We start from the raw sequence: 57,671 nt of genomic DNA, 5'->3' as shown, positions 1-57,671 counted from the left end.
CGCCGCGCACGCCGCCGCGGCCGGGCTGGTCCGCAGCGCCCAGTCGGAGCACCCCGACCGGTTCGTGCTGGTCGACGTCGAGGAGCACGACGGGCTCGCGGACGTGCTCGCGGAACTGCCCGACGGCGAACCGCAGCTGGCTGTCCGCGACGGCCGCTTCCACGCCGCCCGCCTCGCCCGCACCGCCGGGGGTGGCGGCGACGTCCGGCTGGACGGCGGCACCGTGCTGCTCACCGGCGGCACCGGCGGACTCGCCGCGGAGATCGCCGCGCACCTGGTGGCGGCCTGCGGGGCGACGCACCTGGTGCTGGCCAGCCGCCGCGGTCCGCGCGCCGCCGGGGCCGAGGAGCTGCGGGCCCGGCTGCTGGAGCTCGGCGCCCAGCGGGTCGACCTCGCGTCCTGCGACGTGACCCGGCGCGAGCAGGTCGCGGACCTGCTCGGCTCGATCGACCCGGCGCAGCCGCTGATCGGCGTCGTGCACCTCGCCGGGGTGCTGGCCGACGCCACCGTCGGAGGGATGACCGCCGAGCAGATCGACCGGGTCGTCGCGCCCAAGGTGGACGCGCTGGTGCACCTGCACGAGCTGACCGCGGGTGCCGACCTGCGGATGTTCGCGACCTTCTCCTCCGCGGCCGCCGCCGTCGGCTCCGCCGGGCAGGGCAACTACGCCGCCGCCAACGCCTTCCTGGAGGCGGTGACCGCGCAGCGCCGCGCGGGCGGGCTCGCGGGCACCGCGCTCGCGTGGGGCATGTGGGCCACCGAGGACGGGATGCGGGGGCAGGTCGGCGACGCCGACATCGCCCGGTTGCACCGCTCCGGGTTCCGGCCGATCACCACCGCCGAGGCGGTGACCGCGTTCAGCGCCGGGATCTCCGCGGACCTGCCGGTGCTGCTGCCGGTGCCGGTGGAGCGGGCGCAGTTGCGCAGGCTCGCGGGCAGCGGTGGGCTCCCCGCGCTGATGCGCGGCATCGCCCCCGCCGGTGCCGCGGACGGATCGGCCGCGTCGTTCGCGGAGCGGGTGCGCGGGCTGCCCGGGCAGGCCCGGCTGGCCGCGGTCGTGGACGTGGTCCGCACGCACGTCGCGCGCATCCTCGGGCACGATTCGGGCTCCCAGGTGGACGTGGGCACCGCGTTCTTCGACATGGGCTTCGACTCGCTGTCCGCGGTGGAGCTGCGCAACGAGCTGGCCACCGCCACCGGCACGTCGCTGCCGCCGACGCTGCTGTTCGACCACCCCGACATCACCTCCGTGGCCGAGCACGTGCTCGACCGGCTCGCCCCGGAACCGGCCCCCGCGCCCGCACCGGCGGAACCGGAACCGGTGTCGGCCATCGCGGAGATGACCGCCGACCAACTCGTCGCCATGGCGCTGAAACAAGGTGATCGCTGATGACCGAGCAGCTCGTCGAAGCCCTCCGGGCCGCGTTGCTGGAGAACGAACGGCTGCGCGCCGAACGGGCGCGACCCGCCGAGGAGCCGATCGCCGTGATCGGCGTCGCCTGCCGCTACCCCGGTGACGTGGGCACCCCGGAGCAGCTGTGGGACCTGGTGGCCGGGGAGCGGTGCGCCGTGGGCGACTTCCCCACCGACCGCGGCTGGCCGGCGGACCTGTACGACCCGGTGCCCGGGCGCCCCGGCAAGTCGAACACCGAACGCGGCGGGTTCATCGACATCAAGGGCTTCGACCCGGAGTTCTTCGGCATCGAGCCCGACGAGGCCCGCATGATGGACCCGCAGCAGCGGCTCGTGCTGGAGGCGTCCTGGCACGCGTTCGAGCACGCCGGAGTCGACCCGACCTCGCTGCGGCGCAGCTCGACCGGCGCCTACGTCGGGGTGATGTACAACGACTACACCGCGCGCATCGACGCGGCGGGCCTGAACCACGACGAGAACTACCTGACCAGCGTGACCAGGAGCGTCACCTCCGGGCGGGTGGCCTACGCGTTCGGCCTGGAAGGGCCCGCGGTCACCGTGGACACGGCGTGCTCCTCGTCGCTGGTGGCGGTGCACCTGGCGAGCAACGCGCTGCGCGGCGGGGAGTGCTCGCTGGCGCTGGCCGCCGGGGTGACGTCGATGGCCTCGCCGTCGATGTTCCTGGAGTTCAGCAAGCACGGCGTCGCCGCCGACGGGACCTGCAAGGCGTTCTCCGCCGACGCCGACGGCATCGGCTGGGGCGAGGGCGTCGGGGTGCTGGTCCTGGAGCGGCTGTCCGACGCGCGCCGCAACGGCCGCCGGGTGCTCGCGGTGCTGCGGGGCAGCGCGGTCAGCCAGGACGGGGCGTCGAACGGGCTCACCGCGCCGAACGGGCGCGCCCAGCAGCGCGTCATCGAGGAGGCGCTGGGCCGCGGCGGGCTCACCCCCGCCGACGTGGACGCGATCGACGCGCACGGCACCGGGACTCCGCTGGGCGACACGATCGAAGCGCACGCCCTGCAGGCCGTCTACGGCCGGGGCCGCGCGGCGGAGCACCCGCTGTGGCTCGGTTCGGTGAAGTCCAACCTCGGCCACACCCAGGCCGCCGCCGGGGCGGCGAGCCTGATCAAGATGATCTGGGCGATCCGGGAGGGCGTGCTGCCGAAGACGCTGCACGTGGAGCGGGCCTCCACCGACGTGGCGTGGGACGGCGGGGGAGTGGCGCTGCTGCGCGAATCGCGGCCGTGGCCGGAGGTCGGCAGGCCGCGCCGCGCCGCGGTCTCCGCGTTCGGCATCAGCGGCACCCTCGCCCACGTCATCGTCGAGCAGGCCGAGGAGCAGGACGTGCCCGCGTCGACGGCACCCGCGGGCACCACGCCGTGGCTGCTGCACGCGCGCACCGAGCGGGGCCTGCGCGCGCAGGCGGGCGCGCTGGCCGGGGCGATCGAGGACGCGGGCGATCCGCTGACCGCCGACGTCGCCGTCTCGATCACGCCGCGACGCGGATTCCCGTGGCGGGCGGCGATCCTGCCCCGCAGCACCCCGGACGGGGTGCGCGCGTTGCGGGCGCTCGCCGCGGGCGCGGACTCCGCCGACGTGCCGGTGGGCGACCGCACCGCGCGGGACGTCGTGCTGGTGCTGCCGGTCGCTCTGCCCGGCAAGGCCCAGGTGGAGCTGGCCGCGGAACTCGCCGACTGGGGCGTCCGTCCGAACCACGTGGTCGCCGCCGTCGAGGCGGGGTCGGTGGCGGCGGACGTCGCCGCGGCCGCCGGGCTCGGACCGGACGCGGTCACCACGACCGGTGACTGCGCCGGGGCCGTCCGGGAGCGGACCCGGTCCGGCACCTGCTCGGCGGTCGTGCTCGGCACCGGCGGAGAGCTCGCCGGGAACGCCGACGTCATCGCACTGCCGGAGCACGGCGGGCCCGAAGCGCTGGAACGGGTGCTGGCCTGGCTGCACGTCCGCGGAATCCCCGTCGACTGGCGGCGGACGGGAACCGGAACCCCGATCCCGGTGCCCGGACACCACTTCGCACACCAGGAGTTCTGGGTCTGAAAACGGGTTCCGCCACCCGGTGCCGGGCCTTCAACTCGGTTTGCGTAGCACTCGGGTGGCGGAACCACACTGCTCGTCTTCAACTTGCGCCGCGGGTCGTGTCCGTTGCTCGTCAGCGGCGAAGCCGCTGAGCCGCCGACCACGCACGCAGCAGGACCACCCGCGGGTTCTCAGCGGGCCCCTCGCGAGGACAGCGTTTTCTCATGTGGCGGAGCCACCTGTGAAAACGATCCCGCAGCGAGGGGGCCGCTGAGGTTCCGCCACCCCAGCGCTGCACAAGAGGAGTGGAACAGCATGGATCAGCCGCGGCCGAGCAACGACCGGGCGAAGAACGCCAGGTTCGCCGGACGCTCCGCCAGCCGTCGCATGAAGTAGCCGTACCACTGGTCGCCGTAGGCCACGTACACCCGCAGCCGGTGGCCTTCGGCGGCCAGCCGCTCCTGCTCGTCGGGCCGGATCCCGTAGAGCATCTGGAACTCGAAGCCCTCCGCGGACCGCCCGGCGCGCGCCGCCAGGTCGAGCGCGATCTCGATCATCCGCGGGTCGTGCGTGGCCACCATCGGGTAGCCCGCGCCTTCCAGCAGCACCCGCAGGCACCGCACGTACGACCTGTCCACTTCGGACCGTTCGGCGAACGCGACCGAGGCGGGTTCGGCGTAGGCGCCCTTGCACAGCCGCACCCGGGAACCGGCGGTGGCCAGGTCCCGGCAGTCCTGCTCGGTGCGCCGCAGGTACGCCTGCAGCACCGCGCCCACCCACGGGAAGTCCACCCGCAGGTCCCGCAGGATGCCCAGCGTGGAGTCCGTGGTGGTGTGGTCCTCCATGTCGAGGGTGACCGTGGTGCCCGCCGCCGCGGCGGCCTCGCAGATCAGCCGCGCGTTGTCCAGCGCGATCTTCTCCCCGTCCACCGGCAGCGACTGCCCGACGGCGGAGAGCTTCACCGACACCTCGGCCCGGTCGGCCAGGCCCGCGTCGCCGAGCGAACCGAGCACCGCCCGGTAGGCGTTCACGGTGTCCGCGGCCCGCCCGGCGTCGAGGGTGTCCTCGCCGAGGTGGTCCAGCGTGGTGCGCATGCCGCGCGCCGCGAGCGCGCGGGTGGCCGCGACCGCGTCCAGCGCGGTCGTCCCGGCCACGTACCGGTCCACCACCGGGCCGGTCAGCGGGTTGGATTCCACGATCCGCCGCACGTTCGTGGAACGCGCCGCAGCCAGCAGAGCAGAGCGCAGCATCGGGTCTCCTCAGGTGCGAAGCGGATCGGATCAGTCCATGTGCGGGTAGCCGAGCCCGGTGGGCGCGACGAACGTCTCCTTGATGGCGCGCGGGCTGGTCCAGCGCTGGATGTTGAACATCGACCCGGCCTTGTCGTTGGTGCCGGAGGCACGGCCCCCGCCGAACGGCTGGCGGGACACGATGGACCCGGTGGGCTTGTCGTTGACGTAGAAGTTCCCCGCCGCCTGCCGCAGCTTCCGGTGCGCCAGCTCGATCGCGGACCGGTCGGTGGCGAACACAGCGCCGGTCAGCGCGTACGGGCTGGACGCGTCGACCACGTCGAGGATCTCCGCGTAGCGGGCGTCGTCGTAGACGTGCACCGCGATGATCGGCCCGAAGTACTCGGTGGTGAACACCTCGTCGGCCGGGTCGTCGCAGACCAGCACCGTCGGCTCGACGAAGTAGCCGACCGAGTCGTCGCAGCCGCCACCGGCCAGCACCTCGATCGAGGAGGTGGTGCGGGCCCGCTCCAGCGCGGTCTTGTGCTTCGCGAACGCCCGCGCGTCGATGACCGCGCCGCCGAAGTGGCCGAAGTCGGTGACGTCGCCGAAGCTGATCGTCCGGGTCAGCTCCGCCAGCTCGTCGCGCAGCCCGCCCTCCCAGATCGAGCGCGGCACGTAGGCGCGGGACGCCGCCGAGCACTTCTGCCCCTGGTACTCGAAGGCGCCGCGGGCGAACGCGGTGGCCAGCGGGGCCGGGTCCGCCGACGGGTGCACCACGATGAAGTCCTTGCCGCCGGTCTCGCCGACGATCCGCGGGTAGCTGCGGTAGGAGTCGAGGTTCTCGGCGACGGTGCGCCACAGCTTCTTGAACGTGCCGGTCGAGCCGGTGAAGTGCAGGCCCGCGAAGTCCGGGTCGGCCAGCGCGACCTCGCTGACGGCCTGCCCGTCCCCGGTGACCAGGTTGATCACGCCCGGGGGCAGCCCGGCGGCCTCGAACATCCGCATGGTGAAGTGCGCGGCGAACTGCTGCGACGGCGTCGGCTTCCACACCACGGTGTTGCCCATCAGCGCGGGCGCGGTGGGCAGGTTCCCGGCGATGGCGGTGAAGTTGAACGGGGTGATGGCGGTGACGAAACCGTCCAGCGGCCGGTACTCCATCCGGTTCCACTCGTTCGGCACCGAGGTGGGCTGCTCGGCGAGGATGCGGCGCGCGTAGTGCACGTTGAACCGCAGGAAGTCGATGAACTCGCAGGCCGCGTCGATCTCGGCCTGCTGCACCGACTTGGACTGCCCGAGCACGGTGGCGCCGTTGATGGTGTCCCGCCACGGCCCGGCGAGCAGGTCGGCGGCGCGCAGCAGCACCGCGGCGCGCTCGTCGAACGGGGTGGCGGCCCAGCCGGGGGCGGCGTTCTTGGCGGCGCGCACCGCGTCGGCGACGTCCTCGCGGGTGGCCTGCGCGGAGGTGCCGAGCACGTGCGCGTGGTCGTGCGGCTGCACCACGTCGAAGCGGTCGCCGCCCGCCATCCGCTGCACGCCGTCGATGGTGGACGTGAGGTCGAGGCGCTCGGATTCGAGCTCGGCGATGCGCTTGTGCAGCGATTCCCGCTCGGCGGAGCCGGGGGCGTAGGACTTGACCGGTTCGTTGCTCGGGGCTGGGACGGTGGTGATGGCGTCCATGCCTGTCGCCTCCTCGCGGGTCGGCTGGGGTTCTGGAATACCCAGAACAGTAGGAGCGGGACGGGCCGCTGCGGCTGTACGATCGGCCATCGTTGAGGGGAGCGTGTTGTTCGGTTGGACGAGGACCCGCGTGGCCCGGCCGCGCCCGGAGCGCCGCTGCGGCAGCTGCTCGTCGCCGTCGGCGAACCGCTGATCGACCTGCTCGCCGCCCCGGCCGGCCTGGACGTGGACGTGCGGGACGTGGTGATCGCCGAACCCGACGAGGACGCGGCGGCCAACCCCGGCGACCTGGTGCTGGTGATCGGCGCCCGCGGCCGCTCCGCGCTGCGCCAGGTCCGGTCCGCCGCGCGGGACGGGGCCGCCGCGGTGGCGGTGAAGACCCAGGCCGAGCAGGACGCGGCGGTGCTCCGGGACGCCGCGCTGGACGCCGGCATCGCCCTGTTCGGGGTGTGGCCGGAGGTGCGCTGGGAGCAGCTGGAGTCGCTGGTGCGCACCGTCGTGGACAACGCGCGGCTCACCGTCGAAGCGGACGCGGGGGAGGCGCCGGGAGACCTGTTCGCGCTCGCCCAGACCGTCGCGGCCATGACCGGCGGCAGCGTCAGCATCGAGGACACCGCCAGCCGGGTCCTCGCCTACTCCCGCTCCGACGACGAGGTGGACGAGCTGCGCAGGCTGTCCATCCTGGGCCGCCGCGGCCCGGAGCCGTACCTGGCGATGCTGCGTGAGTGGGGCGTGTACGAGCGGCTGCGTTCCGGCGAGGAGGTCGTGGGCGTCGACGAACGCCCCGATCTGGGCATCCGGCGCCGGATGGCGGTCGGCATCCACGCGGGCGCGCAGCCGCTGGGCACCATCTGGGTGCAGGAGGGGTCCCGTCCGCTGGAGGAGCGGTCGCAGCGCGCGCTGCTCGGCGCAGCTCGGGTCGCTGCCGTGCAGCTGATCCGGCAGCGCGCCGAGGCCAGCGCCGCCCCCCGGCTGCGGGAGAACCTGCTGATCGGGCTGCTCGACGGCAAGGTCGACGCGGCCAGCGTCGCGGGCAACATCGGCGCCGACGCGTCCCGGCCCGCGGTGGTCGTGGTGTTCGCGCTGCGCGGCCGGGCCGGGGTGTCGAACCGGCCGGAGCTGGAGCTGGAGCGCGCCGAGATGACCGGGTTGATCTCGGTGCACGCCGCCGCCTACCGGCGCAGCGCGCTGGTGACGACGCTCGGCTCGCGGGTGTACGTGCTGCTGCCGGACCTGCCGGTGCACGCGCTGCCCGGGGTGCTCGGCATGACCAGGGAGATCGCGGCCGCCGCCGGGCAGCAGCTGCGGGCCGCGGTGCAGGCCGGGGTGGGTTCGGTGGTGGCCGGGCTGGACGAGGTGCCGCACTCGCGCGCCGAGGCGGACCGGGTGCTGGACGCGATGGGCCACGACCTGGACGCGCCGATCGCCACCATCGCCGACGTGCGCTCCCGCGTGGTGCTCAGCGAGCTGCTGACGGTGCTCGGCGGCAACGAGCGGTTCCGCGACCCGCGGCTGGACGCGCTGTTCGCCCACGACGCCGAGCACTCGGGGGCGCTGGCGCGGTCGGTGCTGGCGTACCTGGAGCACTTCGGCGACGTGCGGTCCGCGAGCGCCGCGCTGCACGTGCACCCGAACACGCTGCGGCACCGCATCCGCCGCGCGGGCGAGATCACCGGCATCGACCTCGCGGACCCCGCCGAACGCCTGACGACGCAGCTGCACCTGCTCCTGCACCGCAGGCAGGGCCGTTGATCAGAGCTTGCGCAGCCGCACCCGGTTGATGGCGTGGTCGCCGTCCTTGCGCAGCACCAGGGTGGCGCGCGGCCGGGTCGGCAGGATGTTGTCCACCAGGTTGGGCCGGTTGATGGTGTGCCACAGGTGGTGCGCCTCGGCCCGCGCGTCCTCGTCGGAGAGGCCGGCGAAGTGGTGGAAGTGCGACTCGGGGTCGGCGAACGCGGTGCCGCGCAGCGCCAGGAACCGGTCGGTGTACCAGCGCTCGATGTGGTCGGTGTGCGCGTCCACGTAGATGGAGAAGTCGAACAGGTCGGACACGGCGAGGCTCGGCCCGGGCTGCAGGACGTTGAGCCCTTCCACGATGAGGATGTCCGGCTGCCGCACCACCTGCTCGTGCCCGGGCAGGATGTCGTAGGCGAGGTGCGAGTACACCGGCGCGGTCACCGACTCGGCCCCGGACTTGACCTCGGTGACGAAGCGCAGCAGCGCCCGCCGGTCGTAGCTCTCCGGGAAGCCCTTGCGGTGCATGATGCCGCGCCGGACCAGTTCGGCCTTGGAGTGCAGGAACCCGTCGGTGGTGACCAGGTCGACCTGCGGGTGGTCGGGCCAGCGCGCCAGCAGCGCCCGCAGGATGCGCGCGGTGGTGGACTTGCCGACGGCGACGCTGCCGGCGAGGCCGATCACGAACGGCACCTTCGGCGCGGTCTCGCCGAGGAACGTGGTGGTGCTGTCGTGCAGCCGCTGCCGCGCGGCGACCTGCAGGTTGATCAGGCGGGACAGCGGCAGGTAGACGTCGGCGACCTCGTCGAGGTCGACGGGTTCGCCGAGGCCGCGCAGCGCCTCCAGCTCGGAGTGGGTGAGGGGCAGCGGCAGCGAGTCGCTGAGCTCCCGCCACTGCTTGCGGTGCAGTTCGACGTACGGGCTCAGTTCGCGGACTCGCGTCACGGCGCACACCCCTCGACGTTGAGGACCGGCCGGCTCTCGGCTGCTTCGGCCGGTCCGCACCGGTGCCGCCGAGCTCGACGGCACCGGCAACCCTAGATCTCGGGCCCCCGGGCGCGCTGTGACGCACTGCACCGCACCCGGGGCCGATCAGGTGATCGTCGACTCACCACCCACCGGAGGTCGGGATGACGGCCGACCGTCGAACCTCCCCGGCGGTTCGTGGCTTTGTCCTGTCAGCGGCGAAGCCGCTGAGCGGCGACCCAGCACGCAACCGGACCACCCGCGGGTTCTCAGCCGCTTCCTCGAGAGGACAGCTTTTTCCCTCGTGGCGGAGCCACTTGGGAAAAAGATCCCGCAGCGAGGAAGCGGCTGAGGTTCCGCCACCCCACCACGACGCAGCAGAAGCGGGGAGACCGTCCGTCAGTCGTCGGAAGGCTGGTTCATCTTCGAGTGGCGGTAGCCGTACGCCGCATATACCACCAGCCCGATCGCGAACCAGACGCCGAACCGCAGCCACGTCTCCGGCGCCAGGAACGTCACCAGCCACAGCGAGAACACGATGCCGATCAGCGGCACCACCGGCATGCCGGGCGTGCGGAACCCGCGCGGCAGCTCGGGCCGCTTGTAGCGCAGCACGATCACCGCGGCGCAGACCACGACGAACGCCAGCAGGATGCCGATGTTGGTCAGCTCCGCGGCCTCCTCGATGGGCAGCAGCCCGGCGAACACGGCGGAGACGATGCTGATGAGCCAGGTGAACCGGGACGGCACCTTCCGCACCGGGTGGGTGCGGGAGAACCACTTCGGCAGCAGCCCGTCGCGGGACATGGCGAACCCGACGCGGGTGGCGCCGAGCATGAAGGTGAACAGCACGGTGAGGATGCCGAGGATGGCGCCGACGGCGATGATCGCACCGACCACGGGCAGGCCCACGTCGGCGAACGCGGTGGCGAACGCGCTTTCCTCGCTGATCTCCTGGTACGGGATCATGCCGGTCAGCACCAGGCAGGCCAGCACGTACAGCACCATCGAGATGATCAGCGAGTACAGGATCGCCTTCGGCATGTGCTTCTGCGAGTCCTTGGACTCCTCCGCCGCGGTGGACATCGCGTCGTAGCCGAACACCGCGAAGAACACGGTCGCCGCGCCGGTGATGGCACCGCCGATGCCGAACGGGAAGAACGGCGTGTAGTTGCCCGCGTTGATGTGGAACGCGCCGACGATGACGACGAGCAGCACGACGCCGACCTTGAGGTAGACCAGCGCGGTCTCGAACCGGGCGGCGTTCTTCATGCCCTGGTTGAGCACGAACGCGATGAGCAGGCACAGCAGCACCGCGAACAGGTTGATCTTGTAGCTGCCGGGTGGCGCGTCCCCGCCCTCGGTGCCCGGGGCGCCGACCATCCACAGCGGCAGCTCGACGTGCAGGAACCCGAGCAGCTCGGTGAAGTACCCGGAGATGCCGATGGCCACCACGGACACGATCGCGGTGTACTCCAGCAGCAGGTCCCAGCCGATGAGCCAGCCGACGATCTCGCCGAGCACCGCGTAGCCGTAGGTGTAGGCCGAACCGGCTTTCGGGATCATCCCCGCGAACTCGGCGTAGGAGAACGCCGCCGCGGCGCTGGCGATCCCCGCGATGAGGAACGAGACCAGCACCGCGGGACCGGCCTTGCCGTGGGCGACGGCCCCGGCGAGCGAGAAGATGCCCGCGCCGATGATGCCGCCGACGCCGATCGCGGTCAGCTGCCACAACCCGAGGGTGCGCTGGAGCCCGCCGGACTCGCCATCGTCCTCGCTGATCGCGTCGATGGGTTTGCGCCGCAGGATCCCCTTGCCGGGGCTGAGCCCAGGTTCCGCCATCGCGTCCTCCTGATCATCTTCGAAGTTGGCGGGAAACGTACGCGCCCCGCACCACCCGGGTGGTTGTGGGGCGCGACGACGTTCCGGGCCGCCCGTTGTCGATCCACACGATGATCGATCGAGATCACGATTCGACGCGTTCGCGCGAGCGCGCGCGTGCTCCTGGGGAAGTCTTGCCCGAACGGCGTGACGCGCGTGCCGCCCGGTCGTTAGTGTTCACGTCCGCGCGCCGCGCGCGTCACGCGATGGAGGGTGATCGGCTGATGTCCAGCTACCGGAGTGTCGTCGTCGGAACGGATGGGTCGACGCCCTCGTTGCGAGCGGTGACGAAGGCGGCGGCGGTGGCCGCCGACACGTCGGCCACACTGGTCATCGTGTGCGCCTACTACCCGAGCAGCGAGCGCGAGGTCGAGCAGGCCCAGGACGAGCTGGGCGGCGAGGCGTTCCAGGTGATCGGCTCGGCCCCGGCGGAGCAGACGCTGCTGGAGGCCGCCGACCTGGCCGCGCAGACCGGCGCCACCGAGGTGGAGACGGTCGCGGTCGTGGGCGCGCCGGTGACGTCGCTGGTGGAGGTCGCGGGCAAGGTGTCGGCGGATCTGCTCGTGGTGGGCAGCAGGGGTTTGAACACGCTCAAAGGCCGATTGCTCGGCTCGGTGCCTTCCGAGGTCTCCCGCCGGGCGGATTGTGATGTGCTCGTTGTCCGGACCTCGCGATGAGGACGGGCCTCGCGGCCGAGCGGAATCCCCGCTGGGCCACGAGGTCGAGAAGGCGCTGCTGGGCGGCGAACCGAAGTACACCAAGGCGGCCGTCGCCGAGGCGGCAGGCGTGGAGCTCGCCCGCGCGGAGCGGTTGTGGCAGGCGATGGGCTTCGCCCACGTCGAGGACCACGAGGTGGTGTTCACCGACGCGGACGTGCGGGCGGTGCGCATGCTCGTGCAGCTCGTCTCCGCCGACGTGATCACCGCGGAGTTGGAGACGGCGGTCGCCCGCACCCTGGCGCAGACCATGTCGCGGCTCGCCGAGTGGCAGGTGGCGATCTTCCGCTCGGTGCTCGGCGACCGCTTCGCCGAGGACCTGGACGTGACCGCGCAGTTCGCCGAGGCGATCACCCCGGTGATGGAGGACCTGCAGGGCTACGTGTGGCGCAGGCACCTCGCGGCGACCGCGGCGCGCGAGCTGACCGAGCAGGTCGGGGACGGCGACGAGCGGCTCCAGGTGATCGGCTTCGCCGACCTGGTCGGCTACACCCGCCTGATCCGCGACTTCAGCGAGGTCGAGCTGGGCAGGCTCATCGACGAGTTCGAGGAGACCGCGACGGCGGTGGTCGCGGAGAACCGCGGCCGCATCGTGAAGACCGTCGGCGACGAGGTCCTGTTCGTCACCGACACCGCGGCCGACGCCGCCGAGATCGCGTTGACGCTGAACGAGCGGATTCCCGGTTCCGGCAAGCTGCCGCCGCTGCGGATCGGCTTGGCGCAGGGCCCGGTGCTGGCGCGGTTCGGCGACGTCTACGGGTCCACGGTGAACATCGCCAGCAGGCTCACCTCGGTGGCGCGGCCGGCGTCGGCGCTGGTGGACCGGGAGCTGGCGACCTCGCTGCGGGCGCACCCGGCGTACTCGCTGACGTCGATCGGCCCGACGAAGGTGCAGAGCTTCCGCGGCCTGCGCGCCTACGCCTTGCGCCGCGCCCGCTGACCCCGCCGCGGGCGGCCCGTCCGCGCGGGTCCGCCGCCCGGCGCACGCTCGGTGGCCGGGTGGGCACGGGCTGGGCCGTTCGGGCGGCCGCGGCGACCGGTGTGATCGAGATCGCTCGATCGGCGCAACGGGCCTGGTCGGGCGACTACCGCGGGCCGGGGGTGCCGGGTCTCGCCTGGTCGGGTGACCTGCGAAATCGGTTGCGTGACGCAACTGAATCGGGTTCCGCCCGCCGCAGGCCGGCCGATCGGGAAATGGGCGATTTGTCCGGACGTGCCGGTGCTCGCAGGCCGACGAGCTGGCAGAAGTGGGATGCCGGGTCCCCGCCGGAGCAATAGGGTCGAAGCCATGGGAGTCGATCCGGGTACCTCGGGAGCCGTGTCAGCGAACCACTCCGACGAGGTCGCCGCCTTGGTCGACCAGTACGCGAAGATCCCGCCCGGGCAGCAGGTGCGGCTCGCGAAACCCACCAGCAACCTGTTCCGGTTCCGCGCTCCCGGCACCACCACCGGCCTCGACGTCGGCAAGCTGAACCGCGTCCTGTCCGTCGACCCCGACGCGGGCACCGCGCAGGTGCAGGGCATGGCCACCTACGAGTCCGTCGTGGCCGCGCACCTGCCCACCGGCCGGATGCCGCTGGTCATCCCGCAGCTCAAGACGATCACCCTCGGCGGCGCGGTCGCCGGGCTCGGCATCGAGGCCAGCTCGTTCCGCAGCGGGCTGCCGCACGAATCGGTGCGCGAGATGGAGATCCTCACCGGCTCCGGCGAGGTCGTGGTGGCTCGGCCGGACAACGAGCACGCCGCCCTCTACCGCGGCTTCCCGAACTCCTACGGCACCCTCGGCTACGCGCTGCGCCTCGAAGTGGAGGTCGAACGCACCCGGCCCTACGTGCGGCTGCGGCACATCCGGTTCTCCACCGCCGAGGAGTGCACCGCCGCCATCGAGGAGATCTGCCGCGACGGCGAGTTCGAAGGCCACCGCGTCGACTTCGTCGACGGCACCGTGTTCGCCGCCGACGAGCAGTACCTCACCGTCGGCACCTACGTGGACGAAGCGCCCGGCACCAGCGACTACACCGGCCGGCGCATCTACTACCGGTCGCTGCGCGAGCAGCAGACCGACCACCTGACGACCCACGACTACCTGTGGCGCTGGGACACCGACTGGTTCTGGTGCTCCCGCGCGTTCGGCGTGCAGCGACCCGCGGTCCGCGCGCTGTGGCCGCGCAAGTACCGCCGCTCCGACGTGTACCGGCGCATCGTGGCCTGGGACCGCCGCGCCGGGTTCTCCGACCGGCTCGCCCGCGCCCGCGGCGCCGCGGGCAGCGAACCGGTGATCCAGGACGTGGAGATCCCGGTGCGCCGGCTGCCCGAGTTCCTGGAGTTCTTCCACCGCGAGATCGGCATCGAACCGGTCTGGCTGTGCCCGGTCCGGCTGCGCGACCCGCAGGGCTGGTCGCTGTACCCGATGGATCCGGCGGAGCTCTACGTCAACGTGGGCTTCTGGTCCGCAGTGGACACCAAACCGGGCGACGCCCCGGGCTACTACAACCGCGCCATCGAAGACGTGGTCGGCGAACTGGACGGGCACAAGTCGCTGTACTCCGACTCGTTCTACGAGCCGGAGGAGTTCTGGCGGCTCTACAACCGTCCCGCCTACGAGAAGTTGAAGCGGCGCTACGACCCGGACGACCGCCTTCCCGGCCTGTACGAGAAGTGCGTCGGCAAGCGGTAGGGCCAGCAGGGAGGAGAACCGAACATGGGTTGGGCAGAGGTGTTCCCGCGCATCCTGGGCGACGGGCTCGACGTCGAGTTCCGCGCCTACGACGGGAGCCGCGCGGGACGGGCCGGAGCCGACGTCGCGGTGGAGATCCGCTCTCCGCTGGCGTTGTCGCACCTGGCGGCCTCCCCGGACGAGCTGGGGCTCGCGAGGGCCTACGTCACCGGGGCGCTGGAGGTGCACGGCGACATGCACGAGGCGCTGTCCCGGTTCCCGTCGATCGCCATCGCGGAAGTTCCCGCCCGCACCAAGCTCGACCTGGCGGTCCGGCTCGGCGCGCAGCGGTTCTGGTGGCCGGTCGGCCCGCCGCCGGAGGAGTACCGGCCGCGCGGCGGCCTGCGGCACTCGAAGCTGCGGGACAGCAAGTCCGTGTCCTACCACTACGACGTGTCGAACCGGTTCTACGAGTGGGTGCTGGGCCCGTCGATGGCCTACACCTGCGCGGTGTACCCGGACGCCGACGCCACCCTGGAGCAGGCGCAGTTCGGCAAGCACGACCTGGTGGCGCGCAAGCTCGGGCTGCAGGAGGGCATGCGGCTGCTCGACGTCGGCTGCGGCTGGGGCGGCATGGTGATGCACGCGGCCGAGCACTACGGGGTGCGGGCCATCGGCGTCACCCTCTCCCGGCAGCAGGCGCAGTGGGCGCAGAAGGCCATCGTGGACCGCGGCCTCGCCGACCTCGCCGAGGTGCGGCACCTGGACTACCGCGACGTGCCGGAGACCGACTTCGACGCGATCAGCTCCATCGGCATGACCGAGCACATCGGACTCGCGCAGTTGCCCGCCTACTTCTCCGCGATGCGCGCGAAGCTGCGGCCCGGCGGCCGGTTCCTCAACCACTCCATCACCCGGCCCGACGGCACCCGGGCCTCCAAGCCCGGCAAGTTCATCGGCCGCTACGTGTTCCCCGACGGCGAGCTGGAAGGCCCCGGGACGCTCATGTCGGCGATGCACGACAACGGGTTCGAGGTCCGGCACACCGAGAACCTGCGCGAGCACTACGCGCTCACGCTGCGGGACTGGTGCGCGAACCTGGAGGCGCACTGGGACGAGGCGGTGCGGGAGGTCGGTCCGGCGCGGGCGCGGATCTGGCGGCTGTACATGGCGGGTTCGCGGCTGGGCTTCGAGCTGAACAACATCCAGCTGCACCAGATGCTCGCCGTCCGCCTCGACGACGGAGCCGCCGGCATGCCGCTGCGCCCCACCTGGTGACCGGTCAGCCGGGCAGGTCCGCGGCCGACATCGGCGGGAGCAGGTCGCCCGCCGGTTCGCGGGACCACCAGCGGCCCGCCCGGCGCTCGGCGCGGTCCGCGAAGCGGTAGCGGTACAGCCGCGCGCGGACCAGCACCGGCGGCTCGTCCGGGAACGGGTCGTGCCGCAGCAGGCGGCGGATCCCGCGGTCGCCGCGCAGCAATCCGCGCAGCAGGGCGGGCATCCAGCCGCGGCCGTAGCCCGGCGAGATCGCCACGAACCAGAGCAGCCAGCCCAGCCGCAGGTGGTACGGCGCCACCTGCGGCGGGCGGCGGCGCGGATCTCCCGGTTTGCCGGGGAACTCGTACTCGCGCCAGCCGGATCCCCCGCTGCGGTCGGGAGTTCCCTCGACGACGACCTCGTAGCGGGTGCGAGTCACCGAACCGAACGCGCCGTACGTGCCGCCCAGGTGCAGCCGGTTGAAGCTGCGGTTCATCACCTGGTGGCGGCCGAGCATGTTGCGCACCGGGTGGCGGGCGATCACCAGCATCCCCGCCGCCAGCGCGAGCACGAGGACTTGGTGCCACAGCGGGGAATCCCGCATCTCCGGGGCGGGGAACCGCAGCAGCCGGTCGTCCATCGCCGAGCACGCCAGCGCGATCGTGACCAGGTTCAGCCAGGCGAAGTTGCCGCTCAGCAGCAGCCAGCACTGGGTGAGCACGACGAGCACCGCCGCCACGTCCGCGATCGGCTGCGGCGCGAACAGCGCGAACGGCACCACCAGCTGCGTCCCGTGGTTCGCCAGCACTTCGGCCTCGTGCAGCGGCCCGGGGAGCCGGTGGAAGAACCGGCTGAGCGGACCCGGCATCGGCTGCGTCTCGTGGTGGTGGTGCAGCGCCGTCAGGTCGCGCCAACAGGAGTCGCCGCGCAGCTTGATCAGCCCGGCGCCGAACTCCACGCGGAACAGCAGCCAGCACAGCAGCCACAGCACCGGCGCCGGGGGAGCGGTGTGCGCCGGGCCCAGGAAGATCACCAGGAAGCCCGCTTCGAGCAGCAGCGACTCCCAGCCGAAGCCGTACCAGACCTGACCGATGTTCACGATCGACAGGTACAGCGCCCACAGCACCAGCCACCCCAGCATCCACGCCCACAGCGGCAGCGCCGCCACCACGCCGAGCACCGCCGCCAGGCCCAGCAGCACCCCGGTCCAGGCGACCGCGCCGAACGCGCGGTCCGAGTAGTGCAGGTGGAACAGGCTCGGGCTGCGCCGGAACCCCACCGCGCGCAGGAACCGCGGTGCCGGGGTGAGCCCGTGCTCCCCGGCCAGCGGGCGGAACTGGTGCACCGCAGCCGCGAAGCCCAGCAGGTACGCCAGGCCGACCAGTCGGGTGCACACCTCCCGCGCCTGCGCGTACTCCGGCGCCCAGAACCAGGAACCCATCGCGCTCCCTCCTCCCACTTGGGGTGCCCACGTGGCCGCGGCCGAATGCGGGCCCCGCCGGTCAGCGAGCGTGGGCGACGAGGTCCGCGGCGAGCGCGTCGAGGTCCGGGGCCGCGCGCAGCGACCGGGACATCCGCTCCACCCGGTCCCGCACCGCGCGGTCGCCCAGCACCTCGGCGCACACCCGCGCCAGCGCCGCCGGGCTCGTCGTCCCGAGGTCCACTTCGGCGCCGAGCCCCAGTTCGGCGGTGCGGCGCGCGTTGTCCGGCTGGTCGGAGAACAGCGGCAGCGCCACCACCGGGGTCCCCGTCAGCAGCGACTCGAACACGCCGCCGAACCCGCCGTGCGAGACGAACAGGTCCGCGCGGTGCAGCAGCGCCCGCTGCGGGGTGCGCTCGACGAGCCGCACGTTGCCCGGCCGCGGCCCGCGCCACTCCCGCGGGTCGCTGCCGAGCGCCACGACCGCCGTGCAGCGCACCCGGCCCAGCGCCTCGACCAGCAGCCCTTGCACGGCCGCGAGTTCCGGGATCAGCACCGGCGCCAGCGTGCCGAACCCGGCCAGCACCAGCGGCCGGTCCCCGGGCAGGTCGGCGAACTCGGCGGGCAGCCGGTCGGCGCCCGCCACGGGCACCGGCCGGTAGGTGCGAGCGGTGCGCAGTTCCGGGGGGTACCACTCCTGCGGGACGACCCCGGCGACCAGCGTCCGGTACGAGTGCCGCACGTCGTCCACCGGGTCCAGGCCGAGCCGCACCCGCTGCTCGTCGACGGCACCGCGCACGAACGGCAGGTTCAGCGCGCTGTGCGGGGCGATGTCGAGCACGGCGTGCGGCAGCCCGAGCCGTTCCGCCGCGAGGTAGCCGCCGAACTCGTTGCACTCCCGCACGACCAGGTCCGGTTGCCAGCGGGCCGCGGCCCCGATCAGGTCGTCGGCGAGCACCCCGGCGAGCGGACCGGCGAACGCCCTGGTCAGCGGGCCGGGAGCCCGGCGGGCTTCGACGGTGGTCCGGTCGGAACCGGTGGCCTCGGCGTGCTCGGGCATGCCGGGGCTGCCGGACACCGCCGGATCGCGCAGCAGCGCGTCGAGGGTCCGCACCCGCGGCAGCGGCAGGTGCTCCAGCCCGCACTCGGCGACGACGTCCGCCATCCCGGCGGCGCAGGCCACCGCCACCCGGTGCCCGGCGCGGCGCAGCGCGTGCGCGCACGGCGCCAGCAGCGGCACCAGGTGCGAGCGGAACGGCAGGCAGGTCAGGACTACGCGCACGGCGGTCGCCGGGCGGTGATCAGGCGGGTGCCGAGGTCGTCGAGCTCGTCCTCGGTGGCGCCCGCGTCCGCGCTGAAACCCTTGCCCCGCAGCAGTTCCAGCACGGCTTCGGCCTCGCCGCGATGCCCCTGCACCTCGGCGACGACCTGCCGCACCCGCGGCCAGTCCCGGTCGTCGATCCCCGCGAGCACGTCGGCCTCGGCACCCTCCACGTCGATCTTGAGCAGGTCGATGCGCTCCGGCAGGCCGGCTTCGGCGAGCACCTCGGACAGCCGCCGGACCGGCAGCACCACCTCGCGGGCGTCCGCCAGCAGGGCACCCGCGGTGGGGTGCTGCCGGGCGAGTTCCTTGGTACCCGGGTAGCGGGTCGAATTGCCCGGCAGGTCCGGGAAGTAGGTGAACGCGACCGCGTCCTCGGCACCGGCGCCCACGGCCTGCCGCACCGCCCGCACCCCGTCGACGCCCGCGAGGTTCGCCCGCAGCGCGCGGAACGTCTCCGGCATCGGCTCCAGCGCGAGGATCCGGGCGGCGGGGCACCGCCGCTTCACGAACAGGCTGAACAGCCCGACGTTGGCACCGACGTCGACGACCACCGCGTCGGTGGGCAGCGCCACGCCTCCGCGCAGGTAGCACTCGTCGCGGAAGATCTCGGCGTGGATGAAGCCGATCTCGTCGGTGCTGCCGGACGAGTTCTCCGGCACGTAGCAGCTGAACCCGTCGTCGAGCCGGACGCAACGCAGGCCGTCGCCCATCCCACCCACCTCCCCGGTCCCGAGGAACCTACTCCGCCCCCGGACCGCGGCGGCCCGGCACCCGAGCGCCGGCCGGCGGGGGAGCGGCCCGGTCATCGCGCCCCGGCGCGCCGCCTAGAATTCCGCGTCGGGGAGGCGGGAAACGAGTGCTGGACGAAGTCGCGCGCCTGTTGGCGTGCCCGCACTGCGGGGCGGGCCTGGAACCGGATGGTGCTGCGCTGCGCTGCGCCGCGAACCACTCCTTCGACCTGGCCAAGCAGGGCTACGTGAGCCTGCTGGGCGGCCGGGGCGCCCCCGCGCCGGGCGACACCGCCCCGATGATCGCGGCCCGCGCCGACTTCCTCGCCGCGGGCCACTACGACCCGATCTCCACGGCCCTGGCCGACGCGGCGGCCGAAGTCCACACCGGTGGACCGCTGCTGGACCTGGGCGCGGGCACCGGGCACTACCTGGCGCGGGTGCTGGACCGGGTCCCCGGCGAGGTCGGCGTGGCGCTGGACGTCTCCAAGTTCGCCTCCCGCCGCGCCGCGAAGGCGCACCCGCGCGCGTCCGCGGTACTCGCCGACGCCTGGCAGGGACTGCCGCTGCGCGACGCCGCCCTCGGCTCGGTGCTCAACGCGTTCGCCCCGCGCAACCCCGCCGAGACGCACCGCGTGCTGCGCCCCGGCGGGCACCTGCTGGTGGTCACCCCGAACTCCGGTCACCTGGGCGAACTCGTCTCGGTGCTGGGCCTGCTCAGCGTGGACGAGCGGAAACCGCAGCGGCTCGCCGAGCAGCTCGCCACCCACTTCGACCCGATCGCCACCACCACCCGCGAGTTCCCGCTGCACCTGGGCCCGGCCGAGCTCGCCACCCTCGTCGGCATGGGACCCAACGCCTGGCACACCGCCGACACCCTCCCGGCCCGCATCGCCGAGCTCCCGACCCCGTTCCCGGTCACCGCCTCCATCACCCTCTCGACGTACCGGCGCCGCTGACGGAGCAATCCGTTCCGCCGATCCGGGCACGGTCTGCGTCGGCATATTCCTTTCATTCGGCTGAATGGGGAAATGAAAACCTAGGCCGTCGGCACCAGTAGTGTTCGCATTTGTCGCAGTCAGTGTGTCGAATGCTGGAACGAGGTGCGGTGTCCGTGGAAGAAGACCTGGGGCGCGAGATCATCCGGCGGATCGAGGAACGGCTCGAGGAGCGGCTCGAGGAGTTGTCCGAGCCGCCCGGGACGGTGGCGAAGGAGATCGTTGACGAGCTCACGGCCACCCCCGCCTCGGAGCCGGAACTGCCGTTCGACGGGCACATCGAATCCATTCGCGTGCAAGGAATCCGCTCCTTCGGCGAGGAGCAGGAACTCGAACTCTCCCGCGGCCTCACGATCGTCTACGCCGAGAACGGCACCGGCAAGACCAGCCTCGTCGACGCGGTCGAGCTGTTCACCAGCGGGAAGACGACCCGGGCTGCGCAGGCCGGGGCATCCGCGTCCGAGATCAAGGATCAACGGTACGTATTGCATTCGAGCGTGCAGGGGAAATCCGCTGGTATCGAACCGCGCGTGTTGATCGACTGGGTGGAGAACGGCTCTGTCCGGAGCTCGAACTGGGACGGTGACTGGCAGAACGGGGCTGTCGAGAAACCTCCTGTGCACTTGCTCGCCCGCCGCCGGTTGCGTGAGATCTTGAACGCCAAAGGGGTGGACCGCGCCGAAAGGCTCGTCCACGCGTTGGGGCTGCACGAACTTTCGGAGAAGTGGGACGCGGCGCAGGATGCGTTGACTGAGCACGCGCGGGCGATGGAAAACACGCAGGTGCCTGGTTCGGAGCGGCTGCGCGAAGCGGTCCGGTCCTTCCTGTCGGAGCACGATGTTCAGAGCATGACGCGGGACGAGATCACCAAGCGGGTTGAGTGCGAGGCGAGGGAACGCTTCGAATCTTCGACTGGTGATCGCGGTATCGCGGCTGAACGGCCCGAGCTCGACGTCGCCTGGCGCGCTGTCGTGGCGCCACCTCCGGTCGTGCCGGATCCGGGTGAACTCGTGGCGGCTGTCGAACCGCTTCGTGGCAGGGAGCGGCTTGACCGGCGCTCGGGGGGAGACGCAGAGGGCTCGATGATGCGTCTCCTTGAAGCATTCAAGGCCGTGGCGGTGTCGGACGAGACGTGTCCGGCTTGTGCGGACGGGACCGTGTCATCGGCGCGTCTCGACGCTATTTCGAGCGCCCTCGCGACTTCGCGCCAGGAACGACTGGACCGGGAGGAAACGGAGCGTCTCCTCGTCGCTGTCCGCGGCGCCCTCCGGACGATCGCGGACTGCCGACTCGAATGGAACCTGCCGCACTGGGACGAGGACGCACTGCGGCTGTTCTGCGACGACGGCCGGAGTTCCGAACCGCCTACGGGCAGCTGACGGGCGATGCGGCCAGGTGGAAAGCGCTGGTTGACAGGTTGCTGGACTCGGTGCGCAAGGCCGAACATTCTCTGTCCGATGTGGTCTTGAGCTCGGTCGTCGTGACGTTACGAGAACTCGCGAATGCCAGGGAGGACGTGGTAGGGCGAGCCCGCACGGCAGAGTCCTTGCGGCTGGCCGCGCTACACAGCTTGGAGTCCGGCGAGTCGGCGAACGTGAAATGGGTTCTGGAAAACGCTCACGAGGTAGCGGACGCCGTCTACGGGCAGCGTAGTAACGACGCCGTGGCGAAGGCGGTGACGGCCGCGGCCACACGCATCAAGGAACGGCGCGGGGAGGTTCTGTCGGCGAAGATTGCAGAATTGCAGGACGCGATCGACTCGTGGATGCAGCGGCTCGCTCCGGACTTGACGCCTCTTGTCCGGCTGGAGGTCGCGTCATCGACGGTGAGGCCGAGCCTGAAAGTGGACGTGAGTGGCGGGAAGATCCCCGCGCTCGGGCGTCTCTCGGATTCGCAGCTGGACATGCTGGGCCTGGCCGTCCATCTCGCCGCGCTGGAGCGCGAGAATCCAGGAGGCCCGCTGATCATCGACGATCCGACGGACATGCTCGACATCGGGACGGTGGAGAAGTTCGCGAAGGACGGTATCGGCAGCTTGCTGGAGCCCGAGTCGGGGAAGGGGCGACAAGTGGTCGTGTTGACCCACGATCACCGGCTGGTCCGGTTGTTGTGGCAGCACCACGGTCATCGGATTCCCTGCGTCGCGCAGTGGTACATCGAGTTGGACCGGCAGTCCGGTTCCGCCCCGCGGTCCCGGTTCAAGCCCCGGTCGACGCAGGACTACGCCGATCGGCTCCAACGCCTGTTCGTGGAACATCCGGATGCGGATGACCAGTTCTGGTTGCGCAGTGCGGCCGGCAACCTGGCTAGGCAGACTTTGGAAGCGGTGGTCTGTGACCTGTTCGAGGTCCTGGGGCCGAACGGGTTGAAGTACCTCCCGGCCTTGGAAAGGAGCAAGAAGGAGAAGGGTGGAATTCTCGGCTCCTGCGGCGATCTTGAGGAGCATCTCTACAACATTCGAACAATGCATCAGAGATGCGGTGAGCCTCGGCACGGGGATGCCGGTGATTTCATCGGTGAGGTCGAGAAGGCGGTGGCAACGCGCGGTCAATACATGCTGAACGACGCGAGCCACGCGAACCATGTGTACCCGCGGGCGGCGAAGATCAAAGAATATCAAGAGCTGTTGAGCTCCATCGCGAGTCGCTTCGGGCATGCCAAGCGAAAGGTTCGAGTGCGGAATGCTCTGCCGGACGATTGGCCTCGATCATCCCAGTGGAGCAAAGCACTCGGACACTGCGACACTTGCAAGGTCACCGAGTTCTTCCCGGACTACACCCCCTGAACGCGGAACGGGGCGCCGGAACTCCGGCGCCCCGTTCGGGTTGTGGGATCAGCTCTCCGAGCGGGAGATGTTGATCATGTCGTCGCGTTCGACGACCTTGATGCGCTCGCGGCCCTGGGCCTCGCCGAGCGCCTGCTCGTGCGCGTCGAGCAGGTTCCAGCCGTCCCAGGTGGTGTAGCGGACGCCGTTGTCGTCCAGCAGCCGCAGCACGCTCTCGCGGTCCGGCTCCTCGGCGGTCGGCATCGAGTCCAGGTCGTCCAGCAGGTTGCCGATGGTCTCCAGCGCGTCGCCCTTGGTGTGGCCGATGAGGCCGACGGGCCCGCGCTTGATCCAGCCGGTGGTGTAAACGCCGGTGATGTGCTCGCCGTCGAGGTCGAGCACGCGACCGCCGTCGTTGGGGACCGTGCCGGTGCCGTGGTCGAACGGGATGTCCGGCACCGGGGAGCTCAGGTAGCCGACGGCGCGGTAGATCGCCTGCACCGGGGTCGTCTCGAACTCGCCGGTGCCGCGCACGTTCCCGTCGCCGGTGAGCTCCATGATCTCGGTGCGCAGGCCCTCGACGCGGTCGGTGCCCTGCACCTCGACCGGCGCGCGCAGGAAGTGGAAGTGCAGCCGGCGCGGGGTGTCGTTCTTCGGGTCCCGCAGCGCCCAGTCCTGGAAGGTCTTGACGATCGTCTTGACCTGGTTGTTGCTGCGGATGGCCTCTTCGCTGGCCTCGTCGAGCTCGAAGCCCTCCGGGTGCACGATGAGCTCCACGCCCGGCTGGTGGTCGAGCTCGCGCAGCTCCAGCGGCGTGAACTTGGCCTGCGCGGGACCGCGGCGGGCGAACAGGTGCACGTCGGTGACCTGCGAGTCCTTCAGGCCCTGGTAGACGTTGTCCGGGATCTCGGTGCTGAGCAGGTCGTCGGCCTGCTTCGCGAGCACCCGCGCCACGTCCAGCGCCACGTTGCCCGCACCGACGACCGCGACCTCCTTGGCGTCCAAGGTCCAGTCGCGGGTCGCCTCCGGGTAGCCGTCGTACCAGTAGACGAAGTCGGCGGCGCCGTGGCTGTGCGCCAGGTCGATGCCGGGGATGTCCAGCGCCCGGTCCTTGTCGGCGCCGGTGGAGAAGATCACCGCGTCGTAGTGGTGCCGGAGCTGTTCGAGCTTGATGTCCTCGCCGTAGTTCACGCCGCCGAGGAAGCGGATCTCCGGCTTCTCCATGATGCGCCGCAGCGCGTTCACGATGCCCTTGATGCGCGGGTGGTCGGGAGCGACGCCGTAGCGGATGAGCCCGTAGGGGGCGGGCATCCGGTCGAGCAGGTCGATGTCCACTGGCGTCTCGGATTTCGTCAGGATGTCCGCGGCGTACACGCCGGCGGGGCCGGCCCCGACGATCGCAACTCGCAGTGGGCGGGTCATGCGTGTCCTCCTGCTCGACTTCAAAGGTGGCGCCGGGGGTGGGCCCGGGCCGTCGTGGATGTGCCGCGGCGGGTGCCGGGCGTTCCGTTCTAGGGTGCCCGTCGCGCGCGGCGCGATCCGACCACCCTCCAGCTTAGGTTCCCCTTACCGGAAATCCCGGAATGCGGACGGTGAGAAGCCTCATAGCGCTTCTCGCTCGACCGGGTGGCGTCCCCGAAATCGATGGATGACCGGGCGCGGACCGTCACAGTACGATCACGTTCGGCGTTGGTGCCTGTACCTTCAAAAGATCTTGTAGAGTACCGACTTTAGTCGGGTCGACCATCGTGGACACCGGCACTCGGGAGGCAACGATGCACCAGCGGCCGGAACGGCTGCCTGATGGTGTTCACCTCGAAGAACGCGCCGCGCGGCGTCGGTCCCGGCCCGCTCCGGGAGCCGTCGCCCGGCGGTCCGCCGACCGCGTCGAGCACCACCCCGCGGAGCGCCCCGCGGGCCGTTGCGGGCCTCGCCCCCGCCGCGCCCGGGGTGGTATCCCGCCCTCATTCCTCCGGGGAATATGCCCATGCGCGAACAGTCGTCCCGAAATCCTCGGAAATGGCGGAATCCGCGGCCGAATCGGCGGTGCCGGGTCATGACGGAGTCTTCCGAGGGGCCCGGCGACGGCCCCGGGGCGGAACGGGCCGCGCTGGTCCGCCGCTGGACCCGCGAGATCATCCGCACCAGCTACGTACCGATGGCGCGCGCCGACATCGAGGACTTCCTGCTGGAGCGGCTCGACGTGCTGCTGGACGCCGCGGGCGACGCGGACCGGCTGCTGGAGGCCGCCGCCGAGCTCGGCGCGCGGCTGGTGCGCATCCACTTCACCGGTCCCGCCGCGCTGGACCGCACGCTGCGGGTGCTCGGCTCCGGGCTGCCGGAGCTGCGGTCCGCGCGGTTCGGGCGCGGTGACCTGGTGCCGGTGCTGGGCGCCGTCGCCGCCGCCTACGCGGGGCAGCTGCGCGAGCAGACCCTCGACGAGCAGGAGGTCATCAAGCGCGCCGTGCTGCAGGCCAGGGACGCCGCCGAGGAGGCGCTGCGCGCCAGCGAGGCCTCGTTCCGCGCGGTGTTCACCTCCTCCGCGCTGGGCATCGCGATCGTCACGCTCGACGGCATCATCGAGGAGGTCAACTCCCCGATGGAGGGCATCTTCGAACCGGTCTGCCAGGACCTGGTGGGCCGCAGCGTCTTCGACCTCGCCGACCCGGACTGGGTGGACGACCTGGTGGAGAACGTCGAATCGCTCTCGGTGGGCGAGGTGGACCGGTTCCAGTCCGAGACGCGGCTCAGCGGCGCCGACGGCGCGCACATCTGGACGCAGGTCTCGGCCTCGCTGGTGCGCGACTCGCACGGCGCGCCGGACTACCAGGTGCTGCTCTACGAGGACATCACCCACCGGCACATGCTCCAGGAGCAGTTCCGCAGGCAGGCCACCCACGACCCGCTGACCGGGCTGGCGAACCGAACCCTGCTCAAGACCACCTTGGACGCGGCGCTGGAACCGGCGTACCCGGGCCGCCGGGTCGGCTTGTGCTACTTCGACCTGGACGGGTTCAAGGCGATCAACGACAGCCTCGGGCACCCGGTCGGGGACGAGCTGCTGCGCGCGATGGCGCAACGGCTCAACGCGCTGGCCACCCTGGAGTCGGGGCTGGCGGCGCGGATGGGCGGCGACGAGTTCGTGGTGCTCGTCCCCGACTCGCAGGGCGCGGCGCGGCTGGTGGAGATCGTCGAGCACATGCTCTCGGAGGTGACCCGCCCGGTGTCGGTGTGCGGCCACCTGCTCACCGCCTCCGCCAGCGTCGGCGTGGTGGAGACCGCGGTCGCCGCCACCGGGCCGGACGAGCTGCTGCAGGACGCCGACATCACCCTGTACCGCGCCAAGAACGAGGGCCGGGCGCAATGGGCGCTGTTCGACCCGGAGCACAACGCGGCGGCCAAGGAGCGCTTCCACCTGTCGGCGGCGATGCCCAGCGCGCTGCACGAGCACGAGCTGTACGTGGAGTACGAGCCGGTGCTGTGGTGGGACGACGCCTCGCTGGTCGGGGTGCGGGCGCACCTGCGCTGGGACCACCCGGAGTTCGGCGAGCTCGACGCGGAGGACTTCCTCGGCCTGGCCGAGGAGACCGGCCTGATCACCCGGCTCGGCACCTGGATGCTGGAGCAGGTGTGCGCGCACGCCGTGCACTGGCAGGAGCGGTTCGGCGACCGGGGGCCGGTGGCGGCCGTGGACCTGTCGGCGCGGCAGCTGCGGGACCCGGAGCTGGTCGGCGACATGCGCCGCATCCTCGCCGACAGCGGGCTGCCGGCCAGCAAGCTGGTCATCGGGGTGCCGGAGGCGGCGCTGTTCGACCAGTACGGCGATCCGATCGACGCGTTGGAGATCTTCGCCGAGATGGGCCTGACGCTGGGCGTGCACGACTTCGGTCACGACCACCGCGAGGTGGCGCGGCTGCGCGGGCTGCCGCTGTGCGCGGTGCGGCTCACCGGCGGCTACCTGGACTCGTTCGCCGCGCCGGACGGGGCGGACCCGCTGGACGAGCACCTGGTGTCCAGCCTGGTCGGTTCGGCCCAGCTGCTGGGCTTGGCCGTCGTCGGCAGCGGGGTGCGCACCATCGAGCAGGCGAACCGGTTGCGCAAGCTCGGCGTGCAGGGCGTGATCGGGCCGTGCGCGGGCGGCCTCGCCTCCGCGATGGAGATCGAGGCGATGATCGCGGAAGGTGATCTCGGCTGAACCCGTCCGCGCCGGGCAGGGGCGGAAATCGGGTGGCGGGCGGCCGATAGCATCGAAGGGGCAAGTACCAGCCGGTTTCATCCGCGGGTCGCCTCCTCGGCGACCGCCCTTCACGAGGAGTCATCGTGTCCGTTCAGCCGCCCGAAGCCCAGCAGGTCACCAGGGTGAAGGTGCCGGCGGGCACTACCGCTGCCGCCGCCGTCGCCGAAGCCGGTCTGCCCGGCCAGGGCCCGCAGGCGATCGTCGTGGTCCGCGACGAGGAGGGCGAGCTGCGCGACCTGGCGTGGGCGCCGGAGTCCGACGTGGAGGTCGAACCGGTCGCCGCCGACACCGAGGCCGGGCGCAGCGTCATCCGCCACTCGGCCGCGCACCTGCTGGCGCAGGCCGTGCAGCAGCAGTTCCCGGACGCGAAGCTGGGCATCGGCCCGCCCGTCAAGGACGGCTTCTACTACGACTTCGACGTGGACCGCCCGTTCACCCCGGAGGACCTGCAGGCGCTGGAGAAGCGCATGAAGCAGCTCATCAAGTCCGGGCAGAAGTTCTCCCGCCGCCGCCTCGACTCGGTGGAGGCCGCCCGCGAGGAGCTGGCGAACGAGCCGTACAAGCTGGAGCTGGTCGACCTGAAGTCCGGCGCGGACGAGGTCGACACCAGCGAGGTGATGGAGGTCGGCGCCGGTGAGCTGACCGTCTACGACAACATCGACCGCCACGGCGAGGTCGTGTGGGGCGACCTGTGCCGCGGCCCGCACGTGCCGCACACCAAGTTCATCCCCGCGTTCAAGCTGACCCGGGTGGCCGCCGCCTACTGGCGCGGCGACCAGAACAACCAGCAGCTGCAGCGCGTCTACGGCACCGCGTGGGAGTCGAAGGAGGCGCTGGCCGAGCACCTGGAGTGGCTGGCCGAGGCGGAGCGCCGCGACCACCGCAGGCTCGGCGCCGAGCTGGACCTGTTCTCGTTCCCGGAGGAGGTCGGCTCCGGGCTGCCGGTGTTCCACCCGAAGGGCGGCATCATCCGCCGCGAGCTGGAGGACTACTCGCGCCGCCGCCACGAGGCCGCGGACTACGAGTTCGTGAACACCCCGCACATCACCAAGGGCACCTTGTTCGAGACCTCCGGGCACCTCGACTGGTACAAGGACGGCATGTTCCCGGCGATGCACCTCGACGAGGAGCGCGACGAGAACGGCGTGCTGCGCAAGGCGGGCCAGGACTACTACCTGAAGCCGATGAACTGCCCGTTCCACAACCTGATCTTCCGGTCCCGCGGGCGTTCCTACCGGGAGCTGCCGCTGCGGCTGTTCGAGTTCGGCTCGGTGTACCGCTACGAGAAGTCCGGCGTGGTGCACGGCCTGACCCGGGTGCGCGGCATGACCCAGGACGACGCGCACATCTACTGCATGCCGGAGCAGCTGCAGGACGAGCTGAAGTCGCTGCTGTCGTTCGTGCTGGACCTGCTGCGCGACTACGGCCTGGAGGACTTCTACCTGGAGCTGTCCACCCGCAACGACGAGAAGTACGTCGGCGACGACGAGAGCTGGCGGGTGGCCACCGAGGCGCTGCGCGAGGCCGCCGAGTCCTCCGGCCTGGAGCTGGTGCCGGACCCGGGCGGCGCCGCGTTCTACGGCCCGAAGATCTCGGTGCAGGCGAAGGACGCGCTGGGCCGCAGCTGGCAGATGTCGACGATCCAGGTGGACTACCACCTGCCGGAGCGGTTCGACCTGGAGTACACCGGCAAGGACGGCGCCAAGCAGCGGCCCATCAAGATCCACCGGGCGCTGTTCGGGTCGATCGAGCGGTTCTTCGGCGTGCTCACCGAGCACTACGCGGGCGCGTTCCCGGCGTGGCTGTCCCCGGTGCAGGTGGTGGGCATCCCGATCGCTGACGAGCACGCCGACCACCTCGTCGACGTGGTGAAGTCGTTGCGCGCCGGGGGGATTCGCGCCGAGGTCGACCACGGCGACGACCGGATGCAGAAGAAGATCCGCAACCACACCACGCAGAAGGTGCCGTTCCTGCTGCTGGCCGGCGGCAAGGACGTGGAGGCCGGCGCGGTGTCGTTCCGGTTCCGCGACGGCACCCAGATCAACGGGGTGCCGGTGGCGGAGGCGGTGGCCGCGATCGGCCGCTGGGTGGAGCGCCGCGAGAACACCTCGCCGACCGCGGAGGTCTTCCAGCGGGAGCTGGCGGCCGGGGCGGAGTCGGCGTGACCTCCGACGACAGCGGGGTCCAGTTCTCGGAGCAGCGCGGCACCGGCGTGCCGGACGCGCTGCAACGGCTGTGGACCCCGCACCGGATGGCCTACATCCAGGGCGAGAACAAGCCGGAGGGCGAGGCCAGCGAGGGCTGCCCGTTCTGCCGGTTGCTGGAGTCGGGCCTGCCGGACGAGGACACGCTGATCGTGGCCCGCGACGAGCTGGTCTTCGCGATCCTCAACCTGTACCCGTACAACCCGGGGCACCTGATGGTGCTGCCGTACCGGCACGTCGCCGACTACACGGAGCTCACCGACGAGGAGACGACGGCGGTCGCGGCGTTCACCAAGCGCGCGATGCGGGTGATCCGCCAGGTGTCGGCGCCGCACGGGTTCAACATCGGCCTCAACCAGGGGCCGGTGGCGGGCGCGGGCATCGCCGCGCACCTGCACCAGCACGTGGTGCCGCGCTGGGGCGGGGACGCGAACTTCATGCCGGTCATCGGCCACACGAAGGTGCTGCCCCAGCTCCTCGGCGACACCCGCCGCCTCCTCGCGGAGGCATGGCCGGGCTGAATTCCTTCGTTCCCGGACGGGTGCCTCGCTGCCCTTTCGCGCAAGTGTGCTGCCCGGTGCCCGTACTGTCCGCACCTGCCCGCGGTGCGGCCGCGTTCGCGACAGTGGTCGTCGTACGCGGCCTCAGGAGGCGGAATGGAGCACCGCGAACACCCGCCCGAGCACCGGATCGCTCGGGCGCCGCGCGGGTCGGCGGATGCCGCGGTGCGACGGGTGGCACCAGTGCAGCCGCGTTCGGCTTCCGAGCTGCTGGACATGCAGCGGCTGGCGGGCAACGCCGCGGTGACGCAGGCGCTCGGCTCGCGGCCCGAAGCGGTCACCGCGGTCCAACGGCAGACCGGTTCCTCGCACAGCGCGGAGACCGGTGAGCAGGTCGCGGCAGGTGCGGCACCAGCACCCGGAAGCGTCGCCCAGGTGGGAGGAGCAGCCGCCGGGGGCATGGATCGGGTGCTGGAACAGCCGCGGGGGAATTCTCTGGTGGTCGGCTGGCCCCGGTCGCCGGAACCGTCCGAGGCGGCGGAGTCGACCGAGGAGCCGGAGTCGTCCCGGCCGCGCGAACCGCGCAGGAGGAGAGCCTGGAAGCTGTTCCCCCCGAGGTTCAGAGGTGAACAAGCCGACAGCGGGCCGGGTCGAGAGGATCCGATCCGAGATGATCTTGACGACGAATTCGCAAAAATGATCACTGCGGTCGGGCGGAACTGTCCGGGAATCCTCGAGGATCCGAAGGTGGTCTTCGATCGCGGAGACCGGTGCGTGCTGGTCGCGCACCACCCCCGGGTTCTCAGCGATCTGTACCCGTACCTCGTGACCGAGCTCGTGAAGCAACCCGGTGTTCGTCCGATCGATTCCGTGCTGACCGGTGCTGCCGCGCTCGCCGCCCACGGGAGGAGATCAGCGGAGACCGGCGAGCACTGGTCGGCGCAGGACGACCGGGTCGCGGCGCTGCAGCAGGAGGCCGTGCGCGAGGCGTGGAGTTCCGGCCGGGCTGATCCGGCTGCCAACCCGGTGGCCGCTCGGGATCACTCATCGCCGGACGAAGCCCTCGAAGCGCTCCTGCGGAATCCGGATGCGGATGGATTCGTCCTCGGTGAGTCGCACTACGACAAGAAGTTCCTCGAATTCCTCGCCGGCAATCTCAGCGAGGCGAAATCCGCTGGTCTGCGGGTGATCTACCTGGAATCCTTCCGCGCGGAACATCAGGAGCTGATCGACCAGTACCTGGAAGGCGCCGAGCCGACCCCCACCGGTGGTCTGGGCACGTTTCTCCAGCGGTACAAGGACAGATGGCTCCACGACTCCCTGCTGCGGTTGTTGATCGGGGTGAAGAGGATCGGAGGGATCCGGATTCGAGGTATCGATACGGTCCTGGCTGAGAGGGAGAGGTCCAAGGGCACCGATCCGGACGTGGCCTCGGACTGGTCGTCGCACAAGCGGGTGGCGATGCTGAACACCTTCGCCTCGAACACCGTGCGAGCAGATCAGGTGGACGCGGGTGGCCGGTACATGATCGTTGCGGGTGAGAGCCACGTCGGACCGCACACCTTCCGGGGCGACCGCACGACGCTCCAAGGCGAATCCGCCGTGCTACGAGGGGATGGCGGTGCGAACCGCGGCCTTCCCGATGAGGTTCCGGGCATCGCCGATTACCTCGGTATTCCAGCCGTGCGAATGCCGGAGGACGCCGTCGAACGGCGGTTCGAGCCTTATTGATCGGGAGGCGTGGTGAACCGTCCCCGGCCGCCGTGGATTCCCGGCTGGGGAACGACGGCGCTGAGCCGGTCCGAGCAGGAGGAAGGCCGAGGACGCACCCCGCGTCCTCGGCCTTCCGCCGCCTTCGGGAGTGATCACTCGGCGCGGAGGTTGGCCTCGATCTCCAGGGTGATCTTGACCTTCTCGCCCAGCATGGCGCCGCCCTCGGGGCCGACGCCGAAGTCGGTGCGGTTGATCGTGGTGGAGGCGGAGATGCCGAGCAGGGTGCCGCCCTGGCCGTTGTCGGTGAAGCCGCCGAGCTCGGCCGCCAGCGACACCGGCTTGGTCACGCCGTGCAGGGTGAACTCGCCGTCGATGACGTAGTCGCTGCCGTCCTGGCGGATGCCGGTGGAGCGGAAGCCCGCCTTCGGGAACTTCTCGACGTCGAGGAAGTCGCTGTTGCGCACGTGCGCGTCGCGGTCGCCGTTGCCGGTGTTGATCGTGGCCGGGTCGATGTCCGCGGTCACCGAGGAGTCCAGCGGGTTCTCGGCGGTGACGATCTCGCCGCTGAAGCCGTCGAAGCGGCCGCGGGAGCGCCCGACGCCCAGGTGGCGCAGGGTGAACTCGATGTCGGAGTGCACGCTGTCGATGTCCCAGGTGCCGACGACGTAACCGGGGATCGTGGTGGCAGTGCTCATGTGGCGTCCTCCTGAACGGTGGTGCGGGTGGTTGCTGCACCGGGCAGCTGGACCGGGCAACGGTGTTGAACGTTCAACTATTCCGGGTGTGATGCGGTTCACCGGCGGTGTGGCGACTCGCCTGCCGTCCGATCAGCGCCTCGGCTACGGATACGCTGCCAGGTGAACGAGCACCGTGGATTCGGTGCGCTAGGCGGCTGGCGGAACAGGCGATGCTCAACATCTTCGCGCGGGCTTCGATCTCCCGCTGGACGCACCCGATCGGCGCAGCGCTGGTCCGGGCGGGGCTCACACCGAACGCCGTCACCGTCATCGGCACGGTCGCCAGCGTCGCCTCCGCGCTGTGGTTCTTCCCCCGCGGCGAGCTGTTCACCGGCACCGTCGTGGTCACCGTGTTCCTGCTGTTCGACGTGCTCGACGGGGCGATGGCCCGCGCGGGCGGCGGGTCCTCCACGTTCGGCGGCGTGCTCGACGCCGGGTGCGACCGCATCGCCGACGGCGCCCTGTTCGGGGCGCTGGTGTGGTGGGCGCTGGTCGTGGCCGGGGACCGGCCGCTCGGCGTCGGGCTGCTGCTGTGCCTGGTGGGTGCGCAGGTCACCTCGTACGTGAAGGCCCGCGCCGAGGCCAACGGGCTCAGCGCCGACGGCGGTCTCGCCGAACGGGCCGAGCGGTTCGTGCTCGTGCTGGTCGGCACTGGGCTGCACGGGCTCGGCGTGCCGTACGTGCTGGACGTGGCGGTGTGGCTGCTCGCGGCGCTCTCCGCGCTCACCGTCGTGCAGCGCCTGCGCGCGGCCGCCCGCTCGGCTCAGGCGGGCACGAGCTCCTCGTAGCGAGCTCCCCGGCGACGAACAGCCCGCCGTCTGGCGGAACTGCTTGACCGCGTGGGGCCTGGCTCAGTTGCGGGCGAGCGACATCGCGGCCAGGCTCCGCTGCGGCCAAGGCAAGATCGCGCACATGGAGAGCATGCGGAACGCGATCAGCGCACCGGACCTGGAGATCATGCTCCCGTTCCTCGGCGTCCCGGCCGAGCGGATCGACTGGTACCTCCGGCTGGCCGAGGTCGCCAAGCAGAAGGGCTGGTGGGACGGATCATCGATCAGACGGTCCTGAACCGTTGGGTCGGTGGCCCGGGCGTGATGCGCGACCAGCTCCGCCATCTCGTGGCGGCCGGTGAGCATCCCCAGGTGGTGCTGCAGGTGATGCCGTTCAGCTCCGGCCCGCACCGAGGCCAGCTCGGGTCTTTCAGCTGGCTCGGCTTCCCGCGGGCGGACGACCCGGGAGTCGTCTACGTCGAGAGCCAGCGCGGAGGCCTGTGCCTGGAGGACCCGGTCGAGGTCGCGGGATTCCAGGACGACTTCGAATGCTTGTGCGAGGTCGCTCTGACGCCGGACGATTCAAGGGCTTTGCTGATCGAACTGGCGGAGGGGTCTGCATGAGATGCGGTCGGCACGTTCCCAGCTCGACCTGCCTGCGCGGCACGGCTTGGCGGCGCAGCAGCTACAGCGGCCCGAACGGAGGGCAGTGCATCGAGGTCGGGGCGGTCGAGCCGGAGTCGGCTGCGTGGGCCAAGAGCAGCTATAGCGGCCCGAACGGTGGGGACTGCGTCGAGGTCGCCGCCTTGAGCGCGACCGCGTGGCGGAAGAGCAGCCGCAGCGGTCAGGGCGGCGGGCAGTGCGTCGAAGTGGCCTCGGTTCGGTCCGCCGTCGGCGTTCGGGACTCGAAGGACCCGCACGGCCCGGCGCTGCTGTTCGAGCGCTCGACGTGGGCGGCGTTCGTGCGGGGCCTGTGACGGCCGCCGACGCGGGTGCGGGAACCGTCGGTGCCGCTGGTTAGGCTGCTCGCCGCGAGTGCTCGATCAAGCGGAGGTGCGGCGTGGTGGCTTCGACGGACGACGCGGTCTACGACGTCCGCATCCGGGCCTGGGCGAGCGGACAGTTCGACTGGTTCCCGCTGGCCTCCGCGGTTCCGGCGGAGACCGTCGCGGTCCTGCGGGACACTGCCGCCTGGGACGTCGACGCGGCCGAAGCCGAGTCCGCCGCCGACCCGGTCCCGCCGGTCACGCACCCGATCACCGAGGCCGACGAGTACGCGGTGTGGATGCGCTACCCGTCCTCCGGCGGCAAGGTCCCGTGGGGCCTGATCGCCGACCACGTCACCCCGGAGCAGGCCGCGGCCTACGTCCGCAACCCGCAGACCCAGCTCAACGTCCAGCCGGTCGCCGACCGCACCGAACCGGCCCCGGTCGAGGACGACGGCGAACTCGACCCGGAACCCGCGGCCGGCTGAACCGGGACCGCGGAGCCGGCTCGGACTCCACCGGCCCGTCCCACCGGTTCCGGGAAACCGGGAGTCAGGTGGGCATCGGGTCGTAGCGCTCGAAGTGGCGGGTGAAGGTGGCGCTGCCCGAGCTCAGCGAGCGCAGGTTGATCGAATAGCGGGCGAGTTCGCTGGCCGGGACGTGCGCGCGCACCACCGTCCAGCCGGTGTCCTCCGGTTCGGTGCCGACGACCTTGCCGCGGCGGCTGGACAGGTCGCCGAGGATCACGCCGAGGTGCTCGTCCGGGATGGACACCGCGACCGCGTCCACCGGTTCCAGCGTGACCAGCCCGGCCTGCTCGGCGGCGCCGCGCAGCGCCAGGGCGCCCGCGGTCTGGAAGGCGGCGTCCGAGGAGTCGACGCTGTGCGCCTTGCCGTCCACCAGCGTCACCTTCAGGTCCACCAGCGGCAGGCCGTCCTCCAGGCCGCGCTCCACCTGCGCCCGGATGCCCTTCTCGACGCTGGCGATGAACTGCTTCGGGATCGCGCCGCCCACCACCCGGTCGGCGAACTCGATGCCGGAACCGCGCGGTGCGGGCTCCACCTCGATGTCGCACACCGCGAACTGGCCGTGCCCGCCGGACTGCTTCTTGTGGCTGCCGTGACCCTTCGCGGCCTGCCGGAACGTCTGGCGCAGCGGTACCCGCAGCGGCTCGGTGTCGATCTCCGCGCCGCCGTCGCGGAGGCGTTGCAGCACGACGTCGGCGTGCGCCTCGCCGGTGCACCACAGCACCAGCTGGTGGGTCTCGCCGTCCCGCTGCAACCGCAGGCTCGGATCGGCGGCGACCAGCCGGTTCAGGTTCCGCGCCAACGCGTCCTCGTCGCTGCGGGTGCGCGCGACGACCGCGACCGGCAGCAGCGGATCGGGCATCGGCCACGGCGACAGCAGCAGCGGGCTCCCCGGGTCGGACAGGGTGTCGCCGGTCTCGGCCGAACCGAGCTTCGTCAGCGCGCACAGGTCGCCGGCCACGCAGCGCGGGACCTCGCGCAGCCCCGAGCCGAGCGGGGAGTACAGGTGCGCGACCCGCTCGTCCTCGTCGTGGTCCGGGTGCCCGCGCTCGGCCATGCCGTGCCCGGACACGTGCACCGCCCGCTCCGGCAGCACCGTCCCGGAGAACACCCTGGCCAGTGACACCCGTCCGACATAGGAGTCCACCGAGGTGTGCACGACCTCCGCGACCAGCGGGCCCGCCGGATCGGCGGGCAGCTCCCGCGGGTTCCCGCCGTGCGGGTCGGTGACCTGCACCGGGGGATGCTCCAGCGGGGACGGGAAACCGCGCACCACGCCGTCCAGCAGCTCGGGCAGGCCCAGCTCGGTGGCCGCGCACACCGGCAGCACCGGGTGCAGGCCGCCGCGCGCGACCGCCGTCTCCAGGTCGCGGATCAGCACCGGCTCCTCGATGCGCTCGCCCGCGACGTAGCGGTCCATCAGCGACTCGTCCTCGCTCTCGGCGATGATCGCCTCGATCAGCTCGGCCCGTTCCCGCTCGCAGTCCCGCGCCGCGCCGGTGCCCGAGACGGTGCCGGTGAGCACCCCGACCAGGCCGGTGGTGCCGCCGTCGGGCCCGCGCAGCGGCAGGTGCAGCGGCAGCACCCCGGCCCCGAACGCTTCCCGGCAGGACTCCAGCGCGGCGGCCGGATCGGCCCGGTGCTGGTCCAGCCGGGACAGCACCACCGCGCGCGGCATCCGCACCCGGGCGCACTCCTGCCAGATGGCGCGGGTCGCCGCGTCCACGCCCTCTTCGGCGGACACCACGAACAGGGCCGCGTCCGCCGCCCGCAGGCCCGCGCGCAGCTCCCCGACGAAATCGGCGTAGCCGGGGGTGTCGATCAGGTTGATCTTGTGCCCGTCGTGGTCCAGCGGCGCCACCGACAGGGCCACCGAGCGCTGCTGCTCGACGGCCGCGCTGTCGTGGTCGCACACGGTGGTCCCGTCCACCACCGAACCGGAGCGCGGGATGGTGCCGGTCGTCGCCAGCAGCGCCTCCACCAGCGTCGTCTTGCCCGCCGCGGACGGCCCCACCAGGACCACGTTGCGGATCCCGCTCGGATCGGTGGGGGCGGGCGCCTGCACCCCCGGAACGGTCTGCTTGCTGCCCATCGCTGCCCCCTCGGACGTCGTTGTGTCCCCGATCACACACCCGGGTGACGTCGCGTGCAATGCCGTTCACCGGCGCCGATCGCGAAGTGGACTACTGAGAACAGGGGTAAGTGGACCGTGGAAGTGGTCCAGTTGCGGCCTAGCGTCGGAGGGGAGAGCGCGGCACGCCGCCGCGCCGGACCCCCGAGGGAAGGCAGACCGTGACCGACACCGCAGCCACCGCCCAGGCCACCGGCACCGACGGAGTGAAGCGCGGCATGGCGGAGATGCTCAAAGGCGGGGTGATCATGGACGTGGTGACCCCGGAGCAGGCGAAGATCGCCGAAGCCGCCGGGGCCGTCGCCGTGATGGCCCTGGAGCGGGTCCCGGCCGACATCCGCGCCCAGGGCGGCGTCGCCCGCATGTCCGACCCGGACATGATCGAGGGCATCGTCCAGGCCGTCTCCATCCCCGTGATGGCCAAGGCCCGCATCGGCCACTTCGTCGAAGCCCAGGTGCTGCAGTCCCTCGGCGTCGACTACATCGACGAGTCCGAGGTGCTCACCCCCGCAGACGAGGCGCTGCACATCGACAAGTGGAACTTCACCGTCCCGTTCGTCTGCGGCGCCACCAACCTCGGCGAGGCCCTGCGCCGCATCGCCGAGGGCGCCGCCATGATCCGGTCCAAGGGCGAGGCCGGCACCGGCAACGTCGTCGAGGCCACCCGGCACATGCGCTCCATCCGGGCCGAGATCCGCAGGCTCGGACAGCTCGACGGAGAGGAGCTGTACGCGGCGGCGAAGGAGCTGCGCGCCCCGGTCGCCCTGGTCAAGGAGGTCGCCGCCGCCGGGAAGCTCCCGGTCGTGCTGTTCACCGCGGGCGGGCTCGCCACCCCGGCGGACGCGGCGATGATGCGCCAGCTCGGCGCCGAAGGCGTCTTCGTCGGCTCCGGCATCTTCAAGTCCGGCGACCCGGCCAAGCGCGCCGAGGCGATCGTGAAGGCGACGACCTTCTACGACGACCCGGACGTGATCGCGAAGGTGTCCCGCGGGCTCGGCGAGGCGATGGTCGGCCTCAACGTCGACTCCCTCCCGGCGGACCAGCGCTACGCCCAGCGCGGCTGGTGACGCGGCCCCGGACCAGGTGAACGGCCCATTCGACCGGGCAGCGCGGTCGAGTGGGCCGCTCGCGCCGTCGGGGAGGCGGGCACCTCGCCGGAGCGCAGGTGGGCGGCCCATCGGGTCGGGGCCGGTCGAGCGGCCCCGCCGAACTCAGGAACGGAGAACTCGTGATGGATGGTGCGGCGGCTCCCGTCATCGGCGTGCTCGCCCTGCAGGGCGGCGTCGCCGAACACCTCGGCGCCCTCGACCGCAGCGGCGCGGTCGCCAAACCCGTGCGCAGGCCCGAGGAACTCGCGGACCTGCACGGCATCGTGCTGCCCGGCGGGGAATCGACGACCACGAGCCGGTTGTTGCACTCCTTCGAGCTGTTCGAACCGCTGCGGCAGCGGATCGCCGACGGCCTGCCCGCCTACGGTTCCTGCGCGGGCATGGTGCTGCTGGCCGGTGAGGTGCTGGGCGGTGCCGAAGCGGGCATCACGCCGCTCGGCGCGCTCGACATGACCGTGCGGCGCAACGCGTTCGGCAGGCAGGTCGATTCGTTCGAGGCCGACCTCGACTTCGCCGGGGTCGACGGCCCGGTGCACGCGGTGTTCATCCGCGCCCCGTGGGTGGAGCGCATCGGCCCGCAGGTGCGGGTGCTGGCCGAGGTCACCCCGCGCGCATCAGGCGACCCGGCCGCCGCCGGTAGGATCGTCGCGGTTCAGCAGGGGCGCGTGCTCGCCACCAGCTTCCACCCGGAACTGGTCCACGGCGACGAGCGCGTGCACCGGCATTTCGTGCAGACCGTTCGCGCAGGCTGAAGGCCCCGGGGTCTCGCCTGCGACGGCGTGGAAAGACGGAGGAAAGATGAGCGGCCACTCCAAGTGGGCCACCACCAAGCACAAGAAGGCCGCCGTCGACGCCAAGCGCGGCAAGCTCTTCGCGAAGCTCATCAAGAACGTGGAGGTCGCGGCGCGGACCGGCGGGGGAGACCCGGACGGCAACCCGACCCTCTACGACGCCATGCAGAAGGCGCGCAAGAACTCGGTGCCGGTCGACAACATCGAGCGCGCCCGCAAGCGCGGTGGCGGCGAAGAGGCCGGCGGCGCCGACTGGCAGACCCTGATGTACGAGGGCTACGGCCCGAACGGCGTCGCGGTGCTGGTCGAGTGCCTCACCGACAACAAGAACCGCGCCGCGGGCGAGGTCCGCACCGCGATGACCCGCAACGGCGGTTCGATGGCCGACGCGGGCTCGGTGTCGTACATGTTCTCCCGGCGCGGCGTGCTGATCGTGCCGAAGAACGGGCTCACCGAGGACGACGTGCTCGGCGCGGTGCTGGAGGCGGGCGCCGAAGAGGTCAACGACCTCGGCGAGAGCTTCGAGGTGCTGTGCGAGCCGACCGACCTGGTCGAGGTCCGCAAGGCGGTGCAGGCGGCCGAGATCGAGTACGACTCCTCGGAGCTGAGCTTCCTGGCCTCGGTGAACGTCCCGCTGGACGCGGAGGGCGCGCGCAAGGTCTTCAAGCTGATCGACGCGCTGGAGGACTGCGACGACGTGCAGAACGTCTACGCCAACTTCGACGCCTCCGACGAGGTCATGGCGGAGCTGGACGCCTGATCGGCGCGCGGGACGCGCCGGCACCCGGCGGCGCGGCCCGCGCCACCGGTCCCCGGGGCTCCCCCGATCGGATGAGAATCGGCAGAATGGCGCCCGTGGCGGAGACGGAAGAGCAGCTGCGGCAGTGGTTGGTGGACACCGCGGAGCGGCACGGCGCCGCCGTGGTGCACGTGGCGGCGGACGACAGCGGTGCCGCCCACGCGTTCTCCGTCGGGGCGTGGCGACGCTTCGGCAAACCCGAGGTCGTGGTGATCGGCCTGCCCCGGGACGTGGCGCAGGCGGTGGTGGACACCTACGTCGCGCGGGTCTCCGGCGGCGAGCGGTTCAGCCCCGGGCAGCTGTACGCGGGCTTCCTGGAGGGCTGCCCGGTCACCTTCGAGCGGATCGCGAAGCGGCACTACCCGGAGTACCTGGGCAGCGCGTTCGCCGTCTACAAGGGAGCGGACTTCCCGGCGGTGCAGCTGATCGTCGCCGCGCCGGACGGCACCTTCCCGTGGCAACCGGACGCGCCCGGCGGGTTCGCCGAGTACCAGCCGGTGCTGACCGAGAGCGGCGCCCCGGAGCGGTGGACGCCCGGCGTCGACGGCCCGTGACCGCGGGGGCGGTGCGGCGCGCGGCGCGCGGACGGGTGATCATCGGGTGTGTCGTGCGCGGGTGCGGGGCCGCGCGGGCGCTAGAGTGTCGAACGGGTGTTCCCGGGTGAGCTGAAGGCCGAGGAGGAAGTCGTGCGCGTGCTGGGAGTCGACCCCGGGCTGACCCGCTGCGGGATCGGCGTGGTGGACGGCGGCCGGAACCGGCACATCTCCTGCGTCGCCGTCGGCGTCGTGCGCACCCCGCCCGGTGACGAGCTGCCCATGCGGCTCAAGGCGGTCGCCGACGCCGTCGAGCAGTGGATGGACGCGCACCAGCCCGAGGTGGTGGCCATCGAGCGGGTGTTCAGCCAGCACAACGTGCGCTCGGTGATGGGCACCGCCCAGGCCTCCGGGGTGGTGGCGCTGGCCGCCGCCCGCCGCGGGCTGCCGGTCGCGTTCCACACGCCGAGCGAGGTCAAGGCCGCGATCAGCGGCTCCGGTCGCGCGGACAAGCGGCAGGTCACGCTCATGGTCACCAAGGTCCTCGGGCTCAGCGAAGCACCCCGGCCCGCCGACGCCGCCGACGCGCTCGCCCTCGCCATCTGCCACCTGTGGCGGGCGCCGATGAGCTCGCGGCTGGCCGCGGCGGAGGCGAAGGCCGCGGAACTGGCCAAGGCGCACCGGCAACGGCTGCGGGACGCGCGGCGTCCCCCGGCAGGCAGAGGAGACCTCACAGGATGATCGCTTCGGTACGCGGGCCGGTGCTCTCGATCGGGCTGGACCACGCCGTGATCGACGTGGGCGGCCTCGGGCACGCCGTGCACGCCACGCCCGCCACGCTCGCGGGGCTGCGCCGCGGCGAGGAGGCGCTGCTGGCGACGACGCTCGTCGTGCGGGAGGACTCGCTGACCCTGTACGGCTTCGCCGACCCGGAGGCGCGCGACCTGTTCGTGCTGCTGCAGACCGCGTCCGGGGTGGGGCCGCGGCTGGCGCTGGCGACGCTGGCGGTGCTCTCGCCGGACCAGCTGTGCCACGCGCTCGCGGACGGCAACCTCACCACGCTCACCCAGGTGCCCGGCATCGGGAAGAAGAGCGCCGAGCGGCTGATCCTGGAGCTGCGGGACAAGGTCGGCACCCTCGCCGGGAACGGCTCCGGCGAGCTGCCCGGCGCCCCGGACCGCGGCCGGCTCCGCACCGAGGTCGCCGAAGCGCTGGTGGGTCTCGGGTTCTCCGCGAAGCAGGCCGAGCAGAGCGTGGAAGCCGTGCTCGCCGCCGATGGCGCGCCCGCCGACACCTCCGCCGTGCTGCGCAAGGCGCTGGCCGCGCTGGGCCCGCGATGAGCGCTCCGCACGAGGACGAGGACCCGCACGCGGGACTCCTGCCCGGCCAGCTCCCGGCCCGGCAGGCGCTGCCCGGCGAGGCGCCGCTGGACCCGCAGCAGGAACCGGCCGAGCAGGACGTGGAGAGCACGCTGCGTCCGCGCAGGCTCAGCGAGTTCGTCGGCCAGCCCCGCGTGCGCGAGCAGCTGCAACTGGTGCTGCACGGCGCGCTCAACCGCCGCGAGCAGCCCGACCACGTGCTGTTCTCCGGCCCGCCCGGGCTCGGCAAGACCAGCCTCGCGATGATCATGGCGGCGGAGCTGGGCTCCGCGATCCGGGTGACCTCGGGGCCCGCGCTGGAACGGCCCGGCGACCTGGCGGCGATGCTGTCGAACCTCGCCGAGGGCGACGTGCTGTTCATCGACGAGATCCACCGCATCGCCCGCCCCGCCGAGGAGATGCTGTACCTGGCGATGGAGGACTACCGGGTCGACGTCGTGGTCGGCAAGGGCCCGGGCGCCACCAGCATCCCGCTGGAGATCGCGCCGTTCACGCTGGTCGGCGCCACCACCCGGTCCGGGACGCTGACCGGCCCGCTGCGGGACCGGTTCGGGTTCACCGCGCACATGGAGTTCTACTCGCCCGCCGAGCTGGAGCTGGTGGTGCGCCGCTCCGCCGGGATCCTCGGCGTGGACCTGCGCCCGGACGGTGCCGTCGAGATCGCCCGCCGCTCCCGGGGGACGCCCCGCATCGCGAACCGGTTGCTGCGCCGGGTCCGCGACTACGCGGAGGTGCGCGCCGACGGCGCGGTCACGCTGGAGGTGGCGCGGTCCGCGCTGGAGGTCTACGACGTGGACGAGTTCGGCCTGGACCGGCTGGACCGCGCGGTGCTCTCGGCGCTGGTGCGCTCCTTCCACGGCGGTCCGGTCGGGATCACCACCATCGCGGTCGCGGTGGGGGAGGAGCCGAGCACGGTCGAGGAGGTCTGCGAGCCGTACCTGGTGCGCGCGGGGATGCTCGCCCGCACCTCGCGCGGCCGGGTCGCGACCGTCGCCGCCTGGCAGCACGTGGGCCTGACCCCGCCGCCGCACGCGCCGGGCGAATCGCAGGCCGTGCTGTTCGAGTAGCGGCCGCCGCGGGGCGGTTCCGGCGGCAGGTGGGCTGTGAGACCGGCCACCCCGCGGGCGATAGGCTGCGCGGCGTCGACGGCCCCGATGGCCGCCGCCGGAGCCCGGTTCGGCCCGCGTGGCCAGTGGGCGGCGGCGCGCCCATCGACACGGCTGGCACACTGGAAGCGCTACATCCGAACAATTCGGGCGCCCCGGCTGGTGGTCGGGCGAATCCCACGGCGTCCGCCGAAACGGAGCATGATGTCTTTCGAATCCTTGTTTCTGCCGCTGCTGATCGTGCTGCTGGCCGTGCCGATGTTCTTGCAGGCGCGCAAGCAGAAGCGGGCCGTGCAGGAGCAGCAGAAGCTGCAGAACTCGCTGACCGCGGGTGACCGGGTGATGACGACCTCCGGGCTGTTCGGCACCGTGGTGTCCAGCGCGGACGACAGCATCGACCTGGAGATCGCGCCGGGCGTCGTCACCACCTGGGTGCGTGCCGCCGTCCGCGAGAAGGTCACCACCGAGGAGGCCGCCGAGGCCCCCGCGACCGAGCAGGACGAGGCCGCCCCGGCGGCCGAGGCGAAGGAGGCCGAGGGCGAGCAGAAGGACGCCACCGAGGCGACCTCCGAGTCCTCCGCGCAGATCGCCGAGCCGATCGAGAAGCAGAAGACCAGCTGAATCCGGTACGGCCGGTGACCGCACCGGCCGGCCGCCGCGTTCCCGGACCGGCCCGACCGCGGGCCGTCCGGCGGCGCCGTCCGCGGGCGGGCCCACCCCGCACCCCGCGCCGGCGCGGCCCCCCCCCCCGCCCCCCCCCCCCCCCCCCCCGCCCCCCCCCGGCCGCGGCCCCGCCCCCCCCCGCGGGGCGGCGCGGGGGGGGGGGGGCGGGGGCCGCCCCCCCCCCCCCCCCCCCCCCCCCCCCCGGCCCGCCGCGCGCCCCGGCGCAGCCGCGCGCACCTCCCCGGCACGCCCGCGTTCCGCCGAGCAGCCGAAGTGGACCTCCGCCGAGCACCGGCGTGGCGGGTTTACGAACCGCGCCGAACTCCGCCGGTCCGCGCCCGACTCGGGCGATATCCCCAGTTCGCGGCCCCGCGCGGCCGCCCCTCGCGTCCGTCCGCACCACCCGCCTGGCAGACTGGTCGCGGGCCTTCCCAGATCGTGCGGCGTGCTCGTGCTGTTCGGGCGCGTACTGTGATCAACGGCCGTTCCGGGGACACCTGGAGCGGCCGATCATCCGGGGCATCAGATCGCGGGCGCTCCGCCCTGCGCGTGCCGATGTCCCGCCCGCATTCCGTAGACAGTGGACAGGAGACCGACGCACCGTGGCACCTCCGGCCGGGCAGATCCGCCCAGGGCGTTACCTCGCGATCTTCGCGCTGATCGTCGTGGCGTTGTACGGATTGGTATTCCTCACCGGCGATCAGAAGCCCGACCCGAAGCTGGGCATCGATCTCCAGGGCGGCACCCGGGTGACGCTCACCGCGCGCACCCCGGACGGCCGGCCGCCGACGCAGGAGTCGCTGACCCAGGCGCGCCAGATCATCGAGACCCGCGTCAACGGCATGGGCATCAGCGGTTCCGAGGTGAACCTGGACGGCTCCAACCTGGTGATCACCGTGCCCGGCGAGGGCGGCGACCAGGCCAAGCAGCTCGGCCAGACCGCGGAGCTGAGCTTCCGCAAGGTCGTGCCGAACATGGTGGCGCCCGCGCAGGCCCCGCCGCCGCAGCCGGGCCAGCCCTCCGGGACCGCGCCGCAGGCCGCCCACGCCCAGCAGCCCGCCGACCCGGAAGCCCAGCAGGCGGCGATCGACGAGGCGAAGAAGACCCGGCAGAGCACCGACCCGAACGTGCAGATGCAGGCCCTCGCGGCCCTGGACTGCAACGCCGAGGACCCGCTGCGCGGCAACGCCGACCCGAAGCTCCCGCTGGTCGCCTGCGACCAGCAGAAGGCGCAGAAGTACGTGCTGGAGCCGGTGTTCATGGAAGGCACCGACATCGCCAACGCGGCGGCCCAACCGCCGAACCAGCAGGAGCCGAACTGGACGGTGAGCCTGGACTTCACCGCCGACGGGGGCAAGCGCTGGGCGGACTTCACCTCCGCCAACGTCGGCCAGCAGGCCGCGTTCGTGCTCGACGGCGAGGTCGTCTCCGCGCCGACGATCAACGTGGCGCTGCTCGGCGGCAACGCCTCCATCAGCGGCAGCTTCAACCAGCAGTCCGCGACGGACCTGGCCGACGTGCTCAAGTACGGCTCGCTGCCGCTGGCGTTCGACCAGTCCGAGGCCGAGACGGTGTCGGCGACGATGGGCGTCGCCGCGCTGGAGGCCGGTCTGATCGCCGGTGGCATCGGCCTGCTCCTGGTCGCGGTGTACTGCCTGGCCTACTACCGGTTGCTCGGCGTGCTCACGGTGCTGTCGCTGGTGCTCTCCGGCGGCATCGTCTACGGCGTGCTCGTGCTGCTCGGGCGGTGGATCGGCTTCACCCTCGACCTGGCGGGCATCGCCGGGTTCATCGTCGCGATCGGTATCACCGCCGACTCGTTCATCGTGTTCTTCGAACGGCTCAAGGACGAGATCCGCGAGGGCCGGACGTTCCGCTCCGCGGTGCCCAGGGCGTGGACCCGGGCGCGGCGCACCATCCTGTCCGCCGACGCGGTGAGCTTCCTGGCCGCGGCCGTGCTCTACGTGCTCGCGGTCGGCCAGGTGAAGGGCTTCGCGTTCACCCTCGGCATGTCGACGGTGCTCGACCTCGTCGTGGTGTTCCTGGTGACGCACCCGCTGGTGGCGCTGGCGTCGAAGAACAAGTTCCTGTCCAAGCCCTCGGTGTCCGGCCTCGGCGCGACGCAGCGCTACGCCGCCCAGCAGCGCTCCGCGCGCTCCCGGGGTGCTTCCAGCGCGAAGGAGGCCTGACGGTGGTCATCCACAGCACCGCCGGCGACGGCGGAAACCGGCGCGCGAGCGTCTTCGAACGCCTCTACATCGGCAACGGCGCCTTCGACATCGTCGGCAAGCGCATGCGCTGGTACGTGTCCCTCGGGCTGCTGGTGCTGGTGTGCATCGGCGCGATGGGCCTCAAGGGCTTCAACCTGGGCATCGACTTCGAGGGCGGCACCAAGCTGCAGGTCCCGGCCGTCGGCGCGCAGGGCCCGATCAGCGAGGACCAGGTGCAGGAGGCGTTCACCGAAGCGCTCGGTCACCCGGCCGAGACGGTGCAGCTGGTGGGCACCGCGAACAGCCAGACCATCCAGGTCCGCACCGAGTCGCTGAACACCGCGCAGGTCTCCGAGGTCAAGGAGACGATGTTCCAGCGGCTCCAGCCGCTGGGCGCCGACGGCGAGCCGAGCCCGGCCGCGGTCAGCGACAGCGCGGTCAGCGGCACCTGGGGCGGGGAGATCACCCAGCAGGCGCTGCTGGCGCTGGGCGTGTTCCTGGTGCTGGTGACGGTGTTCCTCGCGTTCTACTTCGAGCGCTGGATGGCGGTGGCGGCGCTGATCGCGCTGCTGCACGACGTGGTGGTCACCGCGGGCATCTACGCGCTCACCGGCTTCGAGGTCACGCCGAGCACGGTGATCGGCCTGCTCACGATCCTCGGGTTCTCGCTGTACGACACGGTCGTGGTGTTCGACAAGGTGAAGGAGAACACCCGCGGGCTGCTCGGCCTGACCCGCCGCAGCTATCCGGAGGCCGCGAACCTCGCGGTGAACCAGACGCTGATGCGCTCCATCAACACCTCGGTGATCGCGCTGCTGCCGGTGATCGGCCTGCTCGTGGTCGGCGCCTGGCTGCTGGGCGTGGGCGTGCTGCGGGACCTGGCGCTGGTGCAGCTGGTCGGCATGATCGCCGGTGTGGTGTCGTCGATCTTCCTGGCGACGCCGCTGCTGGTGGACTTCAAGATGCGGGACCGCCGGTACCGGCAGCAGGCGGCGAAGGTCGCCCAGCGCCGGGAGCGCGGTTCCGCGAAGGAGACCGGCGAGCCTTCGGACGAGCAGGCCGAGGAGGGCTCGGAGCGGACCCTGGCCGGCGCGTCCAGCGCCGCGGGCAAGCGCGCCGCGCGCTCCGACGCCCCGCAGAACCGGCGGCGGCCCGCGGGCAAGTCCAGCCGCCCGACCGGGAAGAAGCGGCGCTGATGGCGGGATCGGACGGCGTGCGGGTGCTGCACCCCGCGCTGGAGCAGGCGGCGCGGCTGATCCGCGAGGTCCCGGACTTCCCGGAGCCCGGAATCCTGTTCCGCGACATCAGCCCGCTGCTGGCCGACGGGGAGGCGTTCGCGGCGGTCGTGACCGCGCTCGGTGACGGCCTGGAGTTCGACGTGGTGGCCGGGGTCGAGGCCCGCGGCTTCCTGCTCGGCGCCGCCGTCGCGCACGCGCGCGGCACCGGGGTCGTGGGCTTGCGGAAGCCGGGCAAGCTGCCGGAGGTCGCCGACCGCGTGGACTACCAGCTGGAATACGGCTCGGCGAGCCTGGAGCTCCCGGCGGCCACCATCAGTGCTGGTCAGCGGGTTCTCGTGGTGGACGACGTGCTGGCCACCGGCGGCACGCTGCGCGCGGCCTGCGAGCTGCTCGGCCGCGCCGGCGCGAAGGTGGTGGCCTCGTCCGTGGTGTTGGAGCTCACGGCGCTCGGCGGCCGGGACCGGATGGATTCGGACGTGCAGGCGCTGCTGGCGGTGTGAGGATCTTCGGCCCGGCTGATCGGTCCTGGTGAAGTTTTCCCGTCGACTCGAAGCTGAGAGTGACCGTTCAACGTTTCGGGGGACGGCCGGGGAAGGGTGATAGCCCGAACGGCGTTATTCTCGATGCCCGGGTCGTGACCACTTCAAGATCCGGGTGCAACGTCCCCTCCATGCCCGGGAGCGCGCGGTGAGCCAAGACGTCGAGTCTCCTGCCCCAGCAGCAACCGAGCAGGTGCGTCCCGCCTCGGCGACCAGGCGGGTGCGCGCCCGCTTGGCCAGACGGATCACGGCGCAGCGCGCCGCGGAGGTCAAGCAAGTGCTCGAACCGCTGGCCGCGGTGCACCGCGAGCTGCACCCGCACGCGGATCTGGCGCTGCTGCAGCGGGCCTACGACGTGGCCGAGGACAAGCACAGCCACCAACGCCGCAAATCGGGTGACCCGTACATCACCCATCCGCTGGCCGTCGCCACCATCCTGGGTGAGCTGGGCATGGACACCACGACGCTGGTGGCGGCGCTGCTGCACGACACGGTCGAGGACACCGACTACTCGGTGGAGCACCTCAGCGCGGACTTCGGCGACGAGGTGTCGCACCTGGTCGACGGCGTCACGAAGCTGGACAAGGTGAAGCTCGGCGCTGCCGCCGAGGCCGAGACCATCCGCAAGATGATCATCGCGATGGCCCGCGACCCCCGCGTCCTCGTGATCAAGCTGGCCGACCGGCTGCACAACATGCGCACCATGCGCTTCCTGCCGCCGGAGAAGCAGGCCCGCAAGGCCCGCGAAACCCTCGAAGTGCTCGCGCCGCTCGCGCACCGGCTGGGCATGGCCACCATCAAGTGGGAGCTGGAGGACCTGGCCTTCGCCATCCTGCAGCCGAAGAAGTACGACGAGATCGTGCGGCTCGTCGCCAACCGCGCCCCGTCCCGGGACACCTACCTGCGCACCGTCACCGACGAGCTGTCCGGGCAGCTGGAGACCGCGCGGCTGGCCGCGAAGGTCGAAGGGCGCCCGAAGCACTACTACTCGATCCACCAGAAGATGATCGTCCGCGGCCGCGACTTCGACGACATCCACGACCTGGTGGGCGTGCGGATCCTCGTCGACGAGGTGCGCGACTGCTACGCCGCGATGGGCGTGGTGCACGCGCTGTGGCAGCCGATGCCCGGCCGGTTCAAGGACTACATCGCCCAGCCCCGCTTCGGCGTCTACCAGTCGCTGCACACCACCGTCATCGGTCCCGAGGGCAAGCCGCTGGAAGTGCAGATCCGCACCAGCGAGATGCACCGCACCGCCGAGTACGGCATCGCCGCGCACTGGCGCTACAAGGAGACGAAGGGCCGCAACGGCAGCGGCGGGCAGGCCGGCGTCGAGGTCGACGACATGGCCTGGATGCGCCAGCTGCTGGACTGGCAGCGGGAGGCCGCGGACCCGGGCGAGTTCCTGGAATCGCTGCGCTACGACCTCGCCACCCGCGAGATCTTCGTGTTCACCCCCAAGGGCGATGTGATCACGCTGCCGTCCGGGTCGACGCCGGTGGACTTCGCCTACGCGGTGCACACCGAGGTCGGGCACCGCTGCATCGGCTCCCGCGTCAACGGCCGGCTGGTCGCGCTGGAACGCAAGCTGGAGAACGGCGAGGTCGTCGAGATCTTCACCTCCAAGGCGGAGGGGTCCGGGCCCAGCCGGGACTGGCTGTCGTTCGTCGCCTCGCCCCGGGCCAAGGCGAAGATCAAGCAGTGGTTCGCGAAGGAACGCCGCGAAGAGGCCATCGAGCACGGCAAGGAGGCGATCACCAAGGAGATCCGGCGGCTCGGGCTCCCGGTGCAGCGCCTCGTCACCGCCGACTCCATCGCCGCCGTCGCCCGCGAACTGCACTACGTGGACGTCACCGCGCTGTACGCGGCGGTGGGGGAGCGGCAGGTCTCCGCGCACCACCTGGTGCAGCGGCTCGTCGCGCTGATCGGCGGCGTGGAGCAGGCCGAGGACGAGATCGCCGAGCGCTCCACCCCGTCCACCGTGCAGCAGCGCCGCCGCAGCACCGGCGACTCCGGGGTCGTGGTCAAGGACGCCGGGGACGTGTGGTCCAAGCTCGCCCGCTGCTGCACCCCCGTGCCGGGCGACGAGATCCTGGGCTTCGTCACCCGCGGCGGCGGGGTCAGCGTGCACCGCACCGACTGCACCAACGCCGACGACCTGCGCAAGTCGCCGGAGCGGCTGGTCGAGGTGTACTGGGCGCCGTCCTCGTCCTCGGTGTTCCTGGTGGCCATCCAGGTGGAGGCGCTGGACCGGCACCGGCTGCTGTCCGACGTGACGAAGGTGCTCGCCGACGAGCGGGTGAACATCCTGTCCGCCTCCGTCACCACCTCGAAGGACCGGGTCGCCGTGAGCCGGTTCTCGTTCGAGATGGGCGACCCGAAGCACCTCGGCCACGTGCTCAAGGCGGTGCGCAACATCGAAGGCGTCTACGACGTTTACCGGGTCACCTCGGCGGCGTGAAGGTCAGGCCGTGATGTCGATCCGGTCGTAGCCGCGGAGGGCGAAGGCGGCCGAGCGGCGGGGGCGCTCCAGCAGGGCGAAATCGGGGAAGCGGGCGGCGAACTCGGCCAGCACCACCCCGATCTCCAGCCGGGCCAGCGGTGCGCCCAGGCAGTAGTGCATCCCGATGCCCAGCGCCAGGTGCGGGTTCGGCGTGCGGGTCAGGTCCAGCTCGTCCGGTGCCGCGAACGCGGTCGGGTCCCGGTTCGCCGCGCCCAGCAGCACCACGACCTTGTCGCCCGCCTCGACGCGGGTCCCGGCCAGCTCCACCGGGCGCACGGCGGTGCGCTCGAACAACTGGTTCGGGGTGTCGTGGCGCAGCAGCTCGTCCACGGCGGTGGCGACCGCGTCCGGCCCGAGCCCGCGGAACAGGCGCCACTGCGCGGGCCGGTCGTGCAGCGCGACGACGGCGTTCCCGATGCCGTTCACGCTGGCCTCGTGCCCGGCCATCAGCAGCAGCGCGCACGTCGCCACCAACTCGTCGCGGTCCAGCGCGCCGGTGCCGACGAGCGCGCTGAGCGGGTCGACACCGGGGTGCGCGCGGCGGTGCTCGACGTGCTCGGTGACGTGCCCGCGGAACTCGCCGGCGGCCAGCTCGGCGTCCCGGCGGCCCGCGTCGTCCAGCTCCGGCTCGTACATCCGCACGATGCGGTTCGACCAGTTCCGCAGCAGCGGGCCTTCGGCAGGCGGGAAGCCGAGCAGCGCGGCGATCACGTCCACCGGCACCGGCCCGGCCAGCGCGGACATCAGCTCGGCGCGGCCGTGCTCGTCGATCTCCGCGCGCAGCCGGTCCAGGCGCGGGCGGACGAGCTCGGTGGTGGTGGCGCGCATCGCGGCCACGGCGCGGCGGTGGAACAGCGGGGCGACGGCGGCGCGCAGCCTGCCGTGCAACCGCTCGTTCTCCAGCATGCTCAGCCGGTGCAGCGCGTTGAACGCCTCGAACTCGGCCAGCGGAACCCGGTCCACCCACACCCGCCGCAGGTCGCGGTGGCGCAGCACCGCCGAGCACAGCTCGTGCGAGACGGCGACGTGCGCGCCCCACGCCTCGTGCCGGTGCAGCGGTCCCCGTTCGCGCAGCGCGCGGAAGACCGGGTACGGGTCCGCGACGAAACCGGGATCGGCCGGGTCCAGCGCCGCCACGTCGATCACCTGCGCACCTCCGATCGGACCGAGCCTAGGCGTCCCGGACGCGTCCGAGTAGGCCCGGAACGGCGAAGGGCCGCGGAACCGTCCGGTCCCGCGGCCCTCCGCAGACGTCGCGAGCGGGTCAGGCGACCTTCGCGCTGTCGATGTGCACCGGCAGCTTCGGCTTGCCGTCGCCCTGACCGGTGTCGTCACCGGCCGCGGCCACCTTGTCCACGACCTGCAGGCCGGGCTCGCCGACGGTACCGAACACCGTGTAGTTCGGCGGCAGCTGCGAGTCGCCGTAGACGATGAAGAACTGGCTGCCGTTGGTGTCCGGCCCCGAGTTCGCCATCGCCAGCGTGCCCCGCGGGTACGTCGGCTGGGAGTCGACCTCGTCGGCGAACGAGTAGCCGGGGCCACCGGAACCGGTACCGGTCGGGTCGCCGCACTGCAGCACCTTCAGGCCCTCAGTGGTGGTCAGCCGGTGGCAGTCGGTGTCGTCGAAGTACTTCGACTCCGCCAGGTGCGCGAAGTTGTTCGCCGCGCACGGGGCCTTCGCGTGGTCCAGCGTCACCGGGATGTCGCCCTGGCCGGTGCTCAGCGTCACCTGCTGGGTCTTCGGCGCGTCGGCACCCGGGGACTCCGGCGGGTCGACCGGCTTCGCCGCGGGCTGGCCGGGCGTCGGCTGGTAGGTGCACGTCGGCGCGGCCTCCGACTCACCGCTGCTGTTGATGAAGTACACGACGCCCGCCACGGCCAGGATGACCACCAGCACCGTGGCGCCGAGGGTCATCATCCGACGTCGCTTCGCCTGCTCCGCACGCCGCTCCAACTGCCGTTCGAGCTTGCGCTTGGCGTTCTGGCGACGTTGTTCGTTGCTCGGCACCTGCTCCCTCCCCGGGGGCTCCGACACGATCAGGACACCTGGAGTTTATGGGCCGCCCGGTTCCACGGAACCGGCAGACCGTGCGGGACGATGTTCTAGGCTGAACAGGCCACGGCCCGCCCGTCCGCGGCGGTCGATGATCTCGTGTTGGACGACGAAAGGCGCACGCGTGCTGGTGCTCGGGTTCCCCGCCGGACCTCTGCAGGCGAACTGCTACCTGCTCGCCGCGGGCGACGGCGCGGACTGCGTCATCGTCGACCCCGGCCAGGAGGCGACCGAGGCGCTCGACGAGCAGCTGCGCGAACACCGGCTGAACCCGGTGGCGGTGCTGCTCACCCACGGGCACTTCGACCACGTCTTCTCCGCGGGCGAGGTGTGCCGCGCGCACGACGTGCCCGCGTGGATCCACCCGGCCGACCGGTACATGCTCACCGACCCCGCCGCCTCGATGGGCCCGCAGGGCGCGGAGCTGTTCGCGGCGCTGCCGCCGCTGGTCGCGCCCGGCGACGTCCGGGACCTCGGCGACGGCGACGTGCTGGAGCTCGCCGGGCTCGACATCGGCGTCACGCACAGCCCCGGCCATACCGGCGGGTCGGTGCTGTTCGGCGTCGGCGCGGACGAGGGCGGCCGGCTGCTGCTGGCCGGGGACACCCTGTTCGCCGGTGCCATCGGACGCACCGACCTGCCCGGCGGCGACCACTCGACGATGCTGCACACGCTGCGCACCCGCATCCTGCCGCTCGTCGACGACACGGTCGTCCTGCCCGGCCACGGACCCACCACCACCATCGGTCGCGAGCGCGCGAGCAACCCGTTCCTGCAGGACCTGGTTTCCGCCGACCGGTGACCCACCCCAGCTTGAGGACAGCGAAGCACCCCTGATGAGCACCTTCACCGCCCCCAAGGGCATTCCCGAGTACTACCCGCCGGAGTCCGCCGGGTTCCTGGCCGTGCGCGACGCGCTCGCCGACGCGGCCCGTCGCGCCGGGTACGGCCACATCGAACTGCCCCTGTTCGAGGACACCACCCTGTTCGCGCGCGGCGTCGGCGAATCGACCGACGTGGTCAGCAAGGAGATGTACACCTTCGCCGACCGCGGCGGCCGCTCGGTCACGCTGCGCCCCGAAGGCACCGCGGGCGTGATCCGCTCGGTCATCGAGCACAGCCTCGACCGCGGGCAGCTCCCGGTGAAGCTGCAGTACGGCGGCGCGTTCTTCCGCTACGAGCGGCCGCAGGCCGGGCGCTACCGGCAGCTGCAGCAGGTCGGGGTGGAGGCCATCGGCGTGGACGACCCGGCGCTGGACGCCGAGGTGATCGCCATCGCCGACGAGGGCTACAAGCGGCTCGGCCTCACCGGCTACCGCATCGAGCTCAGCTCGCTCGGCGACGCCACCTGCCGGCCGGACTACCGCGCGAAGCTGCAGGAGTTCCTCGGCAGGTTGCCGCTGGACGAGGCGACCCGGCAGCGCGCCGAGCTGAACCCGCTGCGGGTGCTCGACGACAAGCGGCCCGAGGTGCGCGAGCTGGTCGCCGACGCCCCGCTGATGGTGGACCACCTCTCGGCGGAGTCGAAGGAGCACTACGAGCAGGTCAAGCAGCACCTGGCCGACCTGGGCGTGGGCTTCGTGGAGAACCCGCGGCTGGTGCGCGGCCTGGACTACTACACCAAGACGACCTTCGAGTTCGTGCACGACGGGCTCGGCGCCCAGTCCGGCATCGGCGGCGGTGGCCGCTACGACGGGCTGATGGCGGAGCTCGGCGGCGCGGAACTGTCCGGCATCGGCTTCGGCCTCGGCGTGGACCGCACGCTGCTGGCCTGCGAGGCCGAGGGCATCGAGGTCGGGGACCGCACCCGGTGCGACGTGTACTGCGTGCCGCTGGGCGAGTCCGCGAAGCGGCGCCTCGTCACCGTCGCCGCTGGTCTGCGCGACGCCGGGGTGCGCACCGATATCGCCTACGGCGGCAAGGGGCTCAAGGGCGCGATGAAGGCCGCCGACCGCTCCGGTGCCCGGTTCGCGCTGGTGCTCGGCGAGCGCGACGTCGAAGCGGGCAGCGCGCAGCTCAAGGACCTCGGCAGCGGTGAGCAGCGGTCCGTGCCGCTGGACGAGCTGGTGCCCCAGGTCGCCGCGGCCGTGGCGGAGCTATGACCGAGCCCGCGGACGTCCCGGCCGAGACCGTCGAACTGGACCTGCTCGACCGGGCCACCGTGCGCAAGCGCGCCCGTAACGTGGTGATCGCCGCGCTGGTCGTGGCCGCCGCGTTCGGCGGCGTCGTCGGCCTCGTCGCGGGCCCGGCCGGGTTCGCGGTGGGCGCGGCGGTGGTGGCGGTGCCGCTGCTGCTGCTCGCGCTCGGTGAATCCCGCAAGACCACGTGGCTGCGCGGCGGCGAGGTCTCGGTGCGCGCGCTCGGCACCCGGACGGTGGACCTGCGGACGGCGGACCGGCTCGACCTGGTGATCACCGACGTGCGCGGGATGCGGACGGTGAGCCTGCTGGTCGGCGGACCGCCGAAGGGCAAGGCCGTGTCGGTGGCGCTGGCCATGTACGCGGGCACCGGCGGGCGCGAGCTCGGCGTGCTCGCGCTGCGGCGCATCGCCGACGCGCTGGCGTCCATCGGGGACACGCACGCGCTGGTGCTCTCCGAGCTGGTCGTGGCGCAGCTGAAGTCCGAGGCCAGGGGCGACGGAGCGGCGGCCCGCCCGCTGTACCGGCTCGCCTCGCTGGCTCCGCAGGGGCGGATGGCGCAGAAGCTGAACCCGCAGGCCGTCGCCGGTTTCGTCACGACCCTGGACTGAGCGGCTCCGCCCGGGTGCACGGCCCTCGAACGGGGTTCGCGCACCCGGGCCACTCGCCGGTGCTCAGGCCGTCGGCGGCTGCGGGCGGGAGCGGTGGTGGACACGGGACGTGGCGCTCTCCGCCGCCGCGGCACCGGCCCGCTCGGCCGCGCTCGCGCGGTCGGCACCACCGGTCTCCCTGGCCGCGACGAGCGCCGCGATCAGCGTGGTGATCGGCACCGCGGCGACCAGGCCGATGCTGCCCACCAGGGTGCGCACCACCTCCTGGGCGACCGCCTGGGTGCTGATGATCTCCCCGAAGCTGCGGCCCGACAGCGAGTACGCCAGCAGCAGCGGCAGCGACGCACCCGCGTAGGCCAGCACCAGGGTGTTCACCGCCGAGGCCACGTGGTCCCGCCCGATCCGCAGTCCCGCCTGGTAGAGCTTCCGCCAGCCCATCGACGGATCGGCCCGCTGCAGCTCCCACACCGCGCTGGTCTGGGTGACCGTCACGTCGTCGAGCACGCCCAGCGCGCCGATCACGATGCCCGCCAGCAGCAGGCCGCGCGCGTCGATCGGCGTGCCCAGCGCGGCGATGAGGCTGGAGGTGTCGTCGTCCAGCCCGGTCAGCTGCGTCGTCGCCGAGAACAGCGCGCTGAGCCCGCCGATCAGCGCCAGGCTCAGCAGCGTGCCGAGTACCGCCGTCGAGGTGCGCGCGGAGAACCCGTGCGTCAGGTACAGCACCACGAACATGATCAGGCCGGAGCCGACCACGGACACCAGCAGCGGGTTCTCCCCGGCCAGGATCGCGGGCAGCACGAACCCGATCAGCACCACGAAGCTCAGCACCAGCGCGCCCAGCGCGGCCAGGCCCTGCCAGCGCCCGAGCAGCAGCACCGCGACCGCGAACACCAGGCCGAGCACCAGCAGCGGACTGCCGCGCTGGAAGTCGACCACCTGGAAGGACGATTCCTCCTCCGGGTTGGCGCCCGCGTAGGACAGCACCACCCGGTCGCCGACGGCGAACCGCGGAGTGCCGGGTTCGACGGGCATCACCTGGGCGATGGTCCGGCCCGGGGTCGGCCCGTCCGACATCCGCACCTGGAGGGTGACGCAGCCGCCGGTGTCGCCGCAGCCGCCCGCGGCGGAGGCCACGACCTCGCCGTTCACCGGGTACTGGCCGAGGCCCAGGTCGGCGCCGGTGCGCTGCTGGTGGCCGAACGGGTAGAGCAGCGCGGTGCCGATGATCGCGGCGAGTGCGAACGGCACCAGGGCGATGGCGAGCAGGCGCTTGACGGTGCGGGAGGCGGGAGGACCGTCGTGTCCGTGTCCGTGTCCGTGTCCGTGTCCGTGTCCGTGTCCGTGTCCGTGTCCGTGTCCGATGGCGGTGGCGCCGGTGCTCGGGCCGGGGTCGCCCGCGGCCGGGGGCGTCGTCCCGCCGCCCGCCGCGGGAGCGGCGTGGGCTCCGGTCCGCTCGGTCTCGGCCCGGTCGCCCGGTGGGCGGCGCCGCGCGCGCGGTCGGCCGGGGTCAGCACCGCCGCGTTCGGCGTTCCGCCCGGGAGAGCCGCGTCCGGGAGTTCCGGCCCGTCCGGGATCGCCGTCCGGCCTGCGCTGCCCGCCGCGTCCGGGTTCGCGGGCGCCGGGTCCGGCGCCGCCGGGCTGGCCGCTCGCGGAGTCGCCGCCGGGTTCGTCGCCCCCGGGTCGGCCGCCGCGACCCGGTTCGTCGGGTCGCCGCCGCCGGGCGCGCGGTCCGGTCGCGTCGGGATCGGCCGGGCGGCCCGGTGGCGCGGGCTGCGGTCCACCGGGTTCGCCGGATCGGGGCGCGGGCCGCGATCGGGGGCCGGGCGGCGGGCCGCCTTCGTCCGCTCCGGGGTGGCGCGGGGGCCGAGGTCGGCCGGGTCGAGGTCGGCGATGCTCTCCGCCGCCGGGAGGCCCTGCTGGAGGCACGTCGGTCACCCGCCAATCGTATGGGGTGCTCCCGGAGCCGCACCGGCTCTCCGCCGCGACGCGATCACCGCAGCGCACGAGCCGTGGACGCGGTTCGACCGGGTGAGCCGAACTCCTGGACGGCGGATGTGCTCGGCTCGAACCCCGGCGTGCCGTTCCGCTGGACGATCAACCCCTACCGGGCTGCTCGCAGGCTGGCGATGCTGACGCCGACCACCGGCCTGGACGGGGCGATGTCGGTCGCACGAGGTCGGCAACGGTGGGCGACGTCGCTCCATCGACGTGCTGAGTCGCGGGCCGGAGCAATGAGATGATCGGGGCCATGTCGCTGGTACCCGGAGGACCCCTCGTAGGCACGAGCGCGATCGTGGTGGACAGGGGGTGCGTGCTCCTCGGGCGACGGCGCGGCGCGCATGGAGCCGGAACGTGGTCGTTCCCCGGTGGCAAGGTCGACGCGGGGGAGGCGCCGGAGCACGCGGCAGCCCGCGAGCTCGAAGAGGAAACCGGCCTGCGCGCCGGTCGGACGACACCGATCACCTGGACCAACGACGTCTTCCCCGCAGACGGCGTGCACTTCGTGACCTTGCACTACCTCGTCGAGGCGTCGGGTCGACCCGAGGTCCGCGAGCCGGACAAGATCGAGCAGTGGAGCTGGCACGCCTGGGACGGACTTCCCACTCCGCTGTTCGCCCCCGTTGCCGCTCTCGTGGCGACCGGCTGGTGCCCGCCGCGCACCTGAGACGCAGGCCCGGCTCGGGTGGAAATCCTCCGTCCACGCGGCTGGAGCGCCCGGGACGGCACCCCCGAGCTGCCGGCCGGGACCGGGAGGCCGCGGGACCGAGTCGACGCCGCCGACGGTGCGCTCGGCCGCGCGCCGATCGGTCGGACGACGGGTTCCGCCTGGTGGCGGGTGGTGCGAAGTGGCACGGGTGCGGCGGTGCGGCGATCAGCTCGTGCTGCTGCGAACCGGCGCGCCCTGGCGGGCAGAGGTCTGGTCCAGCTTCGGCGGGAATGGGCGCCGGCGGTGAATCCGCTGTCGTGGGACTCGCGTTCGCCACGCCTTCTCGGCGGCTTTCCGAGGACGCGGATCGGGATTGAAAATCGTTGTCGAAATACCTACTAAAGTTGGTCCGCCGGACGGATTTCTCGCGCGTGAACTATTCGTGCACCGCGCGGAAATCCCTGGTCGCCAATTCATTTCAACAGGAAGGCGACTACTCTGGGTGTCGGACGCTGAACGACCGAACGAGTGATCGGAGTAGGCGTGCAGCTCGGCGCGAACGCCGGTGGCCGGTTCCGGGCGCCGGGGTGCCGCCGGGCCGACCCGTCCGGCGCAGTCGGGCCGCCGCGGCCGCTCGTCCGGACGCGCCGCGGGAACCGGCGACCGCCGGTGCCGCACCGGGACCACGCCCCGGACGTGCTTCGACGGCCCGCCGGTGGAACCGGGGGCGGTCGGGGAGCGCGGGTG

Annotated in this window: 48 protein-coding genes (1 of these 48 running past the window's edge); 35 read left to right on the top strand and 13 right to left on the bottom strand. The window is 72.2% G+C overall.

Features of this window, described 5'->3' with window-relative positions; all coding sequences use genetic code 11:
• Both LCD35_RS11390 and LCD35_RS11385 read left to right on the top strand, forming a co-directional pair.
• Positions 1–1,390, top strand: partial view of a type I polyketide synthase gene (locus LCD35_RS11390; RefSeq protein WP_225044150.1) — the final stretch only. It extends 7,550 nt beyond the left edge of the window; 1,390 of the gene's 8,940 nt are visible here — the last part of the coding sequence; its start codon lies beyond the left edge, outside the window; its stop codon occupies positions 1,388–1,390.
• Complete coding sequence (locus LCD35_RS11385; RefSeq protein ID WP_374108068.1) at positions 1,390–3,468, top strand: type I polyketide synthase; 2,079 nt, start codon at positions 1,390–1,392, stop codon at positions 3,466–3,468. The genes LCD35_RS11390 and LCD35_RS11385 overlap by 1 nt, the downstream gene beginning before the upstream one ends.
• A gap of 299 nt (positions 3,469–3,767) precedes the next feature.
• On the opposite strand, the gene LCD35_RS11380 is transcribed toward LCD35_RS11385, so the two are convergent.
• Together LCD35_RS11380 and pruA are read right to left on the bottom strand one after the other, a co-directional pair.
• Positions 3,768–4,697 carry a proline dehydrogenase family protein gene (locus tag LCD35_RS11380; RefSeq protein ID WP_224956221.1) on the bottom strand — a complete coding sequence of 310 codons (930 nt, stop codon included), beginning with the start codon at positions 4,695–4,697 and terminating at the stop codon, positions 3,768–3,770.
• 30 nt (positions 4,698–4,727) lie between these two features.
• A complete protein-coding gene (pruA, locus tag LCD35_RS11375) occupies positions 4,728–6,356 on the bottom strand; it encodes an L-glutamate gamma-semialdehyde dehydrogenase (protein ID WP_224956220.1) in 1,629 nt (542 codons plus the stop codon).
• A 114-nt stretch (positions 6,357–6,470) separates the two neighbouring features.
• On the opposite strand from pruA, the gene LCD35_RS11370 reads away from it, so the two are divergent.
• Positions 6,471–8,108, top strand: a complete 1,638-nt coding sequence (locus LCD35_RS11370) for a CdaR family transcriptional regulator (RefSeq protein ID WP_224956219.1) — start codon at positions 6,471–6,473, stop codon at positions 8,106–8,108.
• Here the strand turns inward: LCD35_RS11370 and coaA are convergent, their stop codons facing one another.
• Together coaA and LCD35_RS11360 are read right to left on the bottom strand one after the other, a co-directional pair.
• Positions 8,109–9,035 (bottom strand): type I pantothenate kinase, encoded by a 927-nt coding sequence (gene coaA, locus LCD35_RS11365; protein ID WP_224956218.1) that lies wholly within the window; start codon positions 9,033–9,035, stop codon positions 8,109–8,111. It lies immediately after the preceding gene.
• A 420-nt stretch (positions 9,036–9,455) separates the two neighbouring features.
• Positions 9,456–10,898: an amino acid permease gene (locus LCD35_RS11360; RefSeq protein WP_225044149.1), complete on the bottom strand. Its 1,443-nt coding sequence runs from the start codon at positions 10,896–10,898 to the stop codon at positions 9,456–9,458.
• Between the two features lie 263 nt (positions 10,899–11,161).
• On the opposite strand from LCD35_RS11360, the gene LCD35_RS11355 reads away from it, so the two are divergent.
• From LCD35_RS11355 to LCD35_RS11340, 4 genes are all read left to right on the top strand, one after another.
• Positions 11,162–11,614 (top strand): universal stress protein, encoded by a 453-nt coding sequence (locus LCD35_RS11355; protein ID WP_224956216.1) that lies wholly within the window; start codon positions 11,162–11,164, stop codon positions 11,612–11,614.
• The gene (locus LCD35_RS11350) at positions 11,595–12,593 is read left to right on the top strand and encodes an adenylate/guanylate cyclase domain-containing protein (protein WP_225044148.1); all 999 of its coding nucleotides are present in this window, start codon (positions 11,595–11,597) and stop codon (positions 12,591–12,593) included. Before LCD35_RS11355 ends, LCD35_RS11350 begins: the two co-directional genes overlap by 20 nt.
• Before the next feature lie 348 nt (positions 12,594–12,941).
• Positions 12,942–14,330, top strand: coding sequence for an FAD-binding oxidoreductase (locus LCD35_RS11345; protein ID WP_225044147.1), 1,389 nt, complete (start codon positions 12,942–12,944; stop codon positions 14,328–14,330).
• Positions 14,331–14,354: 24 nt separating this feature from the next.
• On the top strand, positions 14,355–15,587 hold the full coding sequence (locus LCD35_RS11340; protein ID WP_224956213.1) for a cyclopropane-fatty-acyl-phospholipid synthase family protein: 1,233 nt from the start codon (positions 14,355–14,357) through the stop codon (positions 15,585–15,587).
• 4 nt (positions 15,588–15,591) lie between these two features.
• Here LCD35_RS11340 and LCD35_RS11335 read toward each other — a convergent pair whose 3' ends face one another.
• The 3 genes from LCD35_RS11335 to LCD35_RS11325 form a co-directional block, all read right to left on the bottom strand.
• Entirely contained in the window at positions 15,592–17,007 is a 1,416-nt protein-coding gene (locus LCD35_RS11335; RefSeq protein WP_225044146.1) for a lipase maturation factor family protein, read from the bottom strand.
• A 61-nt stretch (positions 17,008–17,068) separates the two neighbouring features.
• The gene (locus tag LCD35_RS11330) at positions 17,069–18,268 is read right to left on the bottom strand and encodes a glycosyltransferase (RefSeq protein WP_224967346.1); all 1,200 of its coding nucleotides are present in this window, start codon (positions 18,266–18,268) and stop codon (positions 17,069–17,071) included.
• Entirely contained in the window at positions 18,259–19,020 is a 762-nt protein-coding gene (locus LCD35_RS11325; protein WP_224956210.1) for an FkbM family methyltransferase, read from the bottom strand. The genes LCD35_RS11330 and LCD35_RS11325 overlap by 10 nt, the downstream gene beginning before the upstream one ends.
• A gap of 146 nt (positions 19,021–19,166) precedes the next feature.
• Between LCD35_RS11325 and LCD35_RS11320 the strand changes: the two genes are divergently transcribed.
• The 3 genes from LCD35_RS11320 to LCD35_RS11310 all read left to right on the top strand — a co-directional run bounded on the left by LCD35_RS11320 (position 19,167) and on the right by LCD35_RS11310 (position 22,821).
• Entirely contained in the window at positions 19,167–19,997 is an 831-nt protein-coding gene (locus LCD35_RS11320) for a putative RNA methyltransferase (RefSeq protein ID WP_225044145.1), read from the top strand.
• Between the two features lie 155 nt (positions 19,998–20,152).
• Positions 20,153–21,415, top strand: coding sequence for an ATP-binding protein (locus tag LCD35_RS11315; RefSeq protein ID WP_225044144.1), 1,263 nt, complete (start codon positions 20,153–20,155; stop codon positions 21,413–21,415).
• A 50-nt stretch (positions 21,416–21,465) separates the two neighbouring features.
• Positions 21,466–22,821, top strand: a complete 1,356-nt coding sequence (locus LCD35_RS11310) for a hypothetical protein (RefSeq protein ID WP_225044143.1) — start codon at positions 21,466–21,468, stop codon at positions 22,819–22,821.
• Between the two features lie 48 nt (positions 22,822–22,869).
• Here the strand turns inward: LCD35_RS11310 and LCD35_RS11305 are convergent, their stop codons facing one another.
• The gene (locus tag LCD35_RS11305) at positions 22,870–24,222 is read right to left on the bottom strand and encodes an FAD-dependent oxidoreductase (protein WP_224956207.1); all 1,353 of its coding nucleotides are present in this window, start codon (positions 24,220–24,222) and stop codon (positions 22,870–22,872) included.
• Positions 24,223–24,856: 634 nt separating this feature from the next.
• On the opposite strand from LCD35_RS11305, the gene LCD35_RS11300 reads away from it, so the two are divergent.
• The 4 genes from LCD35_RS11300 to LCD35_RS11285 all read left to right on the top strand — a co-directional run bounded on the left by LCD35_RS11300 (position 24,857) and on the right by LCD35_RS11285 (position 31,472).
• A complete protein-coding gene (locus LCD35_RS11300; protein WP_224956206.1) occupies positions 24,857–26,995 on the top strand; it encodes a bifunctional diguanylate cyclase/phosphodiesterase in 2,139 nt (712 codons plus the stop codon).
• A 164-nt stretch (positions 26,996–27,159) separates the two neighbouring features.
• Entirely contained in the window at positions 27,160–29,202 is a 2,043-nt protein-coding gene (gene thrS, locus LCD35_RS11295) for a threonine--tRNA ligase (RefSeq protein ID WP_224956224.1), read from the top strand.
• An 86-nt stretch (positions 29,203–29,288) separates the two neighbouring features.
• Positions 29,289–29,762 (top strand): HIT domain-containing protein, encoded by a 474-nt coding sequence (locus LCD35_RS11290; RefSeq protein ID WP_224956223.1) that lies wholly within the window; start codon positions 29,289–29,291, stop codon positions 29,760–29,762.
• A 135-nt stretch (positions 29,763–29,897) separates the two neighbouring features.
• A complete protein-coding gene (locus LCD35_RS11285; RefSeq protein ID WP_225044142.1) occupies positions 29,898–31,472 on the top strand; it encodes a hypothetical protein in 1,575 nt (524 codons plus the stop codon).
• A 134-nt stretch (positions 31,473–31,606) separates the two neighbouring features.
• On the opposite strand, the gene LCD35_RS11280 is transcribed toward LCD35_RS11285, so the two are convergent.
• Complete coding sequence (locus LCD35_RS11280; protein ID WP_224956204.1) at positions 31,607–32,149, bottom strand: YceI family protein; 543 nt, start codon at positions 32,147–32,149, stop codon at positions 31,607–31,609.
• A gap of 212 nt (positions 32,150–32,361) precedes the next feature.
• Here LCD35_RS11280 and pgsA point away from each other — a divergent pair, with 212 nt between their 5' ends.
• From pgsA to LCD35_RS11255, 5 genes are all read left to right on the top strand, one after another.
• Positions 32,362–32,979 carry a phosphatidylinositol phosphate synthase gene (gene pgsA, locus LCD35_RS11275; RefSeq protein WP_224956203.1) on the top strand — a complete coding sequence of 206 codons (618 nt, stop codon included), beginning with the start codon at positions 32,362–32,364 and terminating at the stop codon, positions 32,977–32,979.
• 124 nt (positions 32,980–33,103) lie between these two features.
• On the top strand, positions 33,104–33,259 hold the full coding sequence (locus tag LCD35_RS11270; protein ID WP_225044141.1) for a hypothetical protein: 156 nt from the start codon (positions 33,104–33,106) through the stop codon (positions 33,257–33,259).
• A complete protein-coding gene (locus LCD35_RS11265; protein ID WP_224956201.1) occupies positions 33,229–33,585 on the top strand; it encodes a DUF5753 domain-containing protein in 357 nt (118 codons plus the stop codon). Before LCD35_RS11270 ends, LCD35_RS11265 begins: the two co-directional genes overlap by 31 nt.
• Entirely contained in the window at positions 33,582–33,938 is a 357-nt protein-coding gene (locus LCD35_RS11260; RefSeq protein WP_224956200.1) for a DUF397 domain-containing protein, read from the top strand. Before LCD35_RS11265 ends, LCD35_RS11260 begins: the two co-directional genes overlap by 4 nt.
• A gap of 86 nt (positions 33,939–34,024) precedes the next feature.
• Positions 34,025–34,435 carry a hypothetical protein gene (locus LCD35_RS11255; RefSeq protein ID WP_224956199.1) on the top strand — a complete coding sequence of 137 codons (411 nt, stop codon included), beginning with the start codon at positions 34,025–34,027 and terminating at the stop codon, positions 34,433–34,435.
• 64 nt (positions 34,436–34,499) lie between these two features.
• On the opposite strand, the gene LCD35_RS11250 is transcribed toward LCD35_RS11255, so the two are convergent.
• The gene (locus LCD35_RS11250) at positions 34,500–36,566 is read right to left on the bottom strand and encodes an elongation factor G-like protein EF-G2 (protein ID WP_225044140.1); all 2,067 of its coding nucleotides are present in this window, start codon (positions 36,564–36,566) and stop codon (positions 34,500–34,502) included.
• Positions 36,567–36,766: 200 nt separating this feature from the next.
• Here LCD35_RS11250 and pdxS point away from each other — a divergent pair, with 200 nt between their 5' ends.
• The 12 genes from pdxS (at position 36,767) to LCD35_RS11190 (ending at position 49,433) form a co-directional block, all read left to right on the top strand.
• Entirely contained in the window at positions 36,767–37,672 is a 906-nt protein-coding gene (gene pdxS, locus LCD35_RS11245; RefSeq protein ID WP_225044139.1) for a pyridoxal 5'-phosphate synthase lyase subunit PdxS, read from the top strand.
• A 164-nt stretch (positions 37,673–37,836) separates the two neighbouring features.
• Entirely contained in the window at positions 37,837–38,466 is a 630-nt protein-coding gene (pdxT, locus tag LCD35_RS11240; RefSeq protein WP_224956196.1) for a pyridoxal 5'-phosphate synthase glutaminase subunit PdxT, read from the top strand.
• A 46-nt stretch (positions 38,467–38,512) separates the two neighbouring features.
• Entirely contained in the window at positions 38,513–39,265 is a 753-nt protein-coding gene (locus LCD35_RS11235; protein WP_224956195.1) for a YebC/PmpR family DNA-binding transcriptional regulator, read from the top strand.
• Between the two features lie 86 nt (positions 39,266–39,351).
• Positions 39,352–39,858 (top strand): DUF4262 domain-containing protein, encoded by a 507-nt coding sequence (locus LCD35_RS11230; RefSeq protein WP_224956194.1) that lies wholly within the window; start codon positions 39,352–39,354, stop codon positions 39,856–39,858.
• A 132-nt stretch (positions 39,859–39,990) separates the two neighbouring features.
• The gene (gene ruvC / locus LCD35_RS11225; RefSeq protein WP_224956193.1) at positions 39,991–40,578 is read left to right on the top strand and encodes a crossover junction endodeoxyribonuclease RuvC; all 588 of its coding nucleotides are present in this window, start codon (positions 39,991–39,993) and stop codon (positions 40,576–40,578) included.
• Positions 40,575–41,177, top strand: coding sequence for a Holliday junction branch migration protein RuvA (ruvA, locus tag LCD35_RS11220; RefSeq protein WP_225044138.1), 603 nt, complete (start codon positions 40,575–40,577; stop codon positions 41,175–41,177). The genes ruvC and ruvA overlap by 4 nt, the downstream gene beginning before the upstream one ends.
• Complete coding sequence (gene ruvB / locus LCD35_RS11215) at positions 41,174–42,283, top strand: Holliday junction branch migration DNA helicase RuvB (protein ID WP_224956191.1); 1,110 nt, start codon at positions 41,174–41,176, stop codon at positions 42,281–42,283. The genes ruvA and ruvB overlap by 4 nt, the downstream gene beginning before the upstream one ends.
• Before the next feature lie 243 nt (positions 42,284–42,526).
• The gene (gene yajC, locus LCD35_RS11210; RefSeq protein ID WP_224956190.1) at positions 42,527–42,943 is read left to right on the top strand and encodes a preprotein translocase subunit YajC; all 417 of its coding nucleotides are present in this window, start codon (positions 42,527–42,529) and stop codon (positions 42,941–42,943) included.
• 644 nt (positions 42,944–43,587) lie between these two features.
• On the top strand, positions 43,588–45,174 hold the full coding sequence (gene secD, locus LCD35_RS11205) for a protein translocase subunit SecD (RefSeq protein WP_224957014.1): 1,587 nt from the start codon (positions 43,588–43,590) through the stop codon (positions 45,172–45,174).
• Positions 45,171–46,391: a protein translocase subunit SecF gene (secF, locus tag LCD35_RS11200; protein WP_255614726.1), complete on the top strand. Its 1,221-nt coding sequence runs from the start codon at positions 45,171–45,173 to the stop codon at positions 46,389–46,391. Before secD ends, secF begins: the two co-directional genes overlap by 4 nt.
• Positions 46,391–46,933 (top strand): adenine phosphoribosyltransferase, encoded by a 543-nt coding sequence (locus tag LCD35_RS11195; protein ID WP_224957012.1) that lies wholly within the window; start codon positions 46,391–46,393, stop codon positions 46,931–46,933. The genes secF and LCD35_RS11195 overlap by 1 nt, the downstream gene beginning before the upstream one ends.
• Before the next feature lie 187 nt (positions 46,934–47,120).
• The gene (locus LCD35_RS11190; RefSeq protein WP_224957011.1) at positions 47,121–49,433 is read left to right on the top strand and encodes a bifunctional (p)ppGpp synthetase/guanosine-3',5'-bis(diphosphate) 3'-pyrophosphohydrolase; all 2,313 of its coding nucleotides are present in this window, start codon (positions 47,121–47,123) and stop codon (positions 49,431–49,433) included.
• A 3-nt stretch (positions 49,434–49,436) separates the two neighbouring features.
• Here the strand turns inward: LCD35_RS11190 and LCD35_RS11185 are convergent, their stop codons facing one another.
• Both LCD35_RS11185 and LCD35_RS11180 read right to left on the bottom strand, forming a co-directional pair.
• Positions 49,437–50,621: a cytochrome P450 gene (locus tag LCD35_RS11185; protein ID WP_224957009.1), complete on the bottom strand. Its 1,185-nt coding sequence runs from the start codon at positions 50,619–50,621 to the stop codon at positions 49,437–49,439.
• Between the two features lie 118 nt (positions 50,622–50,739).
• A complete protein-coding gene (locus LCD35_RS11180) occupies positions 50,740–51,483 on the bottom strand; it encodes a peptidylprolyl isomerase (RefSeq protein WP_224957008.1) in 744 nt (247 codons plus the stop codon).
• A gap of 169 nt (positions 51,484–51,652) precedes the next feature.
• Between LCD35_RS11180 and LCD35_RS11175 the strand changes: the two genes are divergently transcribed.
• Genes LCD35_RS11175 through LCD35_RS11165 form a run of 3 tightly spaced genes read left to right on the top strand, consistent with a single transcriptional unit; the run spans position 51,653 to position 54,277 of the window.
• A complete protein-coding gene (locus tag LCD35_RS11175; RefSeq protein WP_224957007.1) occupies positions 51,653–52,330 on the top strand; it encodes an MBL fold metallo-hydrolase in 678 nt (225 codons plus the stop codon).
• Between the two features lie 34 nt (positions 52,331–52,364).
• Positions 52,365–53,630, top strand: a complete 1,266-nt coding sequence (gene hisS, locus LCD35_RS11170; protein WP_224957006.1) for a histidine--tRNA ligase — start codon at positions 52,365–52,367, stop codon at positions 53,628–53,630.
• The gene (locus tag LCD35_RS11165) at positions 53,627–54,277 is read left to right on the top strand and encodes a hypothetical protein (protein WP_224957005.1); all 651 of its coding nucleotides are present in this window, start codon (positions 53,627–53,629) and stop codon (positions 54,275–54,277) included. Before hisS ends, LCD35_RS11165 begins: the two co-directional genes overlap by 4 nt.
• 63 nt (positions 54,278–54,340) lie before the next feature.
• Here LCD35_RS11165 and LCD35_RS11160 read toward each other — a convergent pair whose 3' ends face one another.
• Positions 54,341–55,525, bottom strand: coding sequence for a YibE/F family protein (locus LCD35_RS11160; protein WP_308011235.1), 1,185 nt, complete (start codon positions 55,523–55,525; stop codon positions 54,341–54,343).
• A gap of 988 nt (positions 55,526–56,513) precedes the next feature.
• Here LCD35_RS11160 and LCD35_RS11155 point away from each other — a divergent pair.
• A complete protein-coding gene (locus tag LCD35_RS11155; RefSeq protein ID WP_308012553.1) occupies positions 56,514–56,942 on the top strand; it encodes an NUDIX domain-containing protein in 429 nt (142 codons plus the stop codon).
• The last annotated feature ends 729 nt before the right edge of the window (positions 56,943–57,671 follow it).

Origin of the sequence: Saccharopolyspora sp. 6V (assembly GCF_020176785.1) — a bacterium.
GTDB lineage: Bacteria > Actinomycetota > Actinomycetes > Mycobacteriales > Pseudonocardiaceae > Saccharopolyspora_C > Saccharopolyspora_C gregorii.
Note: the sequence above shows the minus strand (reverse complement) of the source record. Positions and strands in the feature narration are given on the sequence as shown.

Coding starts and splice junctions, on each gene's coding strand:
- LCD35_RS11230 (WP_224956194.1), top strand. CDS start 39,352: ATGGCGCCCGTGGCGGAGACGGAAGAGCAGCTGCGGCAGTGGTTGGTG.
- LCD35_RS11300 (WP_224956206.1), top strand. CDS start 24,857: ATGACGGAGTCTTCCGAGGGGCCCGGCGACGGCCCCGGGGCGGAACGG.
- LCD35_RS11385 (WP_374108068.1), top strand. CDS start 1,390: ATGACCGAGCAGCTCGTCGAAGCCCTCCGGGCCGCGTTGCTGGAGAAC.
- pdxT (WP_224956196.1), top strand. CDS start 37,837: ATGGATGGTGCGGCGGCTCCCGTCATCGGCGTGCTCGCCCTGCAGGGC.
- ruvB (WP_224956191.1), top strand. CDS start 41,174: ATGAGCGCTCCGCACGAGGACGAGGACCCGCACGCGGGACTCCTGCCC.
- LCD35_RS11165 (WP_224957005.1), top strand. CDS start 53,627: ATGACCGAGCCCGCGGACGTCCCGGCCGAGACCGTCGAACTGGACCTG.
- LCD35_RS11340 (WP_224956213.1), top strand. CDS start 14,355: ATGGGTTGGGCAGAGGTGTTCCCGCGCATCCTGGGCGACGGGCTCGAC.
- LCD35_RS11380 (WP_224956221.1), bottom strand. CDS start 4,697: ATGCTGCGCTCTGCTCTGCTGGCTGCGGCGCGTTCCACGAACGTGCGG.
- LCD35_RS11285 (WP_225044142.1), top strand. CDS start 29,898: ATGGAGCACCGCGAACACCCGCCCGAGCACCGGATCGCTCGGGCGCCG.
- yajC (WP_224956190.1), top strand. CDS start 42,527: ATGTCTTTCGAATCCTTGTTTCTGCCGCTGCTGATCGTGCTGCTGGCC.
- LCD35_RS11270 (WP_225044141.1), top strand. CDS start 33,104: ATGGAGAGCATGCGGAACGCGATCAGCGCACCGGACCTGGAGATCATG.
- LCD35_RS11195 (WP_224957012.1), top strand. CDS start 46,391: ATGGCGGGATCGGACGGCGTGCGGGTGCTGCACCCCGCGCTGGAGCAG.
- LCD35_RS11360 (WP_225044149.1), bottom strand. CDS start 10,898: ATGGCGGAACCTGGGCTCAGCCCCGGCAAGGGGATCCTGCGGCGCAAA.
- hisS (WP_224957006.1), top strand. CDS start 52,365: ATGAGCACCTTCACCGCCCCCAAGGGCATTCCCGAGTACTACCCGCCG.
- LCD35_RS11345 (WP_225044147.1), top strand. CDS start 12,942: ATGGGAGTCGATCCGGGTACCTCGGGAGCCGTGTCAGCGAACCACTCC.
- ruvA (WP_225044138.1), top strand. CDS start 40,575: ATGATCGCTTCGGTACGCGGGCCGGTGCTCTCGATCGGGCTGGACCAC.
- LCD35_RS11290 (WP_224956223.1), top strand. CDS start 29,289: ATGGCCTACATCCAGGGCGAGAACAAGCCGGAGGGCGAGGCCAGCGAG.
- LCD35_RS11305 (WP_224956207.1), bottom strand. CDS start 24,222: ATGACCCGCCCACTGCGAGTTGCGATCGTCGGGGCCGGCCCCGCCGGC.
- LCD35_RS11325 (WP_224956210.1), bottom strand. CDS start 19,020: ATGGGCGACGGCCTGCGTTGCGTCCGGCTCGACGACGGGTTCAGCTGC.
- LCD35_RS11250 (WP_225044140.1), bottom strand. CDS start 36,566: ATGGGCAGCAAGCAGACCGTTCCGGGGGTGCAGGCGCCCGCCCCCACC.
- LCD35_RS11355 (WP_224956216.1), top strand. CDS start 11,162: ATGTCCAGCTACCGGAGTGTCGTCGTCGGAACGGATGGGTCGACGCCC.
- LCD35_RS11235 (WP_224956195.1), top strand. CDS start 38,513: ATGAGCGGCCACTCCAAGTGGGCCACCACCAAGCACAAGAAGGCCGCC.
- LCD35_RS11260 (WP_224956200.1), top strand. CDS start 33,582: ATGAGATGCGGTCGGCACGTTCCCAGCTCGACCTGCCTGCGCGGCACG.
- pgsA (WP_224956203.1), top strand. CDS start 32,362: ATGCTCAACATCTTCGCGCGGGCTTCGATCTCCCGCTGGACGCACCCG.
- pruA (WP_224956220.1), bottom strand. CDS start 6,356: ATGGACGCCATCACCACCGTCCCAGCCCCGAGCAACGAACCGGTCAAG.
- LCD35_RS11335 (WP_225044146.1), bottom strand. CDS start 17,007: ATGGGTTCCTGGTTCTGGGCGCCGGAGTACGCGCAGGCGCGGGAGGTG.
- LCD35_RS11155 (WP_308012553.1), top strand. CDS start 56,514: ATGATCGGGGCCATGTCGCTGGTACCCGGAGGACCCCTCGTAGGCACG.
- LCD35_RS11280 (WP_224956204.1), bottom strand. CDS start 32,149: ATGAGCACTGCCACCACGATCCCCGGTTACGTCGTCGGCACCTGGGAC.